Annotated in this window: 42 protein-coding genes; 16 read left to right on the top strand and 26 right to left on the bottom strand. The window is 43.0% G+C overall.

Annotated elements, in window-relative coordinates; translation table 11 throughout:
- Window positions 1–353: 353 nt before the first annotated feature.
- Window positions 354–929, bottom strand: a complete 576-nt coding sequence (locus DZ860_RS21615) for a uracil-DNA glycosylase family protein (protein WP_120035158.1) — start codon at window positions 927–929, stop codon at window positions 354–356.
- Complete coding sequence (locus DZ860_RS21610; protein ID WP_120035156.1) at window positions 930–1,856, bottom strand: D-2-hydroxyacid dehydrogenase; 927 nt, start codon at window positions 1,854–1,856, stop codon at window positions 930–932.
- A 70-nt stretch (window positions 1,857–1,926) separates the two neighbouring features.
- On the opposite strand from DZ860_RS21610, the gene DZ860_RS21605 reads away from it, so the two are divergent.
- Window positions 1,927–2,514, top strand: coding sequence for a YjaG family protein (locus DZ860_RS21605; protein WP_120035154.1), 588 nt, complete (start codon window positions 1,927–1,929; stop codon window positions 2,512–2,514).
- 32 nt (window positions 2,515–2,546) lie between these two features.
- On the opposite strand, the gene DZ860_RS21600 is transcribed toward DZ860_RS21605, so the two are convergent.
- Complete coding sequence (locus DZ860_RS21600; protein ID WP_120035153.1) at window positions 2,547–3,623, bottom strand: CNNM domain-containing protein; 1,077 nt, start codon at window positions 3,621–3,623, stop codon at window positions 2,547–2,549.
- Between the two features lie 340 nt (window positions 3,624–3,963).
- On the opposite strand from DZ860_RS21600, the gene hupA reads away from it, so the two are divergent.
- Together hupA and DZ860_RS21590 are read left to right on the top strand one after the other, a co-directional pair.
- The gene (gene hupA, locus DZ860_RS21595; protein WP_120035151.1) at window positions 3,964–4,236 is read left to right on the top strand and encodes a nucleoid-associated protein HU-alpha; all 273 of its coding nucleotides are present in this window, start codon (window positions 3,964–3,966) and stop codon (window positions 4,234–4,236) included.
- 48 nt (window positions 4,237–4,284) lie between these two features.
- Window positions 4,285–4,980, top strand: coding sequence for a DUF1481 domain-containing protein (locus DZ860_RS21590; protein WP_120035149.1), 696 nt, complete (start codon window positions 4,285–4,287; stop codon window positions 4,978–4,980).
- A 73-nt stretch (window positions 4,981–5,053) separates the two neighbouring features.
- Here DZ860_RS21590 and purD read toward each other — a convergent pair whose 3' ends face one another.
- Together purD and purH are read right to left on the bottom strand one after the other, a co-directional pair.
- A complete protein-coding gene (purD, locus tag DZ860_RS21585) occupies window positions 5,054–6,343 on the bottom strand; it encodes a phosphoribosylamine--glycine ligase (protein ID WP_120035148.1) in 1,290 nt (429 codons plus the stop codon).
- 202 nt (window positions 6,344–6,545) lie between these two features.
- Complete coding sequence (gene purH / locus DZ860_RS21580; protein WP_120035146.1) at window positions 6,546–8,138, bottom strand: bifunctional phosphoribosylaminoimidazolecarboxamide formyltransferase/IMP cyclohydrolase; 1,593 nt, start codon at window positions 8,136–8,138, stop codon at window positions 6,546–6,548.
- A 272-nt stretch (window positions 8,139–8,410) separates the two neighbouring features.
- On the opposite strand from purH, the gene zntR reads away from it, so the two are divergent.
- The 4 genes from zntR (at window position 8,411) to DZ860_RS21560 (ending at window position 15,140) form a co-directional block, all read left to right on the top strand.
- Window positions 8,411–8,809, top strand: coding sequence for a Zn(2+)-responsive transcriptional regulator (gene zntR, locus DZ860_RS21575; RefSeq protein WP_120035144.1), 399 nt, complete (start codon window positions 8,411–8,413; stop codon window positions 8,807–8,809).
- Between the two features lie 160 nt (window positions 8,810–8,969).
- The gene (cadC, locus tag DZ860_RS21570) at window positions 8,970–10,532 is read left to right on the top strand and encodes a lysine decarboxylation/transport transcriptional activator CadC (RefSeq protein WP_120035142.1); all 1,563 of its coding nucleotides are present in this window, start codon (window positions 8,970–8,972) and stop codon (window positions 10,530–10,532) included.
- 1,020 nt (window positions 10,533–11,552) lie between these two features.
- Window positions 11,553–12,896 carry a cadaverine/lysine antiporter gene (cadB, locus tag DZ860_RS21565; RefSeq protein ID WP_120035140.1) on the top strand — a complete coding sequence of 448 codons (1,344 nt, stop codon included), beginning with the start codon at window positions 11,553–11,555 and terminating at the stop codon, window positions 12,894–12,896.
- Between the two features lie 108 nt (window positions 12,897–13,004).
- Complete coding sequence (locus tag DZ860_RS21560; RefSeq protein WP_120035138.1) at window positions 13,005–15,140, top strand: lysine decarboxylase CadA; 2,136 nt, start codon at window positions 13,005–13,007, stop codon at window positions 15,138–15,140.
- 753 nt (window positions 15,141–15,893) lie between these two features.
- Here the strand turns inward: DZ860_RS21560 and fis are convergent.
- The 9 genes from fis to DZ860_RS21515 all read right to left on the bottom strand — a co-directional run bounded on the left by fis (window position 15,894) and on the right by DZ860_RS21515 (window position 25,681).
- On the bottom strand, window positions 15,894–16,190 hold the full coding sequence (gene fis / locus DZ860_RS21555; protein ID WP_000462885.1) for a DNA-binding transcriptional regulator Fis: 297 nt from the start codon (window positions 16,188–16,190) through the stop codon (window positions 15,894–15,896).
- Window positions 16,191–16,213: 23 nt separating this feature from the next.
- Window positions 16,214–17,182: a tRNA dihydrouridine synthase DusB gene (gene dusB / locus DZ860_RS21550; RefSeq protein WP_165862953.1), complete on the bottom strand. Its 969-nt coding sequence runs from the start codon at window positions 17,180–17,182 to the stop codon at window positions 16,214–16,216.
- Between the two features lie 139 nt (window positions 17,183–17,321).
- The gene (gene prmA, locus DZ860_RS21545; RefSeq protein WP_120035134.1) at window positions 17,322–18,209 is read right to left on the bottom strand and encodes a 50S ribosomal protein L11 methyltransferase; all 888 of its coding nucleotides are present in this window, start codon (window positions 18,207–18,209) and stop codon (window positions 17,322–17,324) included.
- Window positions 18,210–18,343: 134 nt separating this feature from the next.
- Window positions 18,344–19,690, bottom strand: a complete 1,347-nt coding sequence (gene accC / locus DZ860_RS21540; protein ID WP_120035132.1) for an acetyl-CoA carboxylase biotin carboxylase subunit — start codon at window positions 19,688–19,690, stop codon at window positions 18,344–18,346.
- Window positions 19,691–19,705: 15 nt separating this feature from the next.
- The gene (gene accB / locus DZ860_RS21535) at window positions 19,706–20,167 is read right to left on the bottom strand and encodes an acetyl-CoA carboxylase biotin carboxyl carrier protein (protein WP_120035130.1); all 462 of its coding nucleotides are present in this window, start codon (window positions 20,165–20,167) and stop codon (window positions 19,706–19,708) included.
- A 59-nt stretch (window positions 20,168–20,226) separates the two neighbouring features.
- On the bottom strand, window positions 20,227–20,676 hold the full coding sequence (gene aroQ, locus DZ860_RS21530; RefSeq protein WP_120035128.1) for a type II 3-dehydroquinate dehydratase: 450 nt from the start codon (window positions 20,674–20,676) through the stop codon (window positions 20,227–20,229).
- A gap of 293 nt (window positions 20,677–20,969) precedes the next feature.
- Window positions 20,970–22,919: an acetate--CoA ligase gene (acs, locus tag DZ860_RS21525; protein WP_120035126.1), complete on the bottom strand. Its 1,950-nt coding sequence runs from the start codon at window positions 22,917–22,919 to the stop codon at window positions 20,970–20,972.
- A gap of 288 nt (window positions 22,920–23,207) precedes the next feature.
- Entirely contained in the window at window positions 23,208–23,843 is a 636-nt protein-coding gene (locus DZ860_RS21520; RefSeq protein WP_120035124.1) for a 3'-5' exonuclease, read from the bottom strand.
- A gap of 11 nt (window positions 23,844–23,854) precedes the next feature.
- On the bottom strand, window positions 23,855–25,681 hold the full coding sequence (locus DZ860_RS21515) for a DUF294 nucleotidyltransferase-like domain-containing protein (protein WP_120035122.1): 1,827 nt from the start codon (window positions 25,679–25,681) through the stop codon (window positions 23,855–23,857).
- A 232-nt stretch (window positions 25,682–25,913) separates the two neighbouring features.
- Between DZ860_RS21515 and DZ860_RS21510 the strand changes: the two genes are divergently transcribed.
- Window positions 25,914–27,092: a 3-phenylpropionate MFS transporter gene (locus DZ860_RS21510; RefSeq protein WP_120035120.1), complete on the top strand. Its 1,179-nt coding sequence runs from the start codon at window positions 25,914–25,916 to the stop codon at window positions 27,090–27,092.
- A 183-nt stretch (window positions 27,093–27,275) separates the two neighbouring features.
- Window positions 27,276–30,713, top strand: coding sequence for a hybrid sensor histidine kinase/response regulator (locus DZ860_RS21505; protein WP_120035118.1), 3,438 nt, complete (start codon window positions 27,276–27,278; stop codon window positions 30,711–30,713).
- A gap of 71 nt (window positions 30,714–30,784) precedes the next feature.
- Here the strand turns inward: DZ860_RS21505 and DZ860_RS21500 are convergent, their stop codons facing one another.
- The 8 genes from DZ860_RS21500 to aspA all read right to left on the bottom strand — a co-directional run bounded on the left by DZ860_RS21500 (window position 30,785) and on the right by aspA (window position 40,113).
- A complete protein-coding gene (locus DZ860_RS21500) occupies window positions 30,785–31,282 on the bottom strand; it encodes a hypothetical protein (protein WP_120035116.1) in 498 nt (165 codons plus the stop codon).
- A gap of 230 nt (window positions 31,283–31,512) precedes the next feature.
- The gene (locus DZ860_RS21495) at window positions 31,513–33,240 is read right to left on the bottom strand and encodes a sodium:solute symporter family protein (protein WP_120035115.1); all 1,728 of its coding nucleotides are present in this window, start codon (window positions 33,238–33,240) and stop codon (window positions 31,513–31,515) included.
- Between the two features lie 12 nt (window positions 33,241–33,252).
- Window positions 33,253–33,516, bottom strand: coding sequence for a DUF4212 domain-containing protein (locus DZ860_RS21490; RefSeq protein WP_120035113.1), 264 nt, complete (start codon window positions 33,514–33,516; stop codon window positions 33,253–33,255).
- A 220-nt stretch (window positions 33,517–33,736) separates the two neighbouring features.
- A complete protein-coding gene (locus DZ860_RS21485; RefSeq protein WP_120035111.1) occupies window positions 33,737–34,363 on the bottom strand; it encodes a MarC family protein in 627 nt (208 codons plus the stop codon).
- Window positions 34,364–34,466: 103 nt separating this feature from the next.
- A complete protein-coding gene (locus DZ860_RS21480) occupies window positions 34,467–35,102 on the bottom strand; it encodes a response regulator transcription factor (RefSeq protein WP_120035109.1) in 636 nt (211 codons plus the stop codon).
- Window positions 35,103–35,259: 157 nt separating this feature from the next.
- Entirely contained in the window at window positions 35,260–37,053 is a 1,794-nt protein-coding gene (locus DZ860_RS21475; protein ID WP_120035160.1) for a protein-disulfide reductase DsbD, read from the bottom strand.
- 165 nt (window positions 37,054–37,218) lie between these two features.
- Window positions 37,219–38,526, bottom strand: a complete 1,308-nt coding sequence (locus DZ860_RS21470; protein WP_120035107.1) for an anaerobic C4-dicarboxylate transporter — start codon at window positions 38,524–38,526, stop codon at window positions 37,219–37,221.
- A 135-nt stretch (window positions 38,527–38,661) separates the two neighbouring features.
- The gene (gene aspA, locus DZ860_RS21465; protein WP_120035105.1) at window positions 38,662–40,113 is read right to left on the bottom strand and encodes an aspartate ammonia-lyase; all 1,452 of its coding nucleotides are present in this window, start codon (window positions 40,111–40,113) and stop codon (window positions 38,662–38,664) included.
- Window positions 40,114–40,419: 306 nt separating this feature from the next.
- On the opposite strand from aspA, the gene DZ860_RS21460 reads away from it, so the two are divergent.
- Window positions 40,420–40,947: an FxsA family protein gene (locus DZ860_RS21460; protein ID WP_120035103.1), complete on the top strand. Its 528-nt coding sequence runs from the start codon at window positions 40,420–40,422 to the stop codon at window positions 40,945–40,947.
- A gap of 108 nt (window positions 40,948–41,055) precedes the next feature.
- On the opposite strand, the gene trmL is transcribed toward DZ860_RS21460, so the two are convergent.
- From trmL to DZ860_RS21445, 3 genes are all read right to left on the bottom strand, one after another.
- Complete coding sequence (gene trmL / locus DZ860_RS21455; protein ID WP_120035101.1) at window positions 41,056–41,535, bottom strand: tRNA (uridine(34)/cytosine(34)/5-carboxymethylaminomethyluridine(34)-2'-O)-methyltransferase TrmL; 480 nt, start codon at window positions 41,533–41,535, stop codon at window positions 41,056–41,058.
- A 110-nt stretch (window positions 41,536–41,645) separates the two neighbouring features.
- A complete protein-coding gene (gene cpxA, locus DZ860_RS21450; RefSeq protein ID WP_120035100.1) occupies window positions 41,646–43,028 on the bottom strand; it encodes an envelope stress sensor histidine kinase CpxA in 1,383 nt (460 codons plus the stop codon).
- Complete coding sequence (locus DZ860_RS21445; RefSeq protein WP_120035098.1) at window positions 43,028–43,714, bottom strand: response regulator; 687 nt, start codon at window positions 43,712–43,714, stop codon at window positions 43,028–43,030. The genes cpxA and DZ860_RS21445 overlap by 1 nt, the downstream gene beginning before the upstream one ends.
- A gap of 183 nt (window positions 43,715–43,897) precedes the next feature.
- Between DZ860_RS21445 and DZ860_RS21440 the strand changes: the two genes are divergently transcribed.
- The 3 genes from DZ860_RS21440 (at window position 43,898) to pfkA (ending at window position 46,653) form a co-directional block, all read left to right on the top strand.
- Window positions 43,898–44,395, top strand: a complete 498-nt coding sequence (locus tag DZ860_RS21440; RefSeq protein WP_120035096.1) for a CpxP family protein — start codon at window positions 43,898–43,900, stop codon at window positions 44,393–44,395.
- Window positions 44,396–44,510: 115 nt separating this feature from the next.
- The gene (gene fieF, locus DZ860_RS21435; RefSeq protein WP_120035094.1) at window positions 44,511–45,419 is read left to right on the top strand and encodes a CDF family cation-efflux transporter FieF; all 909 of its coding nucleotides are present in this window, start codon (window positions 44,511–44,513) and stop codon (window positions 45,417–45,419) included.
- A 271-nt stretch (window positions 45,420–45,690) separates the two neighbouring features.
- Window positions 45,691–46,653, top strand: coding sequence for a 6-phosphofructokinase (gene pfkA, locus DZ860_RS21430; RefSeq protein WP_120035092.1), 963 nt, complete (start codon window positions 45,691–45,693; stop codon window positions 46,651–46,653).
- A 72-nt stretch (window positions 46,654–46,725) separates the two neighbouring features.
- On the opposite strand, the gene epmB is transcribed toward pfkA, so the two are convergent.
- Entirely contained in the window at window positions 46,726–47,748 is a 1,023-nt protein-coding gene (gene epmB / locus DZ860_RS21425; RefSeq protein ID WP_120035090.1) for an EF-P beta-lysylation protein EpmB, read from the bottom strand.
- A gap of 33 nt (window positions 47,749–47,781) precedes the next feature.
- Here epmB and efp point away from each other — a divergent pair, with 33 nt between their 5' ends.
- The 3 genes from efp to rraA all read left to right on the top strand — a co-directional run bounded on the left by efp (window position 47,782) and on the right by rraA (window position 49,961).
- Entirely contained in the window at window positions 47,782–48,348 is a 567-nt protein-coding gene (gene efp, locus DZ860_RS21420; RefSeq protein ID WP_120035088.1) for an elongation factor P, read from the top strand.
- 113 nt (window positions 48,349–48,461) lie between these two features.
- Entirely contained in the window at window positions 48,462–49,379 is a 918-nt protein-coding gene (locus DZ860_RS21415) for a 1,4-dihydroxy-2-naphthoate polyprenyltransferase (protein WP_120035086.1), read from the top strand.
- A 75-nt stretch (window positions 49,380–49,454) separates the two neighbouring features.
- Window positions 49,455–49,961: a ribonuclease E activity regulator RraA gene (gene rraA, locus DZ860_RS21410; RefSeq protein WP_120035084.1), complete on the top strand. Its 507-nt coding sequence runs from the start codon at window positions 49,455–49,457 to the stop codon at window positions 49,959–49,961.
- Window positions 49,962–50,150 lie beyond the last annotated feature (189 nt).

The raw sequence follows: 50,150 nt of genomic DNA, 5'->3' as shown, positions 1-50,150 counted from the left end.
AACAGCCTGTTACTCCGGGGGCGTGATGCTTTCAAGGTAGAAAGAAAGTCCCATCCACTCCGCCGCTATTTCGCATTATTTGAAGAAGCCCTAGTCGAAAGACTAGGGCTTTTTTACGTCTGTCGAAAATCAATTATGGAATAAGAAATCGAATTGTCGTTTCGTTGGTTAGGCTGTTATTAGCAAGTTTACTGATTAGAGGCATCAACAGCCGGTCACTCCGGGGGCGTGAAGCTTTCAAGGTAGAAAGAAAGTCCCGTCCACTCCGCCGCTATTTGAAGAAACTCTAATCATTTTTGAGTATTCAAACTTATCCCTTTTGAAAATACCGGTCCTATTTATCCTCAATATTCCTAACGATGAAAAAGGTTCTGGATATGTGTACTCACAAATGGAAGCACCTCGCTTTCAAACCAAGGGTTACGCTTAATCCAGATATTGTTACGAGGTGAGGGATGGGGCAAAGGGATATAACTAGGAGCCCAGTGACGCCACTGCTTAACGGTATCAGTTAAATTCTTAGGTTTATCTTGTAAGTAGTAATTTTGCGCGTACTGACCGATGAGTAACGTCATTTCGATATTAGGAAGATGTTCTAATATCTTCTGATGCCATTGAGGTGCGCACTCTTTTCGTGGTGGAAGATCGCCGCTATTTCCTTTTCCAGGGTAGCATAAACTCATTGGGACTATCGCGACTTGCTCGGGATTGTAAAATTGCTCTTCATCTAGTTGTAGCCAACTGCGTAATCGCACTCCACTGGCATCATTCCATGGTATTGAGCTTTCGTGTACCTTGAGTCCAGGAGCTTGCCCTATAATGAGTAGTTTAGCGCTTGGTGCAGCTTGAATTACGGGGTTTGGACCTAGCGGTAAGCTATTAGTACATAACTGACACTGACGGGCTGACAAAAGAATTTGCTCAAGCATTTAATAACCTTTTGAAAAATCTATAACGTGTTGTAATTCATTACCTTTATGTTGCTTTTTATAGTTCTCTGCAAAGATTTCTACGACTTGATGTGGGAAGCTTACAGCAGCTATATGGGGTGTTACTGTTATCCCTGTATGGGTCCAAAAAGGATGATCAGCAGCTAAAGGCTCTTGTTCAAATACATCAAGATAGGCATGGTTTACGGCATTAGAATCTAAAGCATTAAGCAGAGATCTTTCATCAATGGCCGATCCTCGGCCAACATTGAAAAGTAGTAGTTCTTTGGCATCCAAGAGGGCATCTTGGTTGATAATCCCTACTGTGTTTTTGGTATTCGGAAGCGTGTTGACCAAAATATTCGCTTTAGACACAGCATATTTGAGTTCTTGGATATGGAATACTTCATCAAAAGGAGAGTCTATGGCAGGAATACCACTACTATTGATCCCCATGGTGTGAATGCCTAATGCTTTCGCTGTTTTTGCCAAATATGATCCTATTGAACCTGTCCCAAGGATTAGCATTGAACGTTCGGATAGTGTGCGATATGAGTGTGCTCTCCATTGTCGAACACTTTGCTGATGAGTATAGGTGTTAAAGTGACGACAGTGTTGAATGCAAAATCCCAACACGTATTCAGAGATCTGTTGGCCAAAAATCCCTTTTACATTCGTTAGCGTATAGTCCTGACGTAGGCTATTGTTCATTAGAGCGTCTACACCTGCATAAACAGATTGAACCCATTTTACTTTTGGAAAGTCATTGAACTGCTTGGCTAGCATGGGTGGTGCGGCGAGTAGAATTTGAGCTTCACTACGACGATTTGTGATTTCTAGGTCTGGTAGATTTAGCTTCTTAATCAACTCTTGGTAGGTTTGGTTTGAATCCGTGAGGATGTAGAGCTTTTTTGTAAAATTGTCCATAGGCTTTGCTTTTTTCCCTAATGGTTATCAAGTAAACTGCCGCTGTCTTTTCTTCAATCAATGAGCCATTATGCTACAGAACCCGCTTCAGCTTCGCCTTGAGAAGTTAGAACCTTGGAAACAGATTACCTTTATGGCTTGTCTGTGTGAACGTATGTACCCAAATTACGCAATGTTTTGCGAAAATACGCAGTTTGCTGAAGCGCGTGTTTATCGTGATATTCTAGATAGCGTTTGGGAATTACTAACGGTTAAAAGTGCGAAAGTAAATTTCGAACGTCAGTTAGAGAAACTAGAAGAGATCATTCCTAGCTCTGAGGATTTCGACTTTTATGGTGTTTACCCAGCGATCGATGCGTGTTTCTCTTTATCGACACTTCTGCATGGATTATTGGATCGTGATGATCTTTTTGAAAGTATGCAGAAAGTTAGTCAACAATCAGTGATGACGGTTGCTCAGCTTGAAAGTGCGCAGTTGGAAGAAGAGGTCACTAACGAGAACCAAAAAGATAACGAAGCTGTATGTGAAGAGTGGGATGTACAGTGGGCTATTTTTAGACCTCTAAAAGATGCGATTGAGCGCGATATTGATCTTATCAAAGATCTGCGTTTAGAACTTCGCGAAGAAGGCGTCAGCAATATCGGTGTGAGCCTATAAAAAAAGGGAGCTTAGCTCCCTTTTGTACCTATTTACTGACGTTCATCTTCGTCTTCATCATCGTCACGGCTTTCTCTTACACCATGACGTTTTTTCCATTTCTCCCAACGTTCAAAAGCAAGTTCCTGCATATCGGTTGATTTATCAGCTTCATCAACGATCTCTTCACCAACAAGATGCTCAAAGATATCTTCCAACGTAAGAATACCTTGAATCGTACCATACTCATCGACAACCATCGCGAGTTGCAAACGGTTTGCCATCATCTGATCAAATGCTTTCGGCAAAGGTAAGTTATTAAGTAAGACATGCACTGGGCGCATAACCGCTCCTAGTGTTTTTTCGCCGCTGCCAGCCTGCTGGAGCTTAAATAACTCTAATCTATGCACAAAGCCGACGATATTGTCATTTTGCTCACTGTAGACTAGAGGGCGAGAAAATGGCGTATCTTTGTGTTTAATTAAGAATTCATTAATTGTAATTGCTGCATCAACACGAAAAACAACAGGACGAGGCGTCATCACTTGAGTGACGGGGACATCTTGAATGCCTAATAGGTTGCTTAGGATTTTTGATTCACCCTCCGCAAACTCACCGCTTTCTTTGGCTAAAAGAGCCATTGCAGAAAGTTCATCACGCATTTTTGGCGCAACATGTCCACGAGAGAGACGTTTTGTTATTTGCTCGGAGAACCACACAAATGGTGTTAGTGCCCAAACCATCCAACGTAAGATATTAGCAGCACCTGGTGCAAGTTGACGCCAGTATGTAGCACCAATTGTTTTAGGTACGATTTCAGATAGCACCAGAATACCTAGTGTTAGTACTCCCGAGAATACGCCGAGCCATTCGCTGCCAAACACAACAGCGGCTTGAGCACCTGCAGTCGCTGCACCGATAGTATGAGCGATAGTGTTTAGCGTCAGAATTGAGGCCAAAGGGCGATCAATATCTGTTTTCAGTTTAGATAGCTTTTCAGCTGCTGGATTCTCTTGTTGACGCATCTGCGCTAAATAGCTTGGCGTGATACTGAGCAATACAGCTTCTAAAACTGAACAAACAAACGATACGCCAATAGCGACAGTGACGTATATGGATAGCAATAACATAAAGGTCCTATGTAAAGTTGATACCACGACCAAATCTTGCGCCGAACAACCTAAAAAGGGGTGTTTGACATACCTGGGCATTATTGGTGTGAGTATTTTATATTCGCTGAAACCTCGCAATATCAGGCTTCGTAAGATGTCAGCGCATTATAAATATGGTTAATTTGTGTAAAAATCAAGTTTCATTCACATAGCATAGGCTAACAAATTGTGAGTTATTGCTCATAATGTGGCGAAAAGTCCATCACTAAAGCGCAAGAACGCTTACAAACCTTTGCCAGACAGGGCATTTATGCTTTAGAGTGAACAGAATTCGATAACATATGAGAAGGGAAACCTAATGAACAAGACCCAATTAATCGACTTTATCGCAGAAAAAGCAGATCTTTCTAAAGCACAAGCTAAAGCTGCTCTTGAAGCGACTCTTGGTGGCGTGACTGAAGCGCTAAAAGAGGGCGACCAGGTCCAACTAATTGGTTTTGGTACATTCAAAGTTAACCACCGTGCAGCTCGCACTGGCCGTAACCCAAAAACTGGTGCTGAAATTCAAATCGCTGCAGCAAACGTACCTGCATTCGTAGCGGGTAAAGCACTGAAAGATTCAGTGAAATAAATATTATAAAAGCGTCAAGACATCTGTCTTGGCGCTTATTCTAACACGATGAAAAAAATTCTATTACCCTCACTAATAATTTCTCTTCTATTAGGCTGCTCTTCTAGCAACCCATCTGCAAATTTAGAACAGTATTCTCAATATTCTGGCGGACAGAGTATGGGGGATGCGACCAGTCTATTTTGGTATACCGAAAAACTAACCTCCCCCTACAGTGCATCAGATTATGTTACAGCGGGTGACTATGGGTGGTATCAAACCAGCTATCGCTGGGAAGACGATCAAGTTCGAGAATTAATTCGTGAGGGAGAAAGACGAGATGATGCGTTGGAATTGATTCCGTATCGCATTCATGTCCGTTTTAATAAAACGGGTGAAGCTATTTACCAACAGTATCGTCGAGATGGGCGAGTTCTCCCCCTAAAGTCAGAGACGCTGTCTCAATTGCTTAGTGATGCACAGGTTGTCGCTAAACAAAGTAAGGAACAACGTAAACAAGGGTTACGATTAATCCAAGGTTATTGGGATGGCAGCAGTTTTGAAACGTGTTCAGGTAAAAGCTATTCTAAAATCGAGTTTAATCATAGTTTGCCAAATTTTGTCGTAAACCGTTTGGCTGATGTTGATAGTTATGTTGCTTTTTTAGGAAGTGGTCGCAATAACAAGGTCGTTGTTGAAGAACTGTTGATGCTAGCAAACGATGATCATCACTGTATTGAAAGACCCGAATTGTTAGAAGAGTAGTTGTTAGATTAAAAAAGGCGCATATTGCGCCTTTTTTAATAGGAAGCTAAGACAGTTAGATAGTACTAATCACTTATGCCTTATTTTCTCGTGCTATCGCTCTGTAACCGATGTCATTGCGATGAAACATACCATTCCAGCTAATTTTCTTAGCAAGCTCATAAGCGTGTTGCTGCGCTTCTGAAACACTGTTGCCCAGAGCGGTAGCACAAAGCACTCTTCCGCCATTGGTAACAACCTCACCTTGGTTATTATTCGTTGTTCCGGCATGGAAGACTTTTTGACCTTGGGGCTCATCGGTTGGTAGTGATATCACGTCACCTTTTGCGTAGTCAGCAGGGTATCCGCCGGCAGCGAGGACGATACCGATGGCAGCGCGAGGATCCCAATGAGACTCTGCTTGATCTAGCTTTTCATCGATCGCGAGTAGACACAGATCGACAAGATCAGATTCCATGCGCATCATGATCGGCTGTGTTTCCGGGTCGCCAAAACGGCAATTGTATTCAATTACTTTAGGAGTGCCGTCAGCATCAATCATTAGACCAGCATAAAGGAAGCCGGTATATGGCATTCCCTCTGCATCCATTCCTCGTACCGTTGGATAGATAACCTCTTCCAAGATACGATTATGAATTTCAGGTGTAACAACAGGGGCTGGAGAGTAGGCACCCATACCCCCAGTGTTCGGACCTGTGTCTTTATCACCAACACGTTTATGGTCTTGGCTTGTTGCCATTGGGAGTACGCTTGAACCATCGACCATAACGATGAAGCTTGCTTCTTCACCCTCAAGAAACTCTTCAATAACGACGCGGCTACCTGCTTCACCAAAAACATTCCCAGCAAGCATGTCTTTAATCGCATCTTCTGCTTCTTCAAGAGTCATCGCTACAATGACACCTTTACCAGCGGCAAGACCATCAGCCTTTACGACAATCGGTGCGCCCTGTTCACGAACATAAGTTAACGCAGGTTCAATTTCAGTAAAGTTGGCATAGTAGCCTGTTGGGATTTGATGGCGGGCGAGGAAGTCTTTAGTAAATGCTTTTGAGCCCTCAAGCTGTGCAGCAGCTTTGGTCGGGCCAAAGATAGGAAGGCCCACTTCACGAAAAGCATCAACGACGCCGATAACTAAAGGCGCTTCTGGGCCAACAATGGTTAACTCAATTTTTTGTTCTTGAGCAAAAGCAACCAATGCCGTGATGTCTTCGACATCGATGTTCACATTTTGCAGTTTAGACTCTAGTGCCGTGCCAGCATTGCCCGGTGCAATAAAGACAGTTTCAACATCTGGGTTTTGTGCAGCTTTCCAACCGAGTGCATGTTCACGACCGCCTGAACCAATAATTAATACATTCATGTCTTAAAATCCTTATAGCGTCGTCAGTGTATTAATTTCTGCGTCAAAAGTGCTCATTTATAGTTATAAACTCCGCGCTTTTTCCTTGAACTTAAAGCCACTGACTTGCTCTATGTATTTCAAATATCTAAAAATACTATTTCCTCAAAGTATTGAACGAGTGGCGTTAACGCAGCCACAGCGCTCAATACGAAGAATGGAATTAGTGGCGGAAGTGACGCATGCCAGTAAAGATCATCGCCATACCATGCTCGTCAGCTGCGGCAATGACTTCATCATCACGCATAGACCCACCTGGTTGGATAACACATTTGATTCCCGCTTCTGCTGCAGCATCAATGCCATCACGGAATGGGAAGAAAGCATCGGATGCCATTACGCAGCCCTCAACTTGTAGCCCTTCATCTGCGGCTTTAATCCCTGCAATTTTTGCTGAGTAAACACGACTCATTTGGCCTGCGCCCACACCAATTGTCATATCGCCTTTTGAATACACAATGGCATTTGATTTTACATACTTAGCGACTTTCCAGCAGAATAACGCGTCTTTGAGTTCTTCTTCTGTTGGCTGACGTTTAGAGACAACTTTAAGATCGCTCTCAGAAACCATACCTTGGTCTCGATCCTGAACGAGTAAACCACCGTTCACGCGTTTAACATCAAAGCCTGTCGTCTTTCTTGACCATTCACCGCATTCAAGTAGACGAAGATTTTTCTTTGCAGCGACAATGTTGATGGCTTCTTTAGAGACGGATGGTGCAATGATGACTTCAACGAACTGACGTTCAGTAATCGCCGTTGCGGTTGCTGCATCTAATTCGCGGTTAAACGCGATGATGCCGCCAAAAGCAGAAGTAGGATCGGTTTGATAAGCACGGTTGTAGGCTTCTAGGATGTCTTCACCTAGTGCTACGCCACATGGGTTTGCGTGTTTGACAATCACACAAGCTGGTTCGTTAAATTCTTTTACACACTCAAGAGCGGCGTCAGTATCAGCAATATTGTTGTAAGACAGGGCTTTACCTTGAATTTGACGAGCTGTAGAAACAGAGGCTTCTTCCGGCGTCGCTTCAACATAGAATGCTGCAGCTTGATGACTGTTCTCACCGTAACGCATGTCTTGTTTCTTCTCGAATTGCTGGCTGAATGTACGAGGGAATTTACTCTCGTCATCACCTTCTTTGTTCTCTCCATAGGATGGAACCATGGTGCCGAAGTAGTTAGCGATCATGCCATCGTATGCGGCAGTGTGCTCGAAGGCAGCAATGGCGAGGTCAAAACGAGTTTCTAGGGTTAGAGACTTCTCATTGGCATCCATTTCCGTGATCACACGGTTGTAGTCACCAGCTTTAACTACGATAGCCACATCTTTGTGGTTCTTGGCAGCAGAACGAACCATTGTTGGTCCACCGATATCAATGTTCTCAACAGCATCAGCGAGAGTACAACCATCTTTGGCAACGGTTTCTGCAAATGGGTACAGGTTAACTACGACCATATCGATAGGATTGATACCGTGTTTTGCCATGATGTCATCATCTTGGCCACGACGACCAAGTACACCACCGTGAACTTTTGGATGTAGAGTCTTCACTCGGCCATCCATCATTTCAGGAAAGCCAGTGTAATCTGATACTTCAGTTACTGAGATTCCTTGTTCAGCTAATAATCGAGCGGTGCCACCAGTTGATAAAATATCGACACCACGCTCTGCGAGTGCGCTTGCAAACTCAACAATTCCAGTTTTGTCAGATACGCTGATCAGAGCGCGGCGAATAGGACGAACGTCGTTCATGCTTCCATCTTCCTCAAATTCACGGAGTTAAAAGATATTTGCCAAAAATGAATGGAGACTTATCAGCTTTAAGTGAAAAGAGATAAAATACTGTCCAGTTTTGGTAAAGACCTTTGCCACTCAGAGCAATACAAAGACGTCGAATTCGATGGCGCGTATTCTAACCAATTTATTACATAAAAGCTCGCGCAATCGTTTGGCATCGCAGAAAAAATTGCCAATACCCCTATTTTTGGCGTAAAAAGGTAACAATATAGTTAATAAGGAAAGTTATGTTTCAGATAGGTGAACTAGCAAAACGCTGTGGTGTTACCGCTGATACGTTAAGGTTTTATGAAAAGAATACTTTGATTAAACCAGCGGGTCGGAGCGAGTCGGGCTATCGACTCTACAATGAAAATAATCAAAAGCAGGTCACTTTTATACTTAAGGCAAAAGATTTAGGTTTAAGTTTGGAAGAGATCCGCGAATTACTCGAAATTAAATTAGAGGCGACAGAGCATAGTTGCGCAGAGGTGAAAGCGATTACTTCAGCGAAGCTGGTGGTGATTGATGAGAAAATTGCCGATCTGACGCGAATTCGTGGTGCATTAAAGAAAATCAATGACGCGTGTTGTGGGCATGATAATGATGATGCAAGTCATTGCTCGATTCTCGCAGCTTTAGAGTAGTGCGTGCTGGGGTTATGTTAAGCGATTAACCTTAGTTTTCATTTTTAGCTAGGCGCTTTATTAGGCAAGTTATACAAATGTCCCTATAATTCAGTGGCCGTCGCATAGTGGGGGCACCCACATAAGGCACTGGCGCCTATGATAATGAGAGCCTCATTTTATGGTTGGAATCTATTTTCAGATCAACGATTGGATTTTGAGCGTTGATGAAAATAAGCTGTATCGCCAAGATAGGGAAGTCTCGGTTGAACCACGATTAATCAATTTACTGCATTTTCTGGCTGAACATGCAGGGGAAGTCTTTTGCCGCGACGAACTGATTCAGTACGTTTGGGACGGTGCTATCGTGACCGATCAGGTGGTGACACAGTCTATTTTTGAACTTCGTAAACTGCTGAAAGATGGTCGTGAAGACAGCATTTGTTATGTGGTGACTGTACCGAAACGGGGCTATAAGCTGGTGGCAGACGTCATCACGCTAGATGCCACGCAGTTTCCTTACGGAAAAAAAAGTGAAACCACTTATCATGCAGAGCATGAAACCTCTCCTCCAGAGAGTGCGCCACCTCCTCAAGATATCGCATTTCCAGCCGGCCCTTTGACCCGTGCTGTATGTCAGATGTCGAAGTCAAAGAAAGAAAAAGTCAAAACTAATAAACTGAATTATCGCCGGCTTAATGCACTTAATGTCTTATGGATTAGTGCATTGGTTATTGTTATGGGCGTATTCACGTTCAAACAATCAGAAGTTCGTATCACTCGTGCTATCGACACTCACTTGATTGAATTTAAGTATCAAGATGATTTTAGTGATGCGCTGAGTTTTGAATTAGCTGATGGCTTTACTCAAAAACTCATGTCGGACATTGCTCAAGTGACTGATTATCGAGTCTTACTGCAAAAAGCGGCGTTTACTTCAGGCATTGTTCCTGGAAAATCGGTGATTGTTCGTGTCAAAGACAATGGTGGCAATAGTTTCTTAGAAGTAGAGTATCGAAATAATGCTTCTGAGAAAGTGCTGTTTAGTCGTCAATACTCTTTAACCAGTCAGCATCTTAGTTCTGTCTTATACCAAGCATCGTTTGATTTGATGCGCGTTCTGAATGTGCCGGATGCAAAACAAAAAGCACTGGCTTTGAATGTGGGTATGCCAATTGATCCTAAAGCATTAGAGCTATTTATTCAGGCTAATCACTACTTGAATGTTTCTGATGTGAAGCAGTTTAAGCACGGCATCGATTTACTCGAAGAAATATTACAGATTGAGGCTGAGAATACGTATGTTCAGTCTGAGTTATTGATCGCTTATCACGTACAAAAAGCCTTGGATTCAGACATCGAACTGGCGAGGAGTCGAGTTCAAGACCTTAGTGATGGGTTAGAAAACCAGATCGTCACTATGAGTGGCCCGATTCAGCCTCGGATTTATGAAGCCTTAGCTTTGCATGAAACGATCCAAGGTGACCTTAAGTCTGCTCAGCATCATCTTAATGAAGCGTTTGCATTGCGTCATTCGGTTATGTCGTATGTTATCAAAGGAAAACATGCTGAATTGAATGGTAATCTTGATGCTGCAAGTGAAGCTTATAGCGAAGCTTTTTATATTGATACATCGGTTGAGACTTATTTGTTGTGTGAAAACTTAGTCTTTCCAAGCAACATGAAAGCGATTGATTATTCGATGTACCGCTCCGTTCATCCGTCTGTGGTACGTATGCTTTGATTCTTACTATTTGGTAGTGCAAATAGCGATACGAACCAATCACTAACTAGAATGTAGCGTAATAGAACAGTTATAGAGGCCCTTACTTCGGTAAGGGTTTTTTTATGTGTGCTTTATGAGAGCCAAATGTAAGCAAAGCATTTATGTCTAACGCCAACCCGCTGTGGCTGAATGTCGATTATGCACACTTTCATTCAATATGGAGAAGGGGGAAACCTTATAGGGTTGATATATACATGTTCGTTTCACTCTTTGATCTAGATATTCCCTTTCATATGTCGGTACAGTAGAAGTGCTTTTGTTCTCTTACCCAATCAAATCGCACATCTACGTATATTCACTTATTGTTCTTCGATGCTTTCAAGTTGTTCGCGTATAAAGTTGGCTTCATTGTTTTGAATTAGATCGTTATTTTGAGCTAATTTCCCATTTTTAATGATTATCGGTGTCTAGGTTAACTTTCTGGTAAGCACTAAAAATGACTCCAGTGTTTTGTTAATCATAGTTTTTCTACCAATAATAGAGGATGTTGTTATGCATTCTCCTTTACATATCAATAATAGGATGGGTATTTAGCATCGAGTGTTTAAAATCAGATGATTAGTTATGGTATCGGTCATTATCTTGCTAGCTTTGATTGCAAAACTGGAGAATGTTTATACGAAACACAACACATCAAGGTATCAATCTCTGTTGAAGTTACCACTGATTGTTTTGAATAGGTTTATCAGAAAAATAGTTGTGTTTATATTTTTAGGTTTTGTAATTTTGCGCTTTATGTTTTTTCTGTAAATTGCTGTTTTTATTTGTTTTATATTTTTAATTTGAAAGGGTTTATCTCAGGTTTATATCGAACAGGTAATTATTTTATTGATAAGACCAAGTTTATTTTTTTCCAAGATTTTGGGCGTAGTCTTCACCTCGAAGTTTAGCGAGGGCACTAGGTATTCGCCTTTAGCATCTCGCTAATAAGTTCAGTTTGAATCATTAAGGTTCGAGTAGAATAGATTTGGAGATGTTATGTCATCGAATACAAAAAAAATCGGTCTGATTGCCTGTACGGGTGTCGTGGCTGGTAACATGATGGGTAGTGGTATCGCACTATTACCTTCTAGCTTAGCCTCTGTGGGCTCTGTTTCAATTTTCAGTTGGCTGATCTGTTTGGTCGGTGCACTGAGTCTGGCGTTCGTTTACGCTCGTCTGGCAACCAAAAACCCTCAAGAAGGTGGTCCAATCGCTTATGCTGGCGAAGTTGCCCCTGTATTTGGTTTCCAAACGGGCGTTCTTTACTACCATGCGAACTGGATCGGTAACCTAGCTATTGCCATCACAGGTGTTTCTTACCTTTCAGTATTCTTCCCTGTGCTCAATAACCCAATTCCTGCAGGTATTGCCACTATCGCATCAGTGTGGATCTTCACTCTTGTTAACCTACTTGGTGGTAGTTGGGTAAGCCGATTATGTACGCTTGGCCTTGTGCTTATTCTTATCCCTGTTGTTGGTACAGCCTTATTTGGTTGGACTCACTTCGAACCTGCTATATACAGCCAAAACTGGAATGTATCAGCGGGTACAGATAGCCACGCAGTGATTACAGCAGTACTTATCTGTCTATGGTCGTTTGTTGGTGTGGAATCAGCAGCGGTATCAACCGGTATGGTTGAAAATCCAAAACGTACTGTACCTCTAGCAACTATGCTAGGTACCGGTATCGCAGGTGTCATTTATATCCTTTCTACTCAGATGATTAGTGGCATGTTCCCAGCTTCTGAAGTAGCAGCATCAGGTGCACCATTTGCGCTAGCAACAACAGAGCTATTCGGTAGCTGGTCAGCACCTTTCGTGTCAGCGTTCACAGCATTAGCATGTTTCACATCACTAGGTTCTTGGATGATGCTAGTTGGTGAAGCTGGTAAACGTGCAGCAAGCGATGGCAACTTCCCTAAAGTCTACGGCGAAACAGATAAAAATGGCGTGCCTAAAAAAGGTTTAATCCTTGCGTCAATTAAAATGACCGCGCTAATGGTTGTGTTGATGTTCTTTAGTTCAAAAACAGCACATGCTTCTGATCTATTTAACCAACTAACTACTGACGCAGTGTTGCTAACTATGCTGCCTTACTTCTACTCAAGCATTAACTTGATTCGATTTGAAGGTATGACAACACGCAGCGGCTTTGTGATGTTCTTCTCTGGTATTGCATGTCTATTCTGCTTTATCGCTCTAGCGGGTGCAGAGGGTTCAACACTAACAGCAACCTTCATCGTATCTCTCGTTATCTTGATGTTCTACAGCAAAAAAGAAGGTTTAGCTCAATACGTTGAGCAGCATTCGAACGATATGCCTGCACAAGCAAGCAACTAATCCTAATGCTGGCGCTAGCCGCCAGCTCTTTAAAATTTCTTTGGCGCTCACCTTACTCACTGTTTGTAAATGACAGAGAGCGCCTTCATTCACCTTGGAGATCTCCAAATGAATATTTTCGCTATCTTGAACCACATGGGTGTGTTCTTTAAAGAAGAGCCAGTACGTCAACTTCACGCTGCATTAGAAAAAGCAGGTTACCAAGTTGTTTATCCGGTCGATGATAAAGACCTGATCAAAATGATTGAAATGAACCCACGTATCTGTGGTGTGTTGTTTGACTGGGACAAATACTCTTTAGAGCTTTGTGAACGTATCAGCACAATTAATGAGAAACTTCCTGTGCATGCTTTTGCTAACGAGCAATCAACACTGGATATTTCACTCACCGACCTTCGTTTAAACGTAAGCTTCTTTGAGTACGCTTTAGGTATGGCCGATGATATCGCGATTAAAATTAATCAAGCGACTGAGGCATATAAAGATGCCATCATGCCTCCATTCACTAAAGCGTTATTTAAGTACGTTGAAGAGGGTAAATATACTTTCTGTACTCCTGGCCATATGGGTGGTACTGCTTTCCAAAAAAGCCCAGCAGGTAGCATTTTCTACGATTTTTACGGTCCAAATACATTTAAAGCGGACGTATCAATCTCAATGCCTGAACTAGGTTCTTTGTTAGACCATTCTGGTCCTCACAAAGATGCTGAAGAGTATATTGCTCGTACATTCAATGCTGACAGCTCTTACATCGTGACTAACGGCACATCAACTTCGAATAAAATCGTGGGTATGTACTCAGCACCAGCAGGTAGCACAGTATTAATTGACCGTAACTGTCATAAATCGCTTACTCACCTAATGATGATGAGTGATGTAACACCAATCTACTTCCGTCCAACACGTAACGCTTACGGTATTCTTGGTGGTATTCCACAAAGTGAATTTAGCCGTGAAGTGATTGCTGAAAAAGTGGCGAATACCCCTGGTGCAACGGCTCCTCGTTATGCTGTTGTAACTAACTCGACTTATGATGGCTTGTTGTACAATACACAGTTCATTAAAGAGTCTTTAGATTGTAAACACATTCACTTTGATAGTGCTTGGGTTCCTTACACTAACTTCAACCAAATTTACGATGGTAAATGTGGTATGAGTGGTGAAGCTATGCCAGGTAAAGTGTTCTATGAAACACAATCTACTCACAAATTGCTTGCTGCGTTCTCTCAAGCATCAATGATTCACGTGAAAGGTGATTTTGATAAAGAGTCGTTCAATGAAGCATTTATGATGCATACATCGACTTCTCCTCAATACGGTATTGTGGCTTCAACTGAAACCGCTGCTGCAATGATGCGTGGTAATACTGGTAAGAAATTGATGCAAGATTCTATTGATCGTGCAATCCGTTTCCGTAAAGAGATCAAACGTCTAGAGGCTGAAAGTGACAGCTGGTTCTTTGATGTATGGCAACCTGAAAACATCGATACTACAGAGTGCTGGAAACTTGATCCAAACGAAACTTGGCATGGCTTCAAGAACATGGATGACAATCACATGTATCTTGACCCAATTAAAGTAACGTTGTTGACTCCTGGGATGAACAAAGATGGCGAACTTGAAGAGTCTGGTATTCCAGCATCTCTAGTTGCTAAGTTCCTTGATGAAAAAGGTATTGTTGTTGAGAAAACAGGTCCTTACAACTTGTTGTTCCTATTCTCAATCGGTATCGATAAATCAAAAGCAATGCAATTGCTACGTGGTTTGACTGAGTTTAAACGTGGTTACGATCTGAACTTAACAGTGAAGACTTTCCTACCATCACTATATAACGAAGATCCAAGCTTCTACGAAGGTATGCGTGTACAAGATTTAGCTCAAGCTATTCATAAGCTAACTAAAAAATACAACCTACCTGAGTTGATGTACAAAGCGTTTGATGTACTTCCTGAAATGAAAGTAACTCCACACGCTGCTTGGCAAGAAGAGCTTCGTGGCAATATTGAAGAAGTGAAGTTAGCGGAAATGGTTGGTCGTGTTAGTGCGAATATGATTCTTCCTTACCCACCGGGTGTGCCTCTAGTTCTTCCTGGTGAAATGGTGACTGATGAATCTCGCCCAGTTCTAGAGTTCCTAGAAATGCTGTGTGAAATCGGTGCTCATTACCCAGGCTTTGAAACTGACATTCACGGTTTGTACCAACAGAAAGATGGTAGCTACACTGTAAAAGTATTGAAAGACTAATAATCTTTCTGATGATGTTATTGAGATAGCAATGCATGCTCCACTCTCATGGGCTCAATATCTCATCACACAACACGGTTACGATGTCAGTATGCGATTAGTGTACTGACACCGACACCCCGAACCGCTGTTGTTTTTTAGGGCAAGGATGCCCTAATCTTTAGATTCACTTCAATTGAACGCTAGTCAATTTCCATGACAATGCGACCTGTAATATCACCTTTTCCACATCTGAAAATATATCTGCCGTTCTTTGTCTGTATTAATAATTTACGTCATCATTCTCACCCCTTTAGCCACGCCAAGAGTTGAAACTTCATCATTGACTACAAGCGAATAGCTAGGATGTTCCTTATCTGGGTATTGAGCTTTAGAGTCGTGGAAGAAAAAGTGGTAATGACCACGCACTCAGTACCATTAGATATATCCACTCAATAATAGAGTTGTAAGTGATAAAGGTCATTGTCGACGAGCATTGCTTTTCCTACCTCCCTATAACCCGTTATAAGCGCGGAGTTACTTTTTGTTAATAATGATGCAGGACAACGAATAGACCGACATGAGGCTCTCTACAGGCTCGATTTATGGGCTTTTTACATTAGAACCGTAATGTCGATAGAATTGTTGCAACAATCTAATTTCAAAAAATAAGAAAAGAAATAGGGGGGAGGTGGAGGTTAGTTTTATATAGGGTGTTAGAAAAAAGGCCATGTTACCGAGGTAACATGGCCTAAAATTAGGACTAATTTGTAATTAGTTCATGCCGTATTTTTTTAGTTTCTTACGAAGAGTACCGCGGTTGATACCCATCATAGTTGCCGCGCGAGTTTGGTTACCGCGAGTGTACTGCATGATGGTATCTAGTAGTGGCTGTTCAACTTCTGCTAGAACTAATTCGTATAGTTCTGTAACTTCTTGACCATTTAATTGAGCAAGATAGTTTTTAAGAGATGCTTTAACAGAGTCACGTAGTGGCTTTTGCGTGATTTGATCTTGTGAAGTTACTGTTGTTACTGTTAATGCTTCTGAAGTCAGATTTTGTTCGAACATATTCGGTCTAGCTCTTCTCGTAATTATGGTGCAACGTTATCAAAATAACCTTCAAGTGCTTCGAGTTGTAATGGAGCAACTTCGATGGCATTAAAGGTACGGCGAAACTCACTGGCTTGCTCATGCTCTTTTAGGTACCAACCCACATGCTTACGAGCAATGCGAGGGCCTAAGTACTCTCCATAGAAATCATGGAGTGCATTTACATGGCCAAGCAGTATGTCTTTCACTTCCAAAAGAGGAAGTTCAGGCATAGTAGTGCCGTTTTCCAAATAGTGATGGATTTCCTGAAAAATCCAAGGGCGACCCTGGGCAGGTCGTCCAATCATCAAAGCGTCAGCGCCAGTGTAATCCAGCACAAACTTAGCTTTTTCTGGGCTATCGATATCACCGTTCGCAATAACCGGAATAGAAATCGCCTGTTTAACCGCTTTGATGCTGTCGTATTCTGCCTCGCCTTTGTACATGCATGCTTTGGTTCGTCCGTGGAGAGCCAATGCTTGTATGCCGCAGTCTTCGGCTAGTTTAGCGATAGCGACACAGTTCTTATTGTCTGTGTCCCAACCAGTTCTTGTCTTCAATGTTACGGGAACGTCGACGGCATTTACTACAGCTTTTAAAATATCTTCGATGATATTTGGGTACTGTAGCAATGCTGAACCGGCCAGTTTTTTATTCACTTTCTTTGCAGGGCAACCCATGTTGATATCGATGATTTGCGCACCGTTTTCAACACTGAATTGGGCAGCCTCGGCCATAAGCTGTGGATCGGCGCCCGCAATTTGTACTGAGCGAATGCCCGATTCGCCTTCGTGTACCATGCGCTGTTTCGATTTAGCCGTTGTCCATACTCTCGGATTTGAGGACATCATTTCACTGACGGCCATACCTGCGCCATAGCGAAGGCACAACTCACGAAAAGGTCTATCAGTAACCCCCGCCATAGGAGCGACGATAAGATTATTCTTAAGTTGATAATTTCCGATTTTCAAAACAACTACACAGTTCTGTACCAGCAAGGGCGCGCATTTTACGCATTTTTTTACTGCGTGAAAAGACTAATATTTGAGCATTTACAATTTGTTTTTGTAATTTGCATAAATATCAGTCAATTAATTGAAGAAGTCTTGGTTATGCTTGCTTTTGACCAGAGATTCTACACCACTCTTTTAGCTCCACAATTGGGTCTAATGAGAGATCTTCACGGTAGAAATCAGCAACACCCTCTGCTTGAGTGTCTAAAACGCCGGACATTGCGAGTAAGCCATTTGGCTTCATTAGACCTTTAATTACACCTGAAAGGTCACGAAGTGGACCAGCTAAGATGTTTGCAACGACAACGTCAGCAAGTAGGTTTTCTGGCTGGTTTTGAGGTAGGTATACTTCTAATTGGTCAGCAACGCCGTTACGCTCAGCGTTATCCTTTGATGCGGTTAATGCCTGAGGGTCGATGTCGATACCGATTACTTTTGCTGCGCCAAGTTTGATAGCAGCAATAGCAAGGATGCCTGAACCACAGCCAAAATCGATAACTGTTTTACCTTGTAAATCTAAGCCTTCAAGCCATTCTAGGCAAAGTGCTGTGGTTGGGTGGGTACCTGTACCAAATGCAAGGCCTGGGTCCAGCATTACGTTGACTGCGTCAGGTTCTGGAATTTCACGCCAGCTAGGACAAATCCATAGGCGCTCACCAAATTTCATTGGGTGGAAGTTATCCATCCATTCGCGTTCCCAGTCTTTGTCTTCCAACTGTTCTACTTTGTAGGCAAAACCATCAGCTAGCATATTGCTGAGTTTGATTTGATCGATAATGAAGCTAGAGTCCGCTTCGGCGTCGTACAACGCTAGGATGTCAGTATCGCCCCATAGACGCGTCTCTCCTGGAAGAGGTTCAAATACTGGCGTGTCGTGGGCATCCAAAAAGGTCACCGATAGTGCGCCTGTCTCTTCCATAAGCATATCGCCGATTTGCTCAGCGTTTTCATTAGTCGCATTAAGTTTGATTTGAATCCAAGGCATGGTAATCGCTCTCGATAAATTGAAGTCGCGCAAGTGTATCAGAACTGTGCGATAAGGTTGAGTTTATGTGCAAAACAAAAATGCTCACCGAAGTGAGCATTTAACTATAGTATTAACCGACATTTTAAGTAGGTCTACGATTGTATGCCGAGTTTCTTTTCAAGATAGTGGATGTTTGCACCACCATGTTGGAAGTTCTCATCGTTCATAATCGCTACTTGTAAAGGCACGTTGGTTTTGATGCCCTCAATGATCATCTCGCCTAGTGCATTTTTCATACGAGCAATCGCAACGTCGCGGTTCTCACCAAACGTGATCAGTTTACCGATCATTGAGTCGTAGTGTGGTGGAACAGTGTAGCCTGTATAAATGTGAGATTCCCAGCGAACACCCATACCGCCTGGCGAATGGAAGCGTTCAATCTTACCTGGAGATGGTAGGAAACGTTCAGGATCTTCAGCATTGATACGACACTCGATAGCATGGCCACGGATCTTAATGTCATCTTGTGTGAATGATAACGGTTGGCCTGCCGCAACACGCAGTTGCTCTTTGATCAAGTCAACGCCAGTCACCATTTCTGTTACTGGATGCTCAACTTGAATACGGGTGTTCATTTCAATGAAGTAGAACTCACCATTTTCGTATAGGAACTCAAAAGTACCTGCACCACGGTAGCCAATCTCAAGACACGCACGAGTACAACGTTCACCGATGTACTTACGCATTTCTTCGGTAATGCCAGGAGCTGGTGCTTCTTCCACTACTTTTTGGTGACGACGTTGCATTGAGCAATCACGTTCGCCTAGGTGAATTGCGCCACCTTGACCATCAGCAATCACTTGAACTTCAACGTGACGAGGGTTTTCTAGGAATTTCTCCATGTAAACCACATCGTTGTTGAACGCTGCTTTTGCTTCTGCACGTGTCATTGCGATAGCTTGGATTAAGTCTGCTTCTGCACGAACCACCCGCATACCGCGACCACCACCGCCGCCAGACGCTTTAATGATTACTGGGTAACCAATGCGTTTTGCGTGTGCTTTGTTTTTTGTATTGTCATCATCAAGTGGGCCATCTGAACCAGGTACACAAGGTACACCCGCTTTTTTCATCGCGTTGATAGCTGATACTTTATCGCCCATGATGCGGATCGTTTCCGCTTTTGGACCCACAAAGATGAAACCACTACGCTCAACTTGCTCTGCAAAATCAGCGTTTTCTGATAGGAAGCCGTAACCTGGGTGGATTGCAACCGCACCCGTTACTTCTGCTGCAGAAATGATGCGTGGGATATTTAGGTAGCTGTCGATACCGCGAGCAGGACCAATACATACCGTTTCATCGGCTAATAGAACGTGTTTAAGATCGCGATCGGCTGTTGAGTGAACAGCAACAGTCTTAATTCCCAGTTCTTTACATGCGCGAAGAATACGAAGTGCAATTTCACCTCGGTTCGCGATGACTAATTTATCTAGCATAAGAGAAAGCCTCTATTATTCGATAACAACAAGTGGTTGGTCGAATTCAACGGGTTGGCCGTCTTCAACTAGGATAGCTGTTACAACACCAGATTTATCAGCTTCGATTTGGTTCATCATCTTCATTGCTTCAACAATACAAAGCGTTTCACCAGCCGTCACACTTTGGCCTACTTCGATGAAAGATTTTGATTCTGGGCTTGGAGAACGGTAGAACGTACCAACCATTGGAGAAAGAACTTGGTGGCCAGCAGGAACTGGAGCTGGTGCTGGAGCTTCCATTGTTGGCGTTGCTGTAACTGGCGCCGCTACAGGAGCAGGTGCTGCTACAGGAGCTGGAGCATAATGAATTGGTGCAACCGGTGCTGCGCCATGACGACTGATTCGTACTGACTCTTCACCTTCAGAGATTTCTAGCTCGGCAATGCCAGACTCTTCAACTAACTCAATAAGCTTCTTGATTTTACGAATATCCATCTTTTCTTTCTCTTTTATCTTGTGATTAAGACAACCTCGATGGGTTGCAGAGTGTTCGGTTACTTTGCCTGCAGGTGATTAACGGCTGCCGACAATGCAAATTCATAGCCTTGGGCACCTAATCCACAAATCACGCCTACGGCCTTATCGGATAGATAAGAGTGGTGGCGGAATGGTTCACGAGCGTGAACATTGGATAGGTGAACCTCAATAAATGGGATCGCAACTCCCAATAAGGCATCACGTAATGCGACGCTGGTGTGAGTATAAGCGGCCGGATTTATGATGATAAAATCAACCGTACCGTAGGCAGCGTGTATCGCTTCAATCAATTCATACTCACGATTTGACTGTAGGTGATCTAACTCCACCCCCAGTTCTTGCGCATTGTTAGTCAGCGTTGCAACGATCTGTGCTAACGTCTTTGAGCCATAGTGTGCAGGCTCGCGTAAACCTAATAGATTAATATTTGGTCCGTTTAGAACTAGAATTCGTGACTTTGCTGACATTGTGGTCCTATCTTCCTTTATCGTGTGAGGATTATTTTTATCTCTCAATATACGATATTTCAATGTGATTTTTTAAATGAAAATTGGGAAATAATAAGAAATCGCCCACGATTATAGCTAATTCAGCGCAATTAGCAGCAATTTACTGGTCTAATCTCCCAATGTGACATCAAAATTCTGCAACCAAGATAACAAAAACACTGTACCAAACGGAATAGTCGAAATAAAAACTGTTCACTGAAACGAGAAAAGCCGCCATAGGGATGGCGGCTTGTTTTACCTAGTCTCGATGATTATGCGAGTTCTGCTTTCTCTGCAATCAACTTCTCTACAACACTAGGGTCTGCAAGGGTTGATGTATCACCTAGGTTTCCAGTATCACCTGTGGCAATTTTACGCAAAATACGGCGCATGATCTTACCGGAACGCGTTTTTGGTAGAGAATCCGTCCAGTGCAATACGTCAGGTGTTGCGATAGGACCAATTTCTTTGCGAACCCAGTTTTTCACTTCTTTATGTAAGTCGGCACTTGGGAATTCACCATCGTTTAAAGTGATATAAGCGTAAATAGCTTGGCCTTTGATATCATGTGGGATGCCCACAATTGCGGCTTCAGCAATTTTGTCATGAGCAACAAGGGCAGATTCGATTTCAGCTGTGCCCATACGGTGACCAGATACGTTTAGCACATCATCAACACGACCAGTGATCCAGTAGTAGCCATCTTCATCACGACGAGCACCATCGCTGGTAAAGTACATACCTTTAAAGGTCGAGAAATACGTTTGCTCGAAACGCTCATGGTCGCCATAAACTGTACGCATTTGACCAGGCCAAGAATCTAGGATGACTAAGTTACCATCAGCAGCACCATCAATGATATTACCCATATTATCAACCAAAGCAGGTTGCACACCGAAGAATGGGCGTGTTGCTGAACCTGGTTTTAGGTCTGTTGCGCCAGGAAGTGGAGCAATCAAAATGCCGCCAGTTTCTGTTTGCCACCAAGTATCAACGATAGGTGATTGCTCGTTACCGATGGTTTTGTAGTACCATTCCCAGGCTTCAGGGTTAATTGGTTCGCCTACTGATCCCATAATACGCAAGCTGCTACGTGAGGTACCCTCGACCGCTTCGTTGCCTTTAGCCATTAATGCACGAATAGCGGTTGGAGCAGTGTAGAGAATGTTTACTTGATGCTTATCAACCACTTCACTCATACGAGCAGTGCTAGGGTAATTAGGCACGCCTTCGAACAGAATGGTCTTAGCACCATTTGCAAGCGGTCCGTAGATCAAGTAAGTGTGTCCAGTGATCCAGCCTACATCAGCAGTACACCAGAACGTTTCCCCCTCTTGGTAATCAAATACATATTTGAATGTCATTGCGGCATAAACAAGGTAGCCACCCGTTGTGTGCAATACGCCTTTTGGTTTGCCTGTTGAGCCTGAGGTGTAAAGAATGAATAGTGGATCTTCTGCTTTCATTTCTTCCGGTGGGCAATCATCTGAGACATTTGCAGTTGCTTCATGCCACCACACATCACGATGCTCATGCCAATCTACATTTCCCCCAGTGCGTTGGAAAACGATGACTTTTTCAATGCTTTTAACTTCTGGGTTAGTCAGGGCTTCGTCAACGTTCTTTTTCAATGGAACAGCACGCCCGCCACGAACACCTTCATCGGCTGTGATGACAACTTTTGAATCAGAATCAATGATGCGGCCAGAAAGAGCTTCTGGTGAGAAACCACCAAAAACAACCGTATGTACGGCACCGATGCGGGTACAAGCAAGCATGGCAACGGCAGCTTCAGGTACCATTGGCATGTAAAGACAAACAACATCGCCTTTACGAACACCTTGTTCTTTTAGGGCATTCGAGAAACGACAAACTTCTTTATGAAGTTGGTTAAACGTTAGTGTTTTATCATCAGATGGGTCATCGCCTTCCCAAATGATCGCAACTTCGTCACCGCGATCAGCAAGGTGACGGTCAATACAGTTTGCTGATACGTTAAGTGTGCCATCTTCAAACCAACGAATATCAACATGACCTGTATCGAATGAGGTACTTTTTACTTGAGTGAATGGTTTAATCCAATCCACAATTTTACCGTGTTCCGCCCAGAAACCCTCTGGATCGGTAACGGACTGTTGGTACATGGCTAGGTAAGTGTCATTATCCGCGTGCGTATTTGCTTTAATATTCTCTTTTACCGGATAAACGTGTGCTTCACTCATTGCTTCTCTCCTTGTGCCTTAATTCCTAGTGAACTGAGCAAGTTTCTTTTGTGTCGTCTCAGCAGCATGATAGGGTGCTGCGAAATTTAGTTTGGTGAATATTGATTTCCTATAACTCTCAGCTACCGTGTGTTTTTCCACAATTAGACTTTAGGATGAGAGTCGATTCTATGTTGTAAAGTTATGTGATCTGATTCGATTTTGCGAAGTCGGTCAAAAACGAATAACACTTTTCCTGTCGATTGATTCTGTATTCATTGAGCCAACCTATCTGTGATGCATTTCGTATTAACGGTTGTATGGAAAACTCAATTGAGGAAGATCTCCTTTGGTTAAACGTACGAACACCAATGCCGCTGAAATGGCATCTTGCAAAGCATCATGCTTGTTTTTCTGCAGAGGAAGATCGAGATGTTTGCATATAGCATCTAAGCTTAAATCGAAATAAGCGTTGGGTAGATGCCGTTCTAATTTGTCGTGATAGATCTGGCTGACCTCAATTAATGGATTGGGTAACGGGAAGCCAAGCTGTCTCCGACATGCCAAATCTAGAATCTTTTTGTCATAACGTATGTGATAGCCCACTAAGGGGCGATTACCGATAAATTGGAGAAGTCGCTCAAGAGCTTGCTTCTCATCGATGCCGTTAACGAGGTCATTATGACGAATATGGTGAATTTTCACCGAACCAGAGTCGAGAGACTGAGGGGCTCTCAGGCGAACCTCAAATGGCTGACTGGTAATGATTCTATTGCCGATTATTTTCGTTGCGGCAATGGTGACAAGCTCTGCTCGATTTGGATCTAAGCTGGTGGTCTCACAATCAAGAGAAACATATTCATTTTTGACCACACTTTTAAAGTGCTCACGATAGAGAGAGCCTTTTAATTTGTAGTACCAGTAGCGTCGCTGAAGCCAATTCATGTTTTCTCTCTCTAATCGCGTAGTTGGTAATGGTGACCAAGAAACTGTTTGAATTTTTTCACTACATGCAGGCTATGACGCAGAAGATCTCGTTCAGTTCTATCAAGCTGCTTTAAGTCGATTCGGTTATTGGTATTTTGATTGATGAGTTGTTGGTTTAAACGCAGCTTGAAAAATAACTTCAATGCTTCATCTAGATTGTCAGTCGTTTCAGGTTCAAGGATCATTTTATTGCGTAGATCTTCGATACGTTCGAGCGTATTTTTACTGGTGAGACCATATTCAAGAGCTAAGGTGCGAATACCATGAACAATCGGAAAAATACCGCCACTTTTAAGATCGAGACCTTGCTTATCTTGTTTGACCGTTCCAAACAAAGTTAATGGCAGGGAAAATTGTAACGCTGGGCGGGAGAAGCCTTGTAGCGTGAGCATGTTGTTGAACATTAACGATCTCAGATGATCGCTGACCGGCTCAAGCAGTTGATGGTTTCCAGCGACTGGGTGCGCATCTGCCAATATGGCGAGATCCATGACATATTCGACTTTATTGCTTTTAACCCACTGAGTGAGACACTCTTTCCATTCCGTTTGGCTTTTCACCCACTTAGGATTATTTACCATGACTTTTCCAGGGCAAAGAGGGTAACCAAGTTGTTGAAGTGTATGAGTTAAGCGAGCCATTACGGTTTCACATTGATCCCATTCGAGACCATCTCTGATCACCAATGCATTATCTTGATCGGTTTTTAGTATTTGTTCACCACGCCCCTCTGAGCCTAATACGACTAAGCAGCAATGATCATGTAATGCGGGGGGAACCACGAGTTCAAAAGCTTTTTCTATGATAAGTTCATTAACCGCGGAAATGAGCTCCATAATGAAGCGGGTACGAATACCATTGCCAATCAAACTATCAACTAGCTCTCGTTGGCGATTGGATGCTAAAGCGAGTTCTTCTACGCTTGTAGAGCGAGCGATACTCAAACTTAGAACGTGAGAGTGGGTCGAAAATGCGCTAAGAATTTGTGTCATATCAAGCATGCCAATAGCTTCTTTCCCCTCGCATACCATGACACGCTTCATTCGATGTCTTGTCATTGAAATTAGAGCATTAAATATGAAGTCGCCATCATCAACATGAAAAACCGGAAAGGTAGCTATCTCACCTACGGGAGTATGTTGAGTGTGCCCATCAAGCATTACAGCATGTAACATATTGGTGCGAGTGACGATGGCGAATGGATGCTCATTAGGTTGAGCTAGCACTCTTGGGTCGTCATCATGTAAGCGTACGAGCGCAGAGTCGATACCATTGTCTTTGAGAGTCTTTGTTACCTGATTAAGCGGTTGCTCTGGTTCAAGAACCATTGCTGGATGATAAATATCACGATCTACTTTAGTAAGAATAAATTCCGCTAAGTTTTGTTGCTGCTGAGCGGCTTCGATGAGCTCTTGTCGACGGGCTAGATTATTATCGAAGTAGGCTGCAAACTGGCCATTTTCATTATATAGCTCGATAAAAATAGCTCGGGGTAATAGGTAGGAAAGCGTATCTTCTAGCGCAACATAATGGTGCTTAGGTGTACCATCAAATAATGATCTCACATCAAATAAATCATCATTCGCATAATGAGCAAAAACTTCATTACCATCTGGTGAACGTTCTTCAACTGCCCCTTTGATTAAAATGTGTAGATGGGCGTTGTCATATCCAGCTTGAAGAAGGTATTCAGATTCGCGGTAGTAAGCAACATCAAGTGATGAACGCAATAGTACTTGCTGAGATGGCGTTAACCGATCGAATGGAGGAAACGACATATTAAATTTATCTGGCATAGCGCACCTTGAAGCAAAAATTGCGATTGAATAGTGAGAGAATCAGGCTCACCACTTTCTTTATTGGCTTACTCTAAGTGTGACTATTTTTACCTGCCTTGCCAGACGACTTTGGTCGAACCCGTTGGATTGAGAATACAAAGCGGAAAAGGAATGTGTGAGTTTATTCCCTTTTTATTCGAACGGCGTCAATGGATAATGAAGATGATCTACTTCGTCTTTTGAGGCTCTCATGTTTACCCCTACACCTTATGGCTGGATTTCCCAGTATTTTTTTGGTTTCTTTTTCGCCTATGGCGTTTATTTGCCGTTTTGGGCTCTATGGTTAGAGGACCAAAGCATTTCTGCGACAGATATTGGTTTATTGATCGGGATAGGATTCGCGACACGTTGCCTTGCCAATATGGTTCTGACACCAAGGCTTCATAAAGCGGAACACTTAATACCAGCATTACGTTGGTTAACATTCGCCTCGATTATATTTATTGGATTTCACCTTTTTGTCGGCGGAAACTTTTGGGGGTTAGCTCTAGCGATTGTTTTATTTAACTTATGTTGTGGGCCAAGTATTCCATTATCGGATGCTATGGCTAACTACTACGCTCGGTTAAACATGTTGGATTATGGTCGTACTCGATTATGGGGGTCGGTTGCGTTTATCGCAGGTTCAACTGTTGTCGGTATTTTAGTTGCTAAGTTTGGCTCGAACATGATCATTTATACTGCGATGGCTGGTGTCTTGGTTGCCTTGTTATTTGCGTTGCGTAATCCCACCCCTATGCCGGTATCTAACGCAACCGAAAATACGACACGGCCTAAACTCTCGGAGTTGTTGAGAGAAAAACCCGTGTTGAAGTTTTTAGTATTGGTTGCTCTTATTCAAGGAAGTCATGCAGCCTATTACAGTTTTAGTACTATCTATTGGAAAGGCGCTGGATATTCAGAAGATGTGATTGGCTATTTGTGGAGTCTAGGTGTTGCGGCCGAGGTGGCGATCTTTGCTTTTAGTAAGCGTCTCTTTACTGGCTGGTCTTTGCGTGCGCTATTTATTCTTGCCGCACTTGGTGTCGTGGTCCGCTGGGGTTTGACAGCTTCAACAACAGCGTTAGTTGCTCTTGTGCTCATTCAGCTCTTACACGCCGTGACATTTGCGGTCGGTCATATCGCTGCAATTCAGTATATTCAAAATGCAGAATCTAGAAAGATGGTCGCACTTCAAGCATTATATAATGCGATCCCTCTTGGTGCCTTTATAGCACTAATGACGGCGCTCAGTGGATGGGGCTACGAACATTGGGGCGCAAATGTCTTCTGGGTTATGGCTATGATGGGCGGACTTGCTCTATTTATTCGGTTAGATCCGCAAAGCCAATCGCTGGAAGATGGACAGAAAGCGACAGAGTCGGTGTAAGGTTAGTTCTTTCTCGTTATCAGGTTAACCTTGTGTCCATTCACCGATGTTAGTTGGGGATAAAGCACAGAATTCCCGTTAACTGATTGAGTTGAAAAGTTATCCCTAGTTAAATGAAGCCTCTTCATTCCCGTTTGTGGATGGAGAGGTTTTTTATTGTCTTCTATTTGATAAGGATGTCGAATGCAAGGATGGCTGGTTATTCCTGTTTCTCTAATGTACTTAGGGTTACTGTTTTTAATTGCTTGGTACGGTGATAAGCGTGTCAGTTGGCTAGCCAAATGGCGACCTTGGATCTACAGCTTATCCATTGCCGTGTATTGTACCTCGTGGACTTTCTATGGAACAGTGGGGCAGGCAAGCAGTAATCCATGGGCTTTTTTACCAATCTATCTCGCACCAATTCTTGTGTTTACCTTTGGTTGGCGAATATTGGCAAGATTGATTTTAGTCGCTAAGCGAGAGCACATCACGTCAATTGCAGATTTTATCGCGGCTCGATATGGAAAATCACAAGGGCTAGCGGTGGTCATCACTATTATTGCAGTGGTTGGTATTTTGCCATATATCGCATTGCAACTACGTGGAATCACTCTTGGGCTTGATATTGTTGCACCTGAGTTTCAGCAAAACTTAGCTCAGCAAGGCATCGATGTATCGGCGTTCGTCGTTGTTGCTTTAGCCGCGTTCACTATGCTGTTTGGTACACGTCACATCGACAATACCGAGCATCATAGAGGAATGATGATGGCGGTTGCATTTGAATCTGTCGTTAAGCTGGTGGCTTTTCTTGCCGTAGGTATTTTTATTCTTTTTCTCGCTTTAGAAAGTCCAGAGATAAATATCGCTGAGATAGCCAGTCAGACTTACCAACCACCTAACATTCCGACCTTAGTGATTCATACGGTATTAACTATGATGGCGATCGTTTGTCTTCCACGTCAGTTCCATACCATGGTGGTTGAGAACGAACAAGCAGAAGACCTGCATACTGCTCGTTGGGTTTTTCCTTTGTATCTAGTCTTGATGGGGATTTTTGTTTTGCCTATCGCATGGGTTGGACAAGGAATGTTAGATGGAGTGAGTCCCGATACTTATGTCATCAGTTTACCCATGGCAGTTGGGGCTACTGATATTGCATTACTCGCGTTTCTTGGGGGAACATCGGCGGCGAGTGGAATGGTGATCGTTTCTACAATTGCATTGGCAATTATGGTATCAAACGATTTAGTGATGCCCCTTTTATTGCGTCGCATGCGTTTGTCTCAGCGCACACATCGTCATTTCTCTGGTTTGCTGATCATTATTCGTCGCGCACTCATCTTGTTGTTATTGCTTGGTGCATGGGGTTTTTATCAAGCTCTGGGCTCTATTCATTCACTGTCGGCAATTGGCTTTCTCTCCTTTGCGGCTATTAGTCAGTTTGCCCCCGCTTTAATTGGCGGAATGTATTGGCGACAAGGGAATCGAAAGGGGGTCTATGTTGGCCTCGCATTCGGCTTTACCTTGTGGTTGATTACGTTGATGAGCCAAACAGATATGTTGGCAGGAGACGCAACAAATAACTTCTTACTGTGGCTAATTACTCCGCCTCATTTTCTTGATGGATGGGGAGTAACAAACTCTGATTGGGGGATTGTTTTAAGCATTGCAGCGAATGCCCTTTGTTATGTTTTGGTCTCGTTGGTCACTCGTTCTAGCTTAAGTGAACGCTTACAATCGGCATCCTTTGTCGGAACACCATTACCTGAAAGTGAAAACATCAGTCTCTATCAAAGCCGCGTTACTGTTGGTGAGTTAGAGATGCTTGCCTCCCGTTTTGTCGGTCGCCCACGGGTTCGAACGGCATTTAAGCAATACTGGAGTCAGCAGCGTGAAACGATGATGCCAAACCAACAGGCCCCCTCTACTCTTATTCGTCACACAGAACGCGTCCTTGCTGGGGTGTTTGGTGCTTCTTCAGCTAAGTTAGTACTTACTTCTGCTTTGCAGGGTAGAAATATGCAGCTTGAGGAAGTGGCAACCATCGTTGATGAAGCATCTGAATTGTATGATTTTAGTCGCGGCTTACTGCAAGGCGCGATAGAACATATAGGGCAAGGTATTGCGGTAGTGGATAAGCAATTACGTCTTGTTGCTTGGAACCAACGTTACTTAGAGTTGTTTGGTTTCCCAGCAGGGTTAATTCAAGTGGGACGCCCTATTGCGGATGTTATTCGCCATAACGCTCAGAAAGGCTTGTGTGGGCCAGGGGATCCGGAGGGGCATGTTCGACGTCGTATTTATCATTTGGAACAAGGATCCCGACATACCTCTTCAAGAATTAGACCAGATGGTCGAGTGATTGAGGTACAAGGTAACCCAATGCCTGGCGGTGGATTTGTTATGAGCTTTACGGATATCACAGTATTTAGAGAGGCGGAACAGGCGCTTAAAGATGCGAATGAAACCTTGGAGGAAAGAGTCCATGAAAGGACTCGAGAACTTGAACAATTGAATCAGCAGTTGGTAGTTGCGACTCAGCGTTCAGAGTTGGAATCACAATCTAAATCTCGTTTTTTAGCTGCAGTGAGTCATGACTTAATGCAACCCCTCAATGCAGCTAGGTTGTTCGCTTCTTCTCTTTCTGAAGTCGCGAAAGATAGCGAAACTCAGCAGCTCTCTAATTATATCGAAAGTGCGTTAGGTGCGGCGGAGGATTTGATTGGAGACTTGCTGGATATTTCTCGTTTGGAGTCGGGTAAGTTGGATGTTCACGTACAAGGATTTGCTATTAATGATGTATTAGCCAATTTAGATGCAGAATTTAGTGCCTTAGCAAAACAACAAGGGATTGAATTTACCATGGTACGTAGTCACTTATTGGTTCAATCAGACCCTAAATTATTACGTCGCGTTGTACAGAATTTCTTAACCAATGCATTTCGCTATAGCCCCAATGGCAAAGTTGTACTTGGCGTGCGTCGTGTTGGCGAACAAGCCAGAATTGAAGTTTGGGATAATGGTATGGGTATTGATGAAGATAAGCAGCAAGAAATCTTTGAAGAGTTCAATCGAGGATCACAAGTGCGTGCCGATCAAGGACTCGGTCTAGGTTTAGCTATCTCAAAAGGTATTGCTAGCGTTCTTGGACATCAAATTTCAATGAGATCATGGCCGAGCCAAGGTAGTGTGTTTTCCATCACGCTGAACCAAGCGATGCAGGAAGTTCTTTCACCAGTACAAGCTCCTCAAGAAGCGGTATTCGATCTTAGTCATTTGAATGTGTTATGTGTCGATAATGAACCGGATATTTTAGTTGGAATGAAAAGTCTTTTGGATCGTTGGGGGTGCAACGTTCGAACCGCTGAAGATATTGTCTCTAGTTTACAGGCTATCGATAGTGACTGGGTTCCTGATGTGGTTTTATCTGATTTTCGTCTAAACGATGGACGAACAGGCTTGGAAGTTCTGCAACAATGCCGATTGCGTCTTGGTGATAACTTTGCGGGCGTTATTATTAGTGCCGATAGGACACAGGATATGATGGATGGTATTGAATCAAATGGTTTTTATTTTATACCTAAACCAGTGAAACCACTTAAGTTACGAGCATTCTTGAATCAAGCGATGAGTCTTTAAAATTAGCTTGTATTTGAATGGCTGTAGAAGAAAGGATAGGTCTGGGTCTTTGGAAGCCCCAGACCTTATATTTATTGGGCTTTATGGTCTTCAGTGAAGAGTGTTTCGTAGGTAACAAAAGCCGTTTGTGTGTCACCATAATAGACAGTGCCATCAGCTTGAATGGCAACTCTTAACCAGCTTTGATCGGATTTAGGTGCAGGTAATACAACATTCCAATTTAAATTCGAGCTGTCTATTGCATTCATATTGATTGGGGGTGCAGTTTGATCTTCACTATCCACTAAAGAAACTTTTACCCCATCTAAAGCAAATTTTGATTTGAGCGAGAGAGTCAGGTCGGAACTTGAGAGTGCTTCTGAGCGAAATTGTACTTTGAATTCGCCATTTGCCATATCGCATAAACCACTGGTATAGCGACAATTCGATTTGCTGACTAATTTATATTCTTGGCCTTCTTTGGCTGCGTGTGGCTTTTCACTGAGAGCGAGGTCTGTGCCGACATAGGCGAGAATAGAAAGAATAGGGGCGACTAACAGCGCAATGAGAATGTGCTTGTTTTTGAACATAGAGGCTTCCTTGCAGCTACGGTTTCGGGGCTAAAATGTATACCAATTTGGTTAAGTAATGGTGTGTTTCTACTCATTAATAACGTAAGTGTCGAACAATTAAGAGTGGATTGTCGGTTGCATTCCTAGTGTGATGTGCTGGGCAATCACTTATTCAGATTGATACAAGATAAACAGAGTTGCTTGAATAAAAAAGCCCCCGTAGGGGCTTTTGTGGTTTGGATTAGATTTTAGTGGTCAACTGCGTCGCCAGCACCTGCTGGTACACGTACGTGTTCGACTAAATCTTTTACTTCTTGCGGTGTTTCAGCTGTTACACGAGATACAGCGAATGCCACGATGAAGTTGAATAGTGCACCAATTGCGCCGAATGCGTTTGGCTCAATACCGAAGAACCAGTTGCTACCCCAGCTCTTTAGGTATGTCCAATCAGCAACGAATAGAATGCCTTTGTGTTGGAATACGTAGAATAGCGTGATGGTAATACCTGCAACCATACCGGCAATTGCGCCTTCTTTGTTGATGCTCTTACTAAAGATACCCATCATCAATGCAGGGAAGATAGAGGACCCTGCCAAGCCAAATGCCAGAGCCACCGTACCGGCGGCAAAGCCAGGTGGGTTGAGCCCTAGATAGCCTGCGACCCCGATGGCCACCGCCATTGCAATACGACTTGCCATCAGCTCTTTCTTCTCCGAGATATTTGGATTGATCACGCCTTTAATCAAGTCATGAGATATCGCAGAAGATATTGCCAAAAGTAGACCAGCTGCGGTTGATAGTGCGGCAGCTAGACCACCAGCGGCAACTAAGGCGATAACCCAGTTAGGTAGTTTCGCAATCTCAGGGTTAGCCAGTACCATGATGTCACGGTCAACTTTTAGCTCGTTAGTTGCTGGGCTTGAGGTGTATTCGATAAGGCCGTCACCGTTCTTATCATCAAAACCAAGTAGACCCGTTTTTTCCCAATTTTTGAACCAATCAGGACGCTCATCGTAAGCAAGGTGCTTACCTGGGGCTGGGTTTACCGTATCCATTAGGTTTAGACGTGCCATTGCAGATACAGCTGGAGCTGTCGTATATAGAATAGCAATGAACAGTAGCGCGTAGCCTGCAGAAGTTCGTGCATCACGTACTTTAGGTACGGTGAAGAAACGGATGATTACATGTGGTAGACCTGCAGTACCGATCATTAGTGACATGGTGTAAACAAACATGTTTAGTGTGTCACCGCGAACGTGTGTGGTGTATTCACTGAAGCCGAGTTCGGTGACCACTTGGTCGAGCCGGTCGAGTAGATAGACATCGGTTCCTGATATGGTACTCCCTAGACCTATTTGCGGTAGTGGATGACCCGTCAGTTGCAGAGAGATAAATATTGCTGGAATAGTGTAAGCAAGAATGAGTACGCAATATTGTGCAATCTGAGTGTAGGTAATCCCTTTCATGCCGCCCATTACAGCGTACATGAATACAATACACATACCGATAAGTAGACCCGTTGAATAATCAACTTCAAGGAATCGACCGAAAGCAACGCCAACACCTTTCATCTGACCGATAACATAAGTCGTTGATGCGATGATTAAACAAACAACAGCTACGATACGAGCAGTCTTTGAGTAGAAACGCTCACCGATAAACTCTGGCACGGTAAATTTGCCAAACTTACGTAAGTAAGGAGCAAGAAGTAGTGCAAGCAATACATAGCCGCCAGTCCAACCCATTAAGAATACAGAACCACCGTATCCCATAAAGGCAATCAGACCTGCCATTGAAATAAATGACGCCGCAGACATCCAGTCAGCCGCTGTCGCCATACCATTGGCAATTGGGTTTACACCGCCGCCCGCAACATAGAACTCTTTTGTTGAGCCAGCACGAGCCCAAATTGCGATACCTATGTAGAGGATGAATGTCGCCCCTACAACTAGGTAAGTAATTGTTTTCAAATCCATCTGAGTTGCTCCTTACTCTTCTACACCAAATTCGCGGTCAATTTGTCTCATCTTCCACGCGTAGTAGAAAATAATGCCTAGAAAGGTGTAAATAGACCCTTGTTGAGCAAACCAGAACCCCAGTTTATAGCCGCCGAGTTGAAATTGGTTTAGTTGGTCAACAAATAAAATCCCACAGCCAAAAGATACAACAAACCAAATAACCATTAGTCCGATCATTAGTCTTACGTTCTTTTGCCAGTAAGCTTTGGCGCGTTCCTGACTTTCAAATGCCATTGCCGTCTCCTTACGCATGTTTATTGTTAATAAAATGTTTCAAGAGTTACAATAGCAAGGTGACGACAAGAACTCATTTCAACTTTAGTCTTGATCGGTATTGATATAAACGCCCGAGAAGTGGGCGTTTTTATAGAATGGACTTGAATAGTGTGATGTTAAGGGGATGTTAATTTAGCCAAAGGTCTAATGCAGGTTAGGCCGCCTCCCCAAAAAATCCTTAGAGAGCGTAAAAATCTTTGATTCCTAATAATAAATTATTAAGAGCAATTGCCGCTAGGATAAGCCCCATAACGCGACTGATGATCGCTGCACCTACGTTACCAATCCATTTTTGAATGACGGTTGCTCCAAGTAGTAGCAGTAGGGTTAACAGCAGTACTAGTAACATGATCCCAGCGGTTATGCTCTGATCCATGAGAGAGTAGCGGTGGTTATCGGTGAGCATGACAATTGCCATCATGGCTCCCGGAGAGGCGATGGATGGTATTGCCAGTGGGTAAACTGCCAGATCCGCAAGATCAGAATGGCTAATATCTTTAGACAACTTGGTCTCTTGATCGGGTTTGCTCTCACCAAAAATCATCGTAAGAGCAAAAAGTAATAAGACCAAGCCTCCAGCAGCTTGAAATGCAGGAAGTGGAATTTGCATAGCTTCTAATAAGAACTGTCCTGCAATAAGAAAAAACAGTAGGACACCCGCAGCAATCGCAATGGCTTTTAAAGCGACCAGTCGACGTTGTTTGGCAGTAAGATGTTGGGTTTGAGCAAGGTAGACTGGAACAGATCCGACAGGATCAATTACAGCCCATAAAACGACGAATTGAGTAATGATGACGCTGAGCATGTAGGCACTCCCAGAGTTGGTGAACAGAGGGATAAAAGTACTTTTAAGAGTAGCTTAAATAGCGTGTGCGTAAGTTAGCTCAATGTTATAGATGGATATACTGTTAAGTATCCGATTCCAGTTGTTGCAATAAGATAACGGCTTGAGTTCTATTTTTCACCCCGAGTTTTCTGAAAATAGCGGTCATATGCGCTTTAATCGTCGCTTCAGAAACGTTGAGTTCATAAGCAATTTGCTTGTTCAGTAAACCATCGGAAAGCATCCCTAAAACCTTGTACTGCTGAGGTGTTAGTGTTGATATTTTTTGGGCTAGATCGTTACAGGCAGCATTGTTGGTGATTGATCCCTCTGGGAAGAATGGTTCACCTTCTAGAACTTGGTTGAGGGCGCTGATCAGTTCGCGCATATCGCTCGATTTTGGAATAAACCCAAAAGCACCATGGCTTTTAACTTGTGTGACAACTGAAGAGTCTTCACTGGCAGAAATAACGACAATCGGTAGTTCAGGATATTCGGCTCTAAGTTGGATAAGGCCTGACATTCCATTTGCCCCCGGCATTTTTAGATCCAATAACAATAAATCGGGTTCATTTTCTTTGCTTAAAAGGGTTAATAAGGCATCGAGAGAATCGGCTTCTAATAGATTGGCACCACTTATCGCCATATGGACGGATTGAAAGAGCGCATTGCGAAAGAGTGGATGATCGTCGGCGATGATAATGGTGTAAGTCGAATCCATGACGTTAAGCACTTATGATTATTTGGTTAAATTTATTATTGTCACCTTTGCTTGTGTGGACAATGTTTATACCCTAAAAGTCTGAACCAAATCGACTTTTGGCTTATGTTTCATAAGAATAACAACGCCAGCGTGAAGTGCGCTGGCGTTGCTAACATTATAGTTTGTAGTGATTTAGATGCTCTAAAAATGGTGTTGCTTCCATAAAACCAGTAATTCGTGCCGCAGGAAGAGGATTTCCTTGCTGATCCCAGAACTCGATAGTTGGTAACCCTAACACATTCATTTTGCTTAACAGCTCGATATCTTGTGCTTGGTTTCGAGTTACATCGGCTTGCAGTAATACAATGTTTTGCAGCTTGTTTGCGACATCAACGTGATGGAATGTGTATTTTTCAAACTCTTTGCAGGCAACACACCAGTCAGCGTAAAAATCTAGCATAACGGGCTTTCCTGACTCTTTTGCTAGTACCAATTGTTTTTCTAGATCGGTGACATTATTCACTTTGATAAATTGAACTTGTGGTATTGTTGCGGTTTCATGCTGTGGAGCAAACCAATAGTTGAGAAGCGGTTGTGCGGACGCAAAAAGACCTAGGACAGCAATAATCCCGACTATACTTTGTTTCCATCCACCAAACGGTAACGTATTTTTTGTATGGTATAGCCAGCTAAATGCCACTAAACCGAGAGCTGCCCATAAACCAGTTGTCCAAGCTTCTGGTAGAATTCTTTCCAATAAGAAAAGCGGCGCGGCTAGCAGAATAAAGCCAAAGAGTACTTTAATTTTATCCATCCAACTGCCAGCTTTAGGGAGCAGTTTATTACCGAATACGGCCACGAGTATTAACGGGATCCCCATACCCAGCGCAAGAGCGTATAAAGCCACACCACCAGTCAGTAAGTCACCACTTTGCGCAACATAGAGTAGTGCTCCAGAAAGTGGCGCAGTTGTGCATGGCGAGCAAACTAACCCAGAGATTGCTCCCATCGCAAATGCTCCCCAAGTATGTCCACCTTGCTGTTTATTACTCAGATTGTTAAGCCATGTTTGCACATTACTAGGAAGCTGTAGGCTATATACTCCAAACATAGATAGTGCGAGAGCAATGAACATTACACTGAGGCCAATAAGGACATAAGGATGCTGCATAGCCGCTTGGAACTGCATTCCCGCCGAGGCGACAACTAACCCCAAAAGCGTATAAGTTAGAGCCATTCCTTGTACATAAATAAACGAAAGGGCTAAAGCTCGACGGTGGGATAGCTTGCCATTACCTAGAACAATACTGGTTAAAATTGGGTACATAGGTAGGACGCAGGGTGTAAAGGCAAGACCAACTCCTAATGCTAAAAAGAGAATAGGGGTCCACCAATTGTTCTCAAGCTTTGATACTAAACTTGAATCTTTGCTGACTTGAAGAGTGTCACTGTTTTGTCCACTTGGTGTTTGAGTTGTGTTATTCACAACAGCCGTTGTTGCATCGATTGCTGAATCAGAAAACGGAGTGAGTTCAATAACCCTAGTTTCTGGCGGATAGCAAAATCCAGCTTTAGCACAGCCTTGGTATTGAACAATTAAACGGGCACCAGTTTGATATTGACTAAGAGAAATATCAACGAAAAGTGGGTCGGTATAAATATGAACATCACCGAAAAACTCATCTTTATGCGGTTCGCCGTTAAGCATGTCGACAGGGCCGATTTTGACATTCTCACCGCTGATAGAGATTCGTTCTTGGTAGAGGTAATAGTCTGGTTTTACTTGCCAATCAAGGGAAATGAGGTTGCCTTGTTGGTAAGCACTAAACGGAAAAGCTTCGTTTACAGGAACGAACGTATTGGTGCTTGCACCAAATGTCGGCGCATTATTATTGTTTCCAAACAATGCGAAAGCTGGCGTCGATATGATCGAAGTGCACAGCAATAAGAGCGATAAAGCGAAACGCATAAAAAAGTCACTTGAGTAAATTTGATTCATTTTAACCCAATAAGACAGGTGTGAGTGGTTTTTAGTTTCAAGTGATAGTGAATTAAATCACCATGTTTACTTCAGATTACTTAGCGACAGAGATAAAAAAAGGGACCGAAGTCCCTTTATTTGATAATCACAGAGCTAGATAAGTAGGCCACCAAAAGCAAAACCTAATGCTACAGCAGAGCTAATTGTAGCTACACCAGGTAGGAAGAAAGGATGGTTAAATACATATTTACCGATACGAGTGGATCCCGTGTCATCCATTTCTACTGCTGCAAGTAGTGTTGGGTAAGTTGGCAATACAAACAGTGCACTAACGGCTGCAAAAGACGCAACTGCGGTTAATGGTGCAACGCCAATCGCCAGTGCTGCAGGCATTAAGGCTACGGTAGTCGCGCCTTGTGAGTACAAAAGCATAGAGGCGCAGAATAAAATCAAAGCAAGCATCCATGGGTAATCAGCTAGTAATTCACCCGCCACCTCTTTGATGCCATCTACATGCGCATTTACAAATGTAGAACCTAACCATGCAACCCCAAGAACGCAGACACAAGCAGTCATACCTGAACGAAATGTTGCAGCAGATGCTATTTTGGAAGCGTCAATTTTAGTGACCACAACAATAGCTGCTGCCGCTGCAAGCATGAATGTCATGATTGCTTCGTTTCGACCAAGGGCTGGATTTTCAATCAACCCAATAGAACTGGAAATCGCAGCGGCATAACATACAACAAAGGCGATCGCTGCAAGGAAGATAAATGTCGCCGTTTTGGCTGTTGGCAAGAGCTCGCGTTTCTCAACATTGCTTAGTTTGATTAAGCCTTTTTCTAGACGCTCTTGGTAAATAGGATCATCTTTCAACTCGCTACCCATGAAGTTGGCAACAAAAGCACCGATCATACATGCGATAAAAGTCGTTGGAATACAAACGGCTAGAAGAGTTAAGTAATCAACACCTTTAGGCGCTAACATCGCAGCGAAAGCGACAACAGCGGCAGAGATTGGTGATGCGGTAATGGCAATCTGAGATGCAACAACGGCAATAGAAAGTGGACGAGATGGGCGAATACCTTGCCCTTTAGCTACTTCGGCAATAACCGGTAGAGTAGAAAAAGCTGTATGGCCAGTACCTGCCATTAACGTCATAAGAAAAGTGACGATAGGTGCATAGAAAGTGATACGTTCAGGGTGTTTACGCAGAAAATTTTCAGCAACTTCAACTAACCAATCCATTCCTCCAGCGACTTGCATCGCTGCGATAGCCGTAATTACCGACATAATGATGAGAATAACATCAACGGGAATAAAAGCTTGGCTGGTTGGAACACCTAATATTAATGAGAGCGCAATGACACCAGCACCCCCAGCAAGTCCTATACCTATTCCCCCGATACGCGCTCCTATAAAAATAAAGAGCAGGACGACAAACAGTTCAACTGCCACCATAGTGAGACCCTCGTGTAATTGTAATGATTTGTATTTGATGGATTTATTATAGTTATTCCATCTTTGAGCTACGGTTTAAGCAACCGTGCTAAATAGAGTGCTAAAAAAGGGCCCCCTCTGGGACCCTTGTTTAGATTATTCGTAGCGCTTGGCTTTATACGTTGGATGCATGAAGTTTTCAACGGAAAGAATGTCATCTAGCTCTTCTGCGCTTAGAAGACCACGCTCAAGAACGACTTCTCGAACACTCTTACCAGTCTCTGCACAGATTTTACCTACGATATCACCCTCATGGTGACCAATGTATGGGTTTAGGTAAGTTACGATACCGATAGAGTTGTAAACGTAGTTTTCACACGTTTCTTTGTTAACAGTGATGCCGTCGATACACTTGTCGCGTAGGTTCACACACGCATTGTGAAGTAGAGAAATTGACTCAAATACGCTTTGAGCAATAACTGGTTCCATTACGTTCAGCTGTAGCTGGCCGCCTTCTGCTGCGAAAGAAACAGTGTTGTCGTTACCTAGTACTTTGAAGCAAACTTGGTTCACAACTTCTGGAATTACAGGGTTTACTTTCGCTGGCATGATAGATGAGCCAGCTTGTAGCTCAGGTAGGTTCAACTCATTGAAACCAGTACGAGGGCCAGAAGAAAGTAGACGTAAGTCGTTACAGATTTTAGATAGTTTAACCGCAAGGCGCTTAAGTGCACCGTGAGTCATTACGTAAGCACCGCAGTCAGATGTCGCTTCGATTAAGTCTTCAGCAGCAACCACTTCTAGACCCGTTACTTCAGCTAGGTGTTTTACTGCAAGCGCTTGGTAACCCGTAGGAGCATTTAAGCCTGTACCGATAGCTGTTGCACCAAGGTTGATTTCAAGTAGCAGCTTTGACGTGTACTCAAGTACGCGAATTTCTTCATTGATGGTTACGGCCCAAGCATGGAACTCTTGACCAACAGTCATTGGCACAGCATCTTGAAGCTGAGTACGACCCATCTTAAGAATGCCACTGAATTCTTGCGCTTTAAGTTCAAATGCGCCTTTCAAGTATTCAATTGCTTCAATCAATTTAAGTACGCTGTTGTATACAGCGATACGGAACCCTGTTGGGTACGCACAGTTTGTTGATTGGCTTTTGTTAACGTGATCGTTTGGATTGATGAATTGGTACTGACCTTTCTCTTTACCCATTAGCTCAAGAGCAACGTTCGCGATAACTTCGTTAGTGTTCATGTTCACTGACGTGCCAGCACCACCTTGATATACATCTGATGGGAACTGATCCATACACTTGCCAGTTTCAAGGATAAGATCACACGCTTCAAGAATATAATCAGCGACATCTTTTGGAATCGCACCAAGCTCTTTGTTAGCAAGCGTTGCTGCTTTCTTCGTCATGATCATGCCGCGCACAAACTCAGGAACGTCAGAGATTGTCATGCTAGAGATGTTGAAGTTCTCAATTGCGCGCAAAGTGTGAATGCCGTAATAAGCGTCTGCTGGAACGTGACGTTGGCCTAGAAGATCTTCTTCAATACGTGTTGCAGTGGTAGTGCCTAGAGGGGTATCGATTAAGGTAGTCATAACAGGATCCTTAGTGAATCATTCTGGTTATAAATTAATATTCTAGCCATTCCGCGGTTAAAGAATCCGTTCGTCAGAATTTTTGGCTGCGTAATCCATCCTGTCTTCTGTGGCACATGATACTGTACTGGACACATAAAAATAGTAACTGGATCACCTTTTTCATTATTTATTCGTCATTATTTTTCAAACTATGAACAGGTTGTGAATAGAAAAACTAAAGCGTAACCAGTCACGCTTTTTTACAGGATAAATTTGAGCTTCTCAGCGGTTTCCAATTACACTGAAGTCAACAAAGGAGGGCTTGTGTTTCCTATCTTATTATTGCTATTTATCTTCGTTCCAATCATCGAAATTGGTTTATTTATTAAGGTGGGTGGTTTTCTTGGTCTTTGGCCAACGATAGCCCTCGTTCTGATCACGGCATTTGTTGGTGCTTCATTGGTACGTAGTCAAGGTTTACAAACTTTGATGTCTGTTCAAAACAAGCTTCAGCAAGGAGAATTACCGGCTCAACAAATCGTTGAAGGGGTAATGTTGGCAATAGCTGGGATCTTATTGCTAACTCCTGGCTTTATGACTGACGCATTGGGTATGTTGATCTTATTGCCAGCTCCACGAGCGATTATTGCTAAATACTTGATGGGGAAAATGGTCGTAAAATCGATGCATAGTGGTATGCACGGTGGTTTTCAGGGCGGATTTGGTCAGAATCCATATCAGCAAGACCCTTTTCATCGTGGTCCTTTTGATTCACGTGATAATGATAGCAATACATTTGAGGGTGAATTTGAGCGTAAAGATGATGGAAATGACCGCAACAAATTGAATTGATCGAGTTTGCTGCTTTTATGCTTATAGAGAGACAAGACTAACAATAGAAAAAGGCGCTATATCAGCGCCTTTTTTGCATCTTATCGAGTCGTATTAATAGCCTCGAGATTACAGAGCTCCGTCAAAGCCCATCTGACGCCATGCTTCAAATGCAATAATCGCGACAGCATTAGATAGATTTAGGCTACGCGCATCAGGCATCATTGGAATGCGTAAGCGTTGTTCCATTGGCAGTTTTTCAATAATCTCAGCAGGTAGGCCACGTGTTTCAGGGCCAAACATTAATACGTCCCCAGCTTGAAATTTTGCATCGACATGATGACCTGTTGTTTTGGTCGTACACGCAAATAATCGAAACTCACCTTGGCGTTCATTGGTCAGATAATCAAGAAATGCTTGATAATTTTTATGGCGAGTCACGCGAGCTAAATCGTGATAATCCAACCCGGCGCGGCGGACCTTTTTTTCTTCTAGATCAAAACCTAACGGTTCGATTAAATGTAAGTTAGCGCCACAGTTAGCGCAAAGACGGATTATATTTCCCGTATTAGGGGCAATTTCAGGCTCATAAAGGGCGATATCAAACATAACGTGCCAATTTCAGAAAGGGAAAGGTTGGCAGTATAAATGGGCGACTTAGATAAGTCCAAGCCGCCATTGTCATAGGAAGTTACGCAGAGTAAGCAACACCAGCTAAATTATATCTGTGCGTTGATCGGTAATGTTATTTCTATTCGTAAACCACCAAGTGTGCTGCGTTTGGCTGTAATCGTTCCACTGTGTTGGCGAATCGCATTTTCGGTAATGGCAAGTCCAAGCCCGGTCCCGCCAGAGTGACGATCTCGAGCGGTTGATACACGATAAAAAGGACGGAATATCGCCTCTAACTCTTGTTCAGGAACCCCATCACCATTGTCATCAACGGTAACAGTAATATGATCACGGCTCGCCTCGATATCGACTTCAACATGATTATGTCCATAGTAAATCGCATTGCGGATAATATTATCTAGTGCGCTCATCAAGAGTTTTGGGTTACCAGTAATCGTACGTTCAGGGATTGGTGGGTAAGTAAGGGATTTACCGTGCTGTTGTGCTTCAAATTCTGCATCACTAAGAATCGCTTCCCATAAACTTACAACAGATTGTTCTTCACGTTCTGAGTGGCTGTTGACTTGAATTCGTGAAAGTTCAAGTAGTTCGCCAATCATCTGTTCTAAGCGTTGAGCTTCGGTGTCAATCCGAGTTAATTCTGCGCTTTCACCTTGCTTGCGTTTTGCTAGAGCTGTCGCCATTCGTAACCGTGTTAATGGTGAACGCAGTTCATGGGAAATATCAGATAATAAGCGTTGTTGCCCTGAGATCATCTGATTAACGGCTTCTACCATTTGATTAAAGCTTGCACCGGCCTGGCGAAATTCACTTGTGCCTTTCTCCAAGGTTAAATCTACTGCAAATTCACCATTGGCAACACGTCTTGCGGCTCTTTCCAGCTTTCGAGCTGGTTGGCTTAACGCCCATGCCAGCCAGAGCAGCAGGGGAGTGCTGACAATCATGACGGCAAGTAACAGCTGTAATGGTTTATCAAATAGGCGCAATAAGAACGGTGGTGGTTGATTCCATTTTACACCAACATATAAGCGTAATGATTGATCAGCCAAAGTGATAGGGAGTGGACCAGCCAGCATGTAGTGACCATACAACTTCTGTTGTGGTGTATCACTATCATTAATGGTGGCAATAAAGTTCTTTAACGCTTTCACGCGATAATCTTTATGTTTTTTGGTTGTTAATATATTGCCATCGGTATCGGTTAAGAACAGGCGAGGTCGAGAATCTCTAGGTGAACGAGGTTCATCTAGACGAAATAAAATTCGGTTTAAATTGGTTTCATTCCGCGCATTTTTTTCTAGATTGAGTTTTATTTTCTCAAGACGCTGGAATTGATCGCTTGGGATATCACGGGGTTTTCTTGGGTCCAAATGCGGCAAAGACAGTACCGCAATAAGTACTAAGAACATGGTAAACCAAAAGATAGCAAAGATACGCCCATACAGACTCGTTATTTTAGGAAAGCGCATTACCCTTCCTCAACCAATAAATAACCTCGTCCACGCAGGGTTTTAATGCGAGGTTTTTCATCGCTGCGTTCAGGGAGTTTTTTACGTAAATTGGATACGTGCATATCTATCGCTCGGTCAAAAGCCGCTAAGCGTTTCCCAAGAACATCGAGGCTTAATGCTTCTTTAGTGATGGTTTGTCCTGGGTATTGAATGAAATGACTTAATAGAGCAAATTCAGTGGTGGTTAGGTCGAGTAATTTTCCTTGGCAGTAAGCTTCCTGCTTTCCAGGGAATACTTGAATATCCTGATATTCAATCTTATCACTGCTTTTTACTGATGCAGAGTGTTGAGTCCGGCGCAAAATAGCTCGTATTCTAGCTAGTAACTCTCGGTCACTGAACGGTTTTGGTAGGTAATCATCCGCTCCTAACTCTAAGCCTATTACGCGATCGATTTCTTCACCCTTGGCGGTAAGCATCAGTACCGGCGTTTCCCACTGTTCTCGAATACGCTTTAATGTTTCTGTGCCATTGAGTACTGGCATCATGACATCTAATAAGATGAGATCAATTTCTTGGGTCAGCATGGTTAAGCCCACTTCGCCATTATTAGCTTCAGATACGGTAAATCCCTCAAAACTTAATACCTCTTTGAGTAAGCTTGTCAGTTCAGTATCGTCATCAATCAATAATATATGCGCCATAATTTTGCTCTATCAAATGTCATTAAGCTTATATTACTGATAAACGATTAGGATATTGAGCTTAATTATTCGTCTTTACGATTCTTTACGCTTCATCTACGTTGCTTTACGTAGTAACTATTAATCTAGTATCAAGTGCTGTGAAGACAGCGCAATTCACTCACTGAAATAAAAGGTACGATTATGAAAAATGCTAAGAAACTTGTATTGGCTGCCGTTGTTCTTCCACTGACTTTAGCGACAACAAGTGCATTCGCATTTGGTGGCGGAAAAGGTCATGACAAAGGTCCACATGGGGAGTGTGGTATGGATCGTGGCATGTGGCGTCAGCTTGATTTAACCGATGCACAAAAAACACAACTAAAAGAGATGCGTGAGTCGGGTAAAGAACAGATGCGTGAAAAGCATAAAGAGCAGTTTGCAGCGCACCAAGCAGAGCGTCAAGCGATGCAAGATCAGGTAAACCAACTGGTTTTAGCGGATACATTTGACCAAGCGTCAGCCAATGAACTCGCGAAGCAAATGGTTGAAAAACAAACAGAGCGTAAAGTGAAAATGCTTGAGAAACAGCATCAAATGTTGAGCATTTTAACGCCTGAACAAAAAGAACAATATGTTGAGTTAAAAAAAGAGCGTATGACGAAGTGCCAAGATAAAATGCAAAAGCATTTCTCTAAGTAATATTCGTTTCGATTGTAATAATAGGCGACCATTTTGGGTCGCCTTGTTGGTTTCATACGAATTTATTATTAGACTGGTTATAATTTGAAAATGGATCATCGAGATATAACCGTATATGAAACAAGAGTATGCACGCCTAGTCACCCTTGCCGCTTGGACCGCAACCATTGTTGCTAGCTTATTGCTGGTGGTAAAACTGGTCGCTTGGTGGATAACCGGCTCTGTCAGCTTACTGGCCTCTTTAATTGATTCCTTGCTAGATATCGGTGCGTCACTGATTAACCTCGTGGTGGTACGTTATTCGTTACAACCTGCTGACAGAGAGCACACATTCGGTCATGGTAAAGCGGAATCATTAGCGGCATTAGCCCAGGCGATGTTTATCTCCGGATCCGCAGTTTTCCTTATTCTAAATGGAATAGAGCGCTTCTTCCGACCTCATGAACTTCAGTCACCTCAATATGGAGTTTATGTCAGTTTCTTTGCCATCGTGGTGACGTTTGCACTCGTCAGATTCCAAAAGCATGTCGTGAAAAAAACCGGCAGCCAAGCGATTGCTGCTGATTCACTCCATTACCAATCTGACTTATATATGAATGCGGCGATTATGGTTGCGTTGGGCTTAAGTTGGTTTGGTTTAGGGCAAGCGGACTCTGTTTTTGCTGTAGCGATTGGTTTTTTCATCCTTTACAGCGCCTTTAAAATGGTAAGTCAAGCGGTACAAACACTGTTAGATCATCAATTACCCGAAGAAGAATTAGTAACGATCCGTACTGTTTGCCAAGGAGTCGATGGCGTACTCGGTGTTCATCAGTTACGCACACGTATATCTGGACCTGTCCGCTTCATTCAGCTTCATTTAGAATTAAATGACAATATTCCTCTAATCGAAGCTCACCGAATTTCCGATGAAGTAGAACGCCGTTTACTTGAGACTTTTCCTGAGGCTGACATCTTGATTCATCAAGATCCGTATTCGGTCGTTTTTGCGGCTGAAAAGAATCAAAAGTCGCAAGGATGGTAGTGAGGAAAGTAGGACAAATGCGCATACTTTGTCTATCTTTTCAACAGTTATAACATTTTAGTGTGATACTGATGTGCATCAAAACAGCAAAATGACAAAGCTGTAATACTCTTACATAAGTAGAAAAGTTACATAATTTGGCGTAAATAAAAGTAGTATTCCCTACGAGTAAATGTACCATATTAGCCAATTATAAAAATTTGGTCTGGGGGCTTTTTGAAAGCCTCTAACGTAAAAATTGAAATAAGATTCCCAAAAGTTGAGGGTGAGCATGATTAAGAAGATCGGTGTTTTGACCAGTGGTGGTGACGCTCCTGGCATGAACGCAGCAGTGCGTGGTGTTGTCCGTACAGCTCTGTCTGAAGGCTTAGAAGTCTACGGTGTGTATGATGGTTATCTAGGCCTTTACGAAGGTCGCATTAAGCAACTTGATCGTTCAAGTGTTTCGGATGTTATTAACCGTGGTGGTACGTTTTTAGGTTCAGCTCGTTTTCCTGAGTTTCGAGATGTAGAAATTCGTGAAAAAGCGATCGAAAACTTAAAAGAACACGGCATCGACGCACTTGTTGTGATCGGTGGTGATGGTTCATACATGGGTGCGAAAAAGCTGACAGAAATGGGTTACCCATGTATTGGCTTACCGGGCACTATCGATAACGATATCGCAGGTACTGATTACACGATTGGCTACTTAACAGCATTAAATACAGTTATTGATGCGATCGACCGCCTACGTGATACTTCTTCTTCTCACCAACGTATTTCTATCGTAGAAATCATGGGCCGTCACTGTGGTGACTTGACTCTGATGTCTGCGATTGCTGGTGGTTGTGAGTACATGATTACGCCTGAAACTGGCCTTGATAAGCAACAGCTAATCAATAATATCCAAGATGGTATTGATAAAGGCAAAAAGCACGCAATCATCGCTCTGACGGAATTGATGATGGATGCGAACGAACTAGCAAAAGAGATTGAAGCGGCAACGGGTCGTGAAACTCGTGCAACAGTTCTAGGCCACATTCAACGTGGTGGACGTCCTACTGCATTTGACCGTGTTCTTGCATCTCGTATGGGTAACTATGCGGTTCACCTATTGTTAGAAGGCCATGGCGGCCGTTGTGTCGGCATTCAACGAGAGCAACTGGTTCATCACGATATTATCGATGCGATCGAGAATATGAAACGCCCAGTTCGCGATGACCTTTACAAGGTTGCAGAAGAGCTATTCTAATTTAATCGTTAAGAATGCATGATATAAAAAACCACCTGATTAAGGTGGTTTTTTTATGCTTGATTTTTATGATTATTCTAAATGCAAGTCGAGTGGTGTCTTGCTCGGGCGACCACCAAGTTCTCGGGCAAGCTTTGGTACTAAATAACCTGATGTATCCTCTAATACTCCCGCCATAATTTTTCTAGCTTGTTCATCAGAGACAAAGAAATGGGCCGCACCCTGAACTTTGTCGAGAACGTGGAGGTAATAAGGAAGAATACCTGCATCAAATAGCGTTTCATTCAATGCGACTTGAGCTCCAACGGTATCATTTACCCCTTTGAGTAACACACCTTGGTTGAGTAGCGTTACGCCAGCATACTTGAGTTTTTGTAACGCCTCTTTGAGCTCGTGATTGATTTCATTACTGTGATTGATATGAGTCACGAGAATCATCTGCAACCGAGACTGTGAAAGAAGCTCGATGAGTTTAGGAGTTATACGTGCAGGAATGACTACCGGCAATCGAGAGTGGATACGTAGTCGTTTGATATGAGGTATTTGCGCGATACGTTCAATAAGCCACTCAAGTTCAGTGTCTTTCGCCATCAAGGGATCACCACCTGAAAAGATCAGTTCATTGAGCTCAGGATGAAGCGCGACATAATCTAAACCATCTTGCCAAATACGTTTGCTACCTTGATTTTCTTGGTAAGGAAAGTGACGACGGAAACAGTAACGACAGTTCACCGCGCAACCGCCTTTGACGATCATTAACGCTCTGTTTTTGTATTTGTGCAGTAAGCCAGGGATTGCATTGTCCTGCTCTTCAAGTGGGTCTTGAGAGTAGCCATCATGAACCTCAAACTCTTCGGATAACGGCAATACTTGGCGCAAAAGAGGATCATGAGGATTGCCTTTTTCCATTCTATCGACAAAGCTTTGTGGAACACGCTGAGCAAACAACTTCCTAGCTTGAAATCCCTTTCGCCAAGGTGTTGGATCTATCTCGAGGATTTTTAGTAATTTTTCAGGATCAGAGATCCCATTAGCTAGCTGTTTGAGCCAGTTTTGCTCAACAGATTCAACTTTTCGGGTTATGATATGCGGCATTAAGTTTAACTCGAAGAATGGTAAGAGGAAAAAATGGCTACTGTTAGCACGAATGAATTCAAAGGCGGTCTTAAAATTATGCTTGATAACGAGCCGTGTGTCATTCTCGAAAATGAGTTTGTCAAACCGGGCAAAGGTCAGGCATTTAACCGCGTAAGAATCCGTAAGCTGCTTTCTGGTAAAGTTCTAGAGAAAACATTTAAGTCAGGCGACACGGTAGAAGTTGCTGACGTAATGGATATCGATCTAGATTACCTATACAGCGATGGCGAATTCTATCACTTTATGAACAGTGAATCGTTTGAGCAAATCGCTGCAGATATGAAAGCAGTTGGTGAGAGCTCAAAATGGCTTGTTGAAAACAACACTTGTATGTTGACACTTTGGAACGGCAACCCAATCGCTGTTACTCCACCAAACTTTGTTGATCTTGAAGTTGTAGAAACAGATCCAGGTCTAAAAGGTGATACTCAAGGTACTGGTGGTAAACCAGCGACACTGAGCACCGGTGCGGTAGTTCGCGTACCACTATTCATTGCGATTGGCGAAGTGATCAGAGTTGATACTCGTAGCGCAGAATATGTAAGCCGTGTGAAATAATCCAACACATGGATAATGAAAAAGGTCGCTTCGGTGGCCTTTTTTGGTTTTTGCGGTTATTTAATTGATGTGACACAATCCACATTATGGGATATGTCACTACACTGGTATATATGAAACAGTCATTACGAATCTGGCTTGATGCCGCCCGACCTAAAACGCTACCACTAGCACTTGTCTCTATTTTGACTGGCAGTGTATTAGCATTCTCGAGTCACCATTTTTCTTGGATGGTGGCGTTTTTGTCATTCCTGACGGCAACGTTATTGCAGATTTTGTCTAATTTAGCGAATGACTATGGTGATGCTGTCAAAGGGACTGATAATCATCAGCGGCTTGGCCCTATGCGAGCCATTCAATCAGGCGCAGTGACGCCGAAAGTGATGATGCAGGCGATTGTGATTAATATTGTCCTCACAATGTTGGCTGGTCTAACTTTGGTTCTTTATGCGCTAACTAGTTGGCATAGTATTCTTATCTTTATTGGGCTTGGTGTGCTGGCAATAGCCGCGGCGATTGCCTATACCGTTGGTAATAAACCTTATGGTTATGTTGGCCTAGGTGATGTTTCCGTATTTATCTTTTTCGGTTTATTGGGCGTTGCGGGAACGTATTTCCTTCACACAGGTATTGTCGATTTTTCATTGGCGTTACCAGCAATTGGCTGTGGTTTATTGGCGGTAGCGGTACTTAATGTCAATAACATGCGCGATATCGAAAATGATAAAGAGTGCGGTAAACATACTGTGGCTGTGCGCCTTGGTCAAAAACGAGCTAAGCAATACCACTTTGTTTTATTGGGTGGCGCGCTATTGGCGTTTGTCTGCTACCTTTTTCTACAACCAAGCCCACTATGGTTTAGTTTGCCATTTTTAATCAGTGCTATCGTAGTCTATAAACACGGTAAAGCGGTTTGGCTAGCAGAAAAACCAGCGCAGATTGCGCCAATGATGCCTGTTGTCGTTAAGTGTTCATTGGTGACGAATATATTATTTGCTGGGGTGGTTATAGCTCAAACTCTCGTGAGTTAATTGAGCCTTGTCATTGCAATGGCTTAATCAGCCTATATACTCGTGAAGATAACGATCGGTATGAGACGAAATGCTATGGAATACAATACTTCAGCCTTGTGTGATGTCTATCAGGACCAAGTAGATGTTGTCGAACCAATGTTTAGTAATTTTGGCGGTAGTGCCTCTTTTGCTGGCCAGATTACGACAATTAAGTGTTTTGAAGATAATGGTTTAGTTCGTAAAGCTTTAGAGCAAGATGGTTTAGGCCGAGTATTGCTTATCGATGGTGGTGGTTCATTGCGTCGTGCTTTGATTGATGCGGAATTAGCATCGATCGCAGAAGAAAACGAATGGGAAGGCATTGTCGTTTATGGTTGCGTGCGCGAAGTTGATGAGCTTGAAGACATGAGCATTGGCATACAAGCGTTAGCATCAATACCGGTTGGGGCCGCTCAGCAGAGTATTGGCGAGACAGATGTCCCGGTTAATTTTGGTGGTGTAACTTTTATACCCGAAGATTATATTTACGCTGACAATACCGGCATTATTCTTTCTCAAGAGCCGCTAGATGTTGATTTAGAACTGACGGAAGAAGAGTAATCGTTCGATTCATAACAAACACAAATAGAAAAGCCGATCATTAGGTTAATGCTGATCGTTTTAAATAATTGAACGATCCTGAGCAGGGTTCATAATCGGTCTCAACATAGTTGAGGCCGATTTTTTTATGTCTGAGTTTTCTAAAGAGTTACAGATTACCGCTGAGTTTTGCCAAGAACATCATCTCAA

This window comes from Vibrio sinensis (genome assembly GCF_003605645.1).
In the GTDB taxonomy this organism is placed as follows: Bacteria; Pseudomonadota; Gammaproteobacteria; order Enterobacterales; family Vibrionaceae; genus Vibrio; species Vibrio sinensis.
Note: the sequence above shows the minus strand (reverse complement) of the source record. Positions and strands in the feature narration are given on the sequence as shown.

What these genes read in the sequence shown, in the direction of transcription:
- DZ860_RS21615 (WP_120035158.1), bottom strand. Translation starts at nt 929, where the DNA reads ATGCTTGAGCAAATTCTTTTGTCAGCCCGTCAGTGTCAGTTATGTACT.
- DZ860_RS21610 (WP_120035156.1), bottom strand. Translation starts at nt 1,856, where the DNA reads ATGGACAATTTTACAAAAAAGCTCTACATCCTCACGGATTCAAACCAA.
- DZ860_RS21605 (WP_120035154.1), top strand. Translation starts at nt 1,927, where the DNA reads ATGCTACAGAACCCGCTTCAGCTTCGCCTTGAGAAGTTAGAACCTTGG.
- DZ860_RS21600 (WP_120035153.1), bottom strand. Translation starts at nt 3,623, where the DNA reads ATGTTATTGCTATCCATATACGTCACTGTCGCTATTGGCGTATCGTTT.
- hupA (WP_120035151.1), top strand. Translation starts at nt 3,964, where the DNA reads ATGAACAAGACCCAATTAATCGACTTTATCGCAGAAAAAGCAGATCTT.
- DZ860_RS21590 (WP_120035149.1), top strand. Translation starts at nt 4,285, where the DNA reads ATGAAAAAAATTCTATTACCCTCACTAATAATTTCTCTTCTATTAGGC.
- purD (WP_120035148.1), bottom strand. Translation starts at nt 6,343, where the DNA reads ATGAATGTATTAATTATTGGTTCAGGCGGTCGTGAACATGCACTCGGT.
- purH (WP_120035146.1), bottom strand. Translation starts at nt 8,138, where the DNA reads ATGAACGACGTTCGTCCTATTCGCCGCGCTCTGATCAGCGTATCTGAC.
- zntR (WP_120035144.1), top strand. Translation starts at nt 8,411, where the DNA reads ATGTTTCAGATAGGTGAACTAGCAAAACGCTGTGGTGTTACCGCTGAT.
- cadC (WP_120035142.1), top strand. Translation starts at nt 8,970, where the DNA reads ATGGTTGGAATCTATTTTCAGATCAACGATTGGATTTTGAGCGTTGAT.
- cadB (WP_120035140.1), top strand. Translation starts at nt 11,553, where the DNA reads ATGTCATCGAATACAAAAAAAATCGGTCTGATTGCCTGTACGGGTGTC.
- DZ860_RS21560 (WP_120035138.1), top strand. Translation starts at nt 13,005, where the DNA reads ATGAATATTTTCGCTATCTTGAACCACATGGGTGTGTTCTTTAAAGAA.
- fis (WP_000462885.1), bottom strand. Translation starts at nt 16,190, where the DNA reads ATGTTCGAACAAAATCTGACTTCAGAAGCATTAACAGTAACAACAGTA.
- prmA (WP_120035134.1), bottom strand. Translation starts at nt 18,209, where the DNA reads ATGCCTTGGATTCAAATCAAACTTAATGCGACTAATGAAAACGCTGAG.
- accC (WP_120035132.1), bottom strand. Translation starts at nt 19,690, where the DNA reads ATGCTAGATAAATTAGTCATCGCGAACCGAGGTGAAATTGCACTTCGT.
- accB (WP_120035130.1), bottom strand. Translation starts at nt 20,167, where the DNA reads ATGGATATTCGTAAAATCAAGAAGCTTATTGAGTTAGTTGAAGAGTCT.
- aroQ (WP_120035128.1), bottom strand. Translation starts at nt 20,676, where the DNA reads ATGTCAGCAAAGTCACGAATTCTAGTTCTAAACGGACCAAATATTAAT.
- acs (WP_120035126.1), bottom strand. Translation starts at nt 22,919, where the DNA reads ATGAGTGAAGCACACGTTTATCCGGTAAAAGAGAATATTAAAGCAAAT.
- DZ860_RS21520 (WP_120035124.1), bottom strand. Translation starts at nt 23,843, where the DNA reads ATGAATTGGCTTCAGCGACGCTACTGGTACTACAAATTAAAAGGCTCT.
- DZ860_RS21515 (WP_120035122.1), bottom strand. Translation starts at nt 25,681, where the DNA reads ATGCCAGATAAATTTAATATGTCGTTTCCTCCATTCGATCGGTTAACG.
- DZ860_RS21510 (WP_120035120.1), top strand. Translation starts at nt 25,914, where the DNA reads ATGTTTACCCCTACACCTTATGGCTGGATTTCCCAGTATTTTTTTGGT.
- DZ860_RS21505 (WP_120035118.1), top strand. Translation starts at nt 27,276, where the DNA reads ATGCAAGGATGGCTGGTTATTCCTGTTTCTCTAATGTACTTAGGGTTA.
- DZ860_RS21500 (WP_120035116.1), bottom strand. Translation starts at nt 31,282, where the DNA reads ATGTTCAAAAACAAGCACATTCTCATTGCGCTGTTAGTCGCCCCTATT.
- DZ860_RS21495 (WP_120035115.1), bottom strand. Translation starts at nt 33,240, where the DNA reads ATGGATTTGAAAACAATTACTTACCTAGTTGTAGGGGCGACATTCATC.
- DZ860_RS21490 (WP_120035113.1), bottom strand. Translation starts at nt 33,516, where the DNA reads ATGGCATTTGAAAGTCAGGAACGCGCCAAAGCTTACTGGCAAAAGAAC.
- DZ860_RS21485 (WP_120035111.1), bottom strand. Translation starts at nt 34,363, where the DNA reads ATGCTCAGCGTCATCATTACTCAATTCGTCGTTTTATGGGCTGTAATT.
- DZ860_RS21480 (WP_120035109.1), bottom strand. Translation starts at nt 35,102, where the DNA reads ATGGATTCGACTTACACCATTATCATCGCCGACGATCATCCACTCTTT.
- DZ860_RS21475 (WP_120035160.1), bottom strand. Translation starts at nt 37,053, where the DNA reads ATGCGTTTCGCTTTATCGCTCTTATTGCTGTGCACTTCGATCATATCG.
- DZ860_RS21470 (WP_120035107.1), bottom strand. Translation starts at nt 38,526, where the DNA reads ATGGTGGCAGTTGAACTGTTTGTCGTCCTGCTCTTTATTTTTATAGGA.
- aspA (WP_120035105.1), bottom strand. Translation starts at nt 40,113, where the DNA reads ATGACTACCTTAATCGATACCCCTCTAGGCACTACCACTGCAACACGT.
- trmL (WP_120035101.1), bottom strand. Translation starts at nt 41,535, where the DNA reads ATGTTTGATATCGCCCTTTATGAGCCTGAAATTGCCCCTAATACGGGA.
- cpxA (WP_120035100.1), bottom strand. Translation starts at nt 43,028, where the DNA reads ATGCGCTTTCCTAAAATAACGAGTCTGTATGGGCGTATCTTTGCTATC.
- DZ860_RS21445 (WP_120035098.1), bottom strand. Translation starts at nt 43,714, where the DNA reads ATGGCGCATATATTATTGATTGATGACGATACTGAACTGACAAGCTTA.
- DZ860_RS21440 (WP_120035096.1), top strand. Translation starts at nt 43,898, where the DNA reads ATGAAAAATGCTAAGAAACTTGTATTGGCTGCCGTTGTTCTTCCACTG.
- fieF (WP_120035094.1), top strand. Translation starts at nt 44,511, where the DNA reads ATGAAACAAGAGTATGCACGCCTAGTCACCCTTGCCGCTTGGACCGCA.
- pfkA (WP_120035092.1), top strand. Translation starts at nt 45,691, where the DNA reads ATGATTAAGAAGATCGGTGTTTTGACCAGTGGTGGTGACGCTCCTGGC.
- epmB (WP_120035090.1), bottom strand. Translation starts at nt 47,748, where the DNA reads ATGCCGCATATCATAACCCGAAAAGTTGAATCTGTTGAGCAAAACTGG.
- efp (WP_120035088.1), top strand. Translation starts at nt 47,782, where the DNA reads ATGGCTACTGTTAGCACGAATGAATTCAAAGGCGGTCTTAAAATTATG.
- DZ860_RS21415 (WP_120035086.1), top strand. Translation starts at nt 48,462, where the DNA reads ATGAAACAGTCATTACGAATCTGGCTTGATGCCGCCCGACCTAAAACG.
- rraA (WP_120035084.1), top strand. Translation starts at nt 49,455, where the DNA reads ATGGAATACAATACTTCAGCCTTGTGTGATGTCTATCAGGACCAAGTA.